Annotated in this window: 51 protein-coding genes (1 of these 51 running past the window's edge); 34 read left to right on the top strand and 17 right to left on the bottom strand. The window is 40.4% G+C overall.

Annotated elements, in window-relative coordinates; translation table 11 throughout:
• Positions 1 to 406 precede the first annotated feature (406 nt).
• From U2718_RS03485 to U2718_RS03495, 3 genes are all read right to left on the bottom strand, one after another.
• Positions 407 to 1,225: an ABC transporter ATP-binding protein gene (locus U2718_RS03485; RefSeq protein WP_341994148.1), complete on the bottom strand. Its 819-nt coding sequence runs from the start codon at positions 1,223 to 1,225 to the stop codon at positions 407 to 409.
• A gap of 75 nt (positions 1,226 to 1,300) precedes the next feature.
• On the bottom strand, positions 1,301 to 2,341 hold the full coding sequence (locus tag U2718_RS03490) for an iron ABC transporter permease (RefSeq protein WP_341994147.1): 1,041 nt from the start codon (positions 2,339 to 2,341) through the stop codon (positions 1,301 to 1,303).
• On the bottom strand, positions 2,338 to 3,369 hold the full coding sequence (locus U2718_RS03495) for an iron ABC transporter permease (protein ID WP_341994146.1): 1,032 nt from the start codon (positions 3,367 to 3,369) through the stop codon (positions 2,338 to 2,340). Before U2718_RS03495 ends, U2718_RS03490 begins: the two co-directional genes overlap by 4 nt.
• A 529-nt stretch (positions 3,370 to 3,898) precedes the next feature.
• Here U2718_RS03495 and U2718_RS03500 point away from each other — a divergent pair.
• On the top strand, positions 3,899 to 4,888 hold the full coding sequence (locus U2718_RS03500; RefSeq protein ID WP_341994145.1) for an AraC family transcriptional regulator: 990 nt from the start codon (positions 3,899 to 3,901) through the stop codon (positions 4,886 to 4,888).
• Here U2718_RS03500 and U2718_RS03505 read toward each other — a convergent pair.
• Positions 4,881 to 5,678: an Rpn family recombination-promoting nuclease/putative transposase gene (locus U2718_RS03505; protein WP_341994144.1), complete on the bottom strand. Its 798-nt coding sequence runs from the start codon at positions 5,676 to 5,678 to the stop codon at positions 4,881 to 4,883. The two genes, U2718_RS03500 and U2718_RS03505, sit on opposite strands and share 8 nt — an antisense overlap.
• 160 nt (positions 5,679 to 5,838) lie before the next feature.
• On the opposite strand from U2718_RS03505, the gene U2718_RS03510 reads away from it, so the two are divergent.
• The 4 genes from U2718_RS03510 (at position 5,839) to U2718_RS03525 (ending at position 10,973) form a co-directional block, all read left to right on the top strand.
• A complete protein-coding gene (locus U2718_RS03510; protein ID WP_341994143.1) occupies positions 5,839 to 8,454 on the top strand; it encodes a TonB-dependent siderophore receptor in 2,616 nt (871 codons plus the stop codon).
• A gap of 212 nt (positions 8,455 to 8,666) precedes the next feature.
• A complete protein-coding gene (locus tag U2718_RS03515; RefSeq protein ID WP_341994142.1) occupies positions 8,667 to 9,578 on the top strand; it encodes an iron-siderophore ABC transporter substrate-binding protein in 912 nt (303 codons plus the stop codon).
• Between the two features lie 41 nt (positions 9,579 to 9,619).
• The gene (locus U2718_RS03520; protein WP_341994141.1) at positions 9,620 to 10,600 is read left to right on the top strand and encodes an iron-siderophore ABC transporter substrate-binding protein; all 981 of its coding nucleotides are present in this window, start codon (positions 9,620 to 9,622) and stop codon (positions 10,598 to 10,600) included.
• Positions 10,593 to 10,973 (top strand): DUF1636 family protein, encoded by a 381-nt coding sequence (locus U2718_RS03525; RefSeq protein ID WP_341994140.1) that lies wholly within the window; start codon positions 10,593 to 10,595, stop codon positions 10,971 to 10,973. The genes U2718_RS03520 and U2718_RS03525 overlap by 8 nt, the downstream gene beginning before the upstream one ends.
• A gap of 25 nt (positions 10,974 to 10,998) precedes the next feature.
• On the opposite strand, the gene U2718_RS03530 is transcribed toward U2718_RS03525, so the two are convergent.
• Entirely contained in the window at positions 10,999 to 12,213 is a 1,215-nt protein-coding gene (locus U2718_RS03530) for a DUF790 family protein (protein WP_341994139.1), read from the bottom strand.
• Between the two features lie 83 nt (positions 12,214 to 12,296).
• Complete coding sequence (locus tag U2718_RS03535) at positions 12,297 to 13,838, bottom strand: DEAD/DEAH box helicase family protein (protein ID WP_341994138.1); 1,542 nt, start codon at positions 13,836 to 13,838, stop codon at positions 12,297 to 12,299.
• Positions 13,839 to 14,954: 1,116 nt separating this feature from the next.
• On the opposite strand from U2718_RS03535, the gene U2718_RS03540 reads away from it, so the two are divergent.
• Together U2718_RS03540 and U2718_RS03545 are read left to right on the top strand one after the other, a co-directional pair.
• Positions 14,955 to 17,582 (top strand): PAS domain S-box protein, encoded by a 2,628-nt coding sequence (locus tag U2718_RS03540; RefSeq protein ID WP_341994137.1) that lies wholly within the window; start codon positions 14,955 to 14,957, stop codon positions 17,580 to 17,582.
• A 205-nt stretch (positions 17,583 to 17,787) separates the two neighbouring features.
• Positions 17,788 to 18,855 (top strand): NADH:flavin oxidoreductase/NADH oxidase, encoded by a 1,068-nt coding sequence (locus U2718_RS03545; protein WP_341994136.1) that lies wholly within the window; start codon positions 17,788 to 17,790, stop codon positions 18,853 to 18,855.
• A gap of 14 nt (positions 18,856 to 18,869) precedes the next feature.
• On the opposite strand, the gene U2718_RS03550 is transcribed toward U2718_RS03545, so the two are convergent.
• A complete protein-coding gene (locus tag U2718_RS03550; protein ID WP_341994135.1) occupies positions 18,870 to 19,619 on the bottom strand; it encodes an SDR family NAD(P)-dependent oxidoreductase in 750 nt (249 codons plus the stop codon).
• Between the two features lie 947 nt (positions 19,620 to 20,566).
• Between U2718_RS03550 and U2718_RS03555 the strand changes: the two genes are divergently transcribed.
• A complete protein-coding gene (locus U2718_RS03555; RefSeq protein WP_341994134.1) occupies positions 20,567 to 21,064 on the top strand; it encodes a hypothetical protein in 498 nt (165 codons plus the stop codon).
• A 132-nt stretch (positions 21,065 to 21,196) separates the two neighbouring features.
• Here the strand turns inward: U2718_RS03555 and U2718_RS03560 are convergent, their stop codons facing one another.
• Positions 21,197 to 21,862 (bottom strand): class I SAM-dependent methyltransferase, encoded by a 666-nt coding sequence (locus U2718_RS03560; RefSeq protein ID WP_341994133.1) that lies wholly within the window; start codon positions 21,860 to 21,862, stop codon positions 21,197 to 21,199.
• A gap of 313 nt (positions 21,863 to 22,175) precedes the next feature.
• On the opposite strand from U2718_RS03560, the gene U2718_RS03565 reads away from it, so the two are divergent.
• The 8 genes from U2718_RS03565 to U2718_RS03600 all read left to right on the top strand — a co-directional run bounded on the left by U2718_RS03565 (position 22,176) and on the right by U2718_RS03600 (position 29,786).
• A complete protein-coding gene (locus U2718_RS03565) occupies positions 22,176 to 22,442 on the top strand; it encodes a hypothetical protein (RefSeq protein ID WP_341994132.1) in 267 nt (88 codons plus the stop codon).
• Positions 22,443 to 22,827: 385 nt separating this feature from the next.
• Entirely contained in the window at positions 22,828 to 24,315 is a 1,488-nt protein-coding gene (locus U2718_RS03570) for an amidohydrolase family protein (RefSeq protein ID WP_341994131.1), read from the top strand.
• Positions 24,316 to 24,537: 222 nt separating this feature from the next.
• Positions 24,538 to 25,626, top strand: coding sequence for a sulfonate ABC transporter substrate-binding protein (locus U2718_RS03575; protein ID WP_341994130.1), 1,089 nt, complete (start codon positions 24,538 to 24,540; stop codon positions 25,624 to 25,626).
• A 215-nt stretch (positions 25,627 to 25,841) separates the two neighbouring features.
• Positions 25,842 to 26,753 (top strand): TauD/TfdA family dioxygenase, encoded by a 912-nt coding sequence (locus tag U2718_RS03580; RefSeq protein WP_341994129.1) that lies wholly within the window; start codon positions 25,842 to 25,844, stop codon positions 26,751 to 26,753.
• 22 nt (positions 26,754 to 26,775) lie between these two features.
• A complete protein-coding gene (locus tag U2718_RS03585; RefSeq protein WP_341994128.1) occupies positions 26,776 to 27,036 on the top strand; it encodes a hypothetical protein in 261 nt (86 codons plus the stop codon).
• Positions 27,033 to 28,409 (top strand): LLM class flavin-dependent oxidoreductase, encoded by a 1,377-nt coding sequence (locus tag U2718_RS03590; RefSeq protein ID WP_341994127.1) that lies wholly within the window; start codon positions 27,033 to 27,035, stop codon positions 28,407 to 28,409. The genes U2718_RS03585 and U2718_RS03590 overlap by 4 nt, the downstream gene beginning before the upstream one ends.
• A gap of 54 nt (positions 28,410 to 28,463) precedes the next feature.
• The gene (locus U2718_RS03595) at positions 28,464 to 29,063 is read left to right on the top strand and encodes a thioredoxin family protein (protein ID WP_341994126.1); all 600 of its coding nucleotides are present in this window, start codon (positions 28,464 to 28,466) and stop codon (positions 29,061 to 29,063) included.
• A gap of 168 nt (positions 29,064 to 29,231) precedes the next feature.
• The gene (locus tag U2718_RS03600) at positions 29,232 to 29,786 is read left to right on the top strand and encodes an acireductone dioxygenase (protein WP_341994125.1); all 555 of its coding nucleotides are present in this window, start codon (positions 29,232 to 29,234) and stop codon (positions 29,784 to 29,786) included.
• A 26-nt stretch (positions 29,787 to 29,812) separates the two neighbouring features.
• Here the strand turns inward: U2718_RS03600 and U2718_RS03605 are convergent, their stop codons facing one another.
• Positions 29,813 to 30,244 carry a four-helix bundle copper-binding protein gene (locus tag U2718_RS03605; RefSeq protein WP_341994124.1) on the bottom strand — a complete coding sequence of 144 codons (432 nt, stop codon included), beginning with the start codon at positions 30,242 to 30,244 and terminating at the stop codon, positions 29,813 to 29,815.
• A 985-nt stretch (positions 30,245 to 31,229) separates the two neighbouring features.
• On the opposite strand from U2718_RS03605, the gene U2718_RS03610 reads away from it, so the two are divergent.
• From U2718_RS03610 to U2718_RS03630, 5 genes are all read left to right on the top strand, one after another.
• Positions 31,230 to 31,766, top strand: a complete 537-nt coding sequence (locus tag U2718_RS03610) for a DUF2808 domain-containing protein (protein ID WP_341994122.1) — start codon at positions 31,230 to 31,232, stop codon at positions 31,764 to 31,766.
• A 644-nt stretch (positions 31,767 to 32,410) separates the two neighbouring features.
• Positions 32,411 to 33,535 carry an aryl-sulfate sulfotransferase gene (locus U2718_RS03615; protein ID WP_341994121.1) on the top strand — a complete coding sequence of 375 codons (1,125 nt, stop codon included), beginning with the start codon at positions 32,411 to 32,413 and terminating at the stop codon, positions 33,533 to 33,535.
• Positions 33,536 to 33,642: 107 nt separating this feature from the next.
• The gene (locus tag U2718_RS03620; RefSeq protein WP_341994120.1) at positions 33,643 to 34,314 is read left to right on the top strand and encodes a glutathione S-transferase family protein; all 672 of its coding nucleotides are present in this window, start codon (positions 33,643 to 33,645) and stop codon (positions 34,312 to 34,314) included.
• A 94-nt stretch (positions 34,315 to 34,408) separates the two neighbouring features.
• Complete coding sequence (locus U2718_RS03625; protein WP_341994119.1) at positions 34,409 to 34,843, top strand: protein tyrosine phosphatase family protein; 435 nt, start codon at positions 34,409 to 34,411, stop codon at positions 34,841 to 34,843.
• Positions 34,844 to 35,168: 325 nt separating this feature from the next.
• Positions 35,169 to 35,600 carry an Rrf2 family transcriptional regulator gene (locus U2718_RS03630; RefSeq protein ID WP_341994118.1) on the top strand — a complete coding sequence of 144 codons (432 nt, stop codon included), beginning with the start codon at positions 35,169 to 35,171 and terminating at the stop codon, positions 35,598 to 35,600.
• Between the two features lie 445 nt (positions 35,601 to 36,045).
• On the opposite strand, the gene U2718_RS03635 is transcribed toward U2718_RS03630, so the two are convergent.
• From U2718_RS03635 to U2718_RS03670, 8 genes are all read right to left on the bottom strand, one after another.
• The gene (locus U2718_RS03635; RefSeq protein ID WP_341994117.1) at positions 36,046 to 36,564 is read right to left on the bottom strand and encodes an MgtC/SapB family protein; all 519 of its coding nucleotides are present in this window, start codon (positions 36,562 to 36,564) and stop codon (positions 36,046 to 36,048) included.
• A 215-nt stretch (positions 36,565 to 36,779) separates the two neighbouring features.
• Complete coding sequence (locus U2718_RS03640; protein ID WP_341994116.1) at positions 36,780 to 37,586, bottom strand: sulfite exporter TauE/SafE family protein; 807 nt, start codon at positions 37,584 to 37,586, stop codon at positions 36,780 to 36,782.
• A gap of 3 nt (positions 37,587 to 37,589) precedes the next feature.
• Positions 37,590 to 37,835 (bottom strand): hypothetical protein, encoded by a 246-nt coding sequence (locus U2718_RS03645; RefSeq protein ID WP_341994115.1) that lies wholly within the window; start codon positions 37,833 to 37,835, stop codon positions 37,590 to 37,592.
• A gap of 150 nt (positions 37,836 to 37,985) precedes the next feature.
• Positions 37,986 to 38,933 carry a D-2-hydroxyacid dehydrogenase gene (locus U2718_RS03650; protein WP_341994114.1) on the bottom strand — a complete coding sequence of 316 codons (948 nt, stop codon included), beginning with the start codon at positions 38,931 to 38,933 and terminating at the stop codon, positions 37,986 to 37,988.
• Positions 38,934 to 39,193: 260 nt separating this feature from the next.
• Complete coding sequence (locus tag U2718_RS03655; RefSeq protein ID WP_341994113.1) at positions 39,194 to 40,297, bottom strand: ABC transporter substrate-binding protein; 1,104 nt, start codon at positions 40,295 to 40,297, stop codon at positions 39,194 to 39,196.
• Positions 40,298 to 40,385: 88 nt separating this feature from the next.
• Positions 40,386 to 40,715, bottom strand: a complete 330-nt coding sequence (locus U2718_RS03660; RefSeq protein ID WP_341994112.1) for a ferredoxin family protein — start codon at positions 40,713 to 40,715, stop codon at positions 40,386 to 40,388.
• Positions 40,716 to 40,781: 66 nt separating this feature from the next.
• Complete coding sequence (locus U2718_RS03665) at positions 40,782 to 42,494, bottom strand: FAD-binding protein (RefSeq protein ID WP_341994111.1); 1,713 nt, start codon at positions 42,492 to 42,494, stop codon at positions 40,782 to 40,784.
• Positions 42,495 to 42,968: 474 nt separating this feature from the next.
• Complete coding sequence (locus tag U2718_RS03670; protein ID WP_341994110.1) at positions 42,969 to 44,009, bottom strand: NADP(H)-dependent aldo-keto reductase; 1,041 nt, start codon at positions 44,007 to 44,009, stop codon at positions 42,969 to 42,971.
• Positions 44,010 to 44,519: 510 nt separating this feature from the next.
• On the opposite strand from U2718_RS03670, the gene U2718_RS03675 reads away from it, so the two are divergent.
• The 13 genes from U2718_RS03675 to U2718_RS03735 form a co-directional block, all read left to right on the top strand.
• A complete protein-coding gene (locus U2718_RS03675) occupies positions 44,520 to 46,187 on the top strand; it encodes an iron uptake porin (RefSeq protein WP_341994109.1) in 1,668 nt (555 codons plus the stop codon).
• An 88-nt stretch (positions 46,188 to 46,275) separates the two neighbouring features.
• Positions 46,276 to 47,379 carry a sulfonate ABC transporter substrate-binding protein gene (locus U2718_RS03680; RefSeq protein ID WP_341994108.1) on the top strand — a complete coding sequence of 368 codons (1,104 nt, stop codon included), beginning with the start codon at positions 46,276 to 46,278 and terminating at the stop codon, positions 47,377 to 47,379.
• 203 nt (positions 47,380 to 47,582) lie between these two features.
• Positions 47,583 to 48,404 (top strand): NADPH-dependent oxidoreductase, encoded by an 822-nt coding sequence (locus U2718_RS03685; protein WP_341994107.1) that lies wholly within the window; start codon positions 47,583 to 47,585, stop codon positions 48,402 to 48,404.
• Between the two features lie 422 nt (positions 48,405 to 48,826).
• Entirely contained in the window at positions 48,827 to 49,621 is a 795-nt protein-coding gene (locus U2718_RS03690; protein ID WP_341994106.1) for an ATP-binding cassette domain-containing protein, read from the top strand.
• 35 nt (positions 49,622 to 49,656) lie between these two features.
• On the top strand, positions 49,657 to 50,844 hold the full coding sequence (locus U2718_RS03695) for an acyl-CoA dehydrogenase family protein (protein ID WP_341994105.1): 1,188 nt from the start codon (positions 49,657 to 49,659) through the stop codon (positions 50,842 to 50,844).
• A gap of 260 nt (positions 50,845 to 51,104) precedes the next feature.
• Positions 51,105 to 52,205: an aliphatic sulfonate ABC transporter substrate-binding protein gene (locus tag U2718_RS03700; protein WP_341994104.1), complete on the top strand. Its 1,101-nt coding sequence runs from the start codon at positions 51,105 to 51,107 to the stop codon at positions 52,203 to 52,205.
• A gap of 65 nt (positions 52,206 to 52,270) precedes the next feature.
• Positions 52,271 to 53,134 (top strand): TauD/TfdA family dioxygenase, encoded by an 864-nt coding sequence (locus U2718_RS03705; RefSeq protein ID WP_341994103.1) that lies wholly within the window; start codon positions 52,271 to 52,273, stop codon positions 53,132 to 53,134.
• A 108-nt stretch (positions 53,135 to 53,242) separates the two neighbouring features.
• Positions 53,243 to 54,112, top strand: a complete 870-nt coding sequence (locus tag U2718_RS03710; protein WP_341994102.1) for a class I SAM-dependent methyltransferase — start codon at positions 53,243 to 53,245, stop codon at positions 54,110 to 54,112.
• A gap of 186 nt (positions 54,113 to 54,298) precedes the next feature.
• Positions 54,299 to 55,099: an aliphatic sulfonate ABC transporter permease SsuC gene (gene ssuC, locus U2718_RS03715; protein WP_341994101.1), complete on the top strand. Its 801-nt coding sequence runs from the start codon at positions 54,299 to 54,301 to the stop codon at positions 55,097 to 55,099.
• 99 nt (positions 55,100 to 55,198) lie between these two features.
• Entirely contained in the window at positions 55,199 to 55,435 is a 237-nt protein-coding gene (locus tag U2718_RS03720) for a hypothetical protein (RefSeq protein WP_341994100.1), read from the top strand.
• A 100-nt stretch (positions 55,436 to 55,535) separates the two neighbouring features.
• Positions 55,536 to 56,336 (top strand): phosphate/phosphite/phosphonate ABC transporter substrate-binding protein, encoded by an 801-nt coding sequence (locus U2718_RS03725; protein WP_341994099.1) that lies wholly within the window; start codon positions 55,536 to 55,538, stop codon positions 56,334 to 56,336.
• 59 nt (positions 56,337 to 56,395) lie between these two features.
• Positions 56,396 to 57,490, top strand: coding sequence for a dimethylsulfone monooxygenase SfnG (gene sfnG / locus U2718_RS03730; RefSeq protein WP_341994098.1), 1,095 nt, complete (start codon positions 56,396 to 56,398; stop codon positions 57,488 to 57,490).
• 49 nt (positions 57,491 to 57,539) lie between these two features.
• Positions 57,540 to 57,671, top strand: the 5' portion of a protein-coding gene (locus U2718_RS03735) for an SfnB family sulfur acquisition oxidoreductase (RefSeq protein ID WP_341994097.1). Its footprint extends 1,077 nt past the window's final position; 132 of the gene's 1,209 nt are visible here — the first part of the coding sequence; the start codon lies at positions 57,540 to 57,542; its stop codon lies off the right edge, out of view.

Here is a 57,671-nt window from a genome sequence, read left to right on the forward strand (position 1 = left end):
ATAATAAGTGTTTCAGCCCAGAGACTATCAACCCGATTAGTCAGCGATCGCTCCCAATGTTAAAAGTGTATCTCGCTGGGTTATTGTCAAACCAGTGGCATCTAAAATATTCATACCTGCATAAGTTCTAAGATTTTTGAGAATTTTTAGACATTTACCTTCTATTACATTCCAAAGCCGGATATTTTAATCTTCACTCCTACTTGCAAGAAGGTGAGGATCAATGAAAGCTACTGCATAAATCCATCGCATCTAACCTTGGAGTACCTTCAAACACTCCTCTGTTTCCATATTCAATGATTAAATTGGAGAATCAAAAAGCTAAAACCTGTATATAATCAGCTTTTTTAGTCTTTTATTTACGTTTTTGCAGCTATGGCGAGTTTTGCTCACTTTTTCAGTCAAATTATAAACTAGAAGATTTTGTTTGTAATTTCCTTCCCCCCTTACGTCCTATCGGCACACACATCGGAGTTCCCACTACCGGATCGGGAATAATACGACTCTCTAACCCAAAAACTTCCTCTACCATTGTTTCAGTCATTACATACTTCGGTTCCCCAGCAGTAAAAATTCGACCTTCTTTGACAGCAACTAGATAATCAGCATAACGACACGCATGATTTAAATCGTGCAACACCATGACAATAGTTCTGCCTTGATGTTGGTGTAGCTCATACAACAAATCCAAAACCTCTATCTGGTGCGCCAAATCTAGAAAAGTGGTCGGTTCATCCAAAAGTAAAATATTTGTATCTTGCGCTAATGCCATCGCAATCCAAGCCCTTTGTCTTTGTCCACCAGACAAAGTGTCCAGTTCTCGCTCTGCCAACTCCAACAAGTTTGTAATCTCTAGTGCCTGTTGCACAATTCTCTCATCTTTTGCTGACCACTGCTGCAACCAATTTTGATAAGGATAACGCCCTTGTGCTACCAAATCTTTGACTGTTAACCCTTCCGGCGCTACAGGCCCTTGAGGTAGAATACCTAACTGTTGAGCTACTTCTTTGGTAGAAAGTTTAAATATAGACTCTCCATCAAGATATACTGTACCACCACGAGGTTTGAGTAATCTTGCCAAACCTCTTAATAAAGTTGATTTACCACAGCCATTAGCACCAACTAAAGCACTAATTTGTCCAGCGGGAATTGCCAAATTTAAATCTCTAATAATCGGCACACCATCGTAAGCTAAAGATAAACCTCTGGTTGATAGTCCTTTCATAAGTGATTCCATTCTTAGATTTTAGATTTTGGATTTTGGATTAGAGATTAGGAAGATGTCTTTATTCCTAGTCCCCTATTTTTTGCGGTTACGAATTAATAAATAAAGAAAATAAGGAGCGCCTACAGCAGCAGTTACTACTCCACAAGGAATTTCGATTGGTGCAAACAGTGTTCTTCCCAAAAAGTCTGCGATCACAACAATCATTCCTCCTAGTAGGGCTGAGGTAGGGATCAAACCTTCATGGGTTGCACCCACTAACTGTCGTCCTAAATGGGGTGCGATTAAACCAACGAAGCTAATCATGCCGGCGGTGGCAACTCCTGCACCTGCTAGGGCTACACCTACTAGCACGAGTAAACCACGTTGCCATTCCACACGAGTACCTATACCTTTGGCTACGTCATCTCCCAAGTTTAGAGCATTCAAATGCCTTGCTAGTATTAACGCCATTGGGATGAAAACAATCAACCAAGGTAATAGCGAAAAGACTTGCTCCCAAGTACGCCCATAGACACTGCCAGCTAACCAAACCAAAGCATTACTAACGTCATAAATTTCCCCGAAGGTAATCAGCAAGCTGGTGAAAGCACTGGCGATCGCAGACAAACCAACACCCATTAAAATAAACAGAAGCGGAGAACTACCTCCGTTCCAAGCTAGGGAGTAAATTAAAACTGCCATCAGCAAAGCACCAGTAAAAGCTGATAAAGGCAAAGTATAAATTGGTGCTGACGGAAATAATACAATTACTGTGACTGCGGCGAGACTCGCACCGGCATTGATACCGATAATACCGGGATCAGCTAGGGGATTACGTGTTAACCCTTGAAAGATAGTGCCGGAGATTGCCATTGCCATTCCCACCATCAAAGCGACAAGGGTGCGGGGCAGACGCAGATTGTAAATCACGAAAGCATGATCGGGATTTCCTGTATCTATACCAAATAAAGTTTTGACAATATCCAAGGGTGAGATTGGATATTCACCCCTACCCACATTCATAACCATTGCCACGAAAATGGTAAGTCCTAGCAACAGTAACATCAGTGGTACACGTCGGTCGATCCGAAAGGAGATTGCCTCGGAACGGATGACTAGCCAATCCATCTTCATTTTTTCACCTTTGACTTAGCCAAATAAACAAAAAAGGGAGCGCCAACAATTGCTGTCATTACACCCACAGGTAATTCTTGGGGCTTCAGTAATACACGCGCTGCGATATCTGCAATCAACAACAAAATTGCGCCCGCGATCGCGGAATAAGGCAAAATCCAACGGTAATCGGCTTTTATGAAAAATCTTACTATGTGGGGAACTACTAAGCCAATAAAACCGATTGGCCCGGCAAGAGCCACAGAACTGCCCGCTAGCAAAACCACGCTAATAGCAGTAATTATTTTAATCCAAGCTGTTTGTTGACCTAAGCCTTTGGCTACATCTTCACCTAAACTCATAGTAGTAATCTGTCTACCAAGGGCAAAAGCAATTATTAATCCAATGACAATAAAAGGTAGTGCTTGAAAGAGTATATTAGTATCGCGCCCAGCCAATGAACCAGCTAACCAAAATCTAATTTCTTCTAAAGTTCGTTGACTGATGATGAGAACGGCAGTAGTTAGAGAAGAGATCAAAGCTGTAAGCGCTGCACCTGCTACTGTTAAATTCAGTGGAGTAGCTCCTCCCCTCCCCAGAGAACCAAGAAAGTAGACTAACACTGCTGTGGCTCCTGCACCTAAGAAAGCCACAATGGTTAAAACACTCAGGGATGAACTGCCAAAAATAAAAATTGTTGCAACTACAGCTAGTGCTGCCCCCGACTCAATACCCAAAATACCTGGATCTGCTAAGGGGTTGCGTGTCAAACCTTGCATTAATGCTCCAGATACTGCCAAGGCTGAACCTACAAGCATAGCCATGAGCGATCGCGGCAATCTCACAGTCTGGATGACTAAGTGTTCATAGGAACCATCAAAAGCTACAAAGGATGCCAAAATCTTGTCTAAAGGTATATCTGCTGCACCCAGTGTGACGCTGTAAACCAAACAAACCAGTAGGATCGTTAGTCCTAGAACTAGACCTACTAAAGGTGATATTTGGGGTGTTTTCCAGCCTCTAGGTAATGTTGTGGTTGCTTTTGTCATGCTCTTGCCGTTGCTTGAAGAAGATTATCTGTTTTGGGAACTTGTTTTGAGCCTTTCATATTTACTCTTTCAACAGTTAACTATTTTCAAGCATCTAGTTGATAATCTTTTTAGTGGTTTATGAGTTATTAAATCATTCATCTATATGTTTGTGTAATTTTTCTAATCAAGATAATACTTTAGACTTATTGCTATCTTTTTTCAACTGATGCTGGGGAAAATTTTATTATTTCTTGATATAATTTTTTATTAGTTTCTGAAAATTATATAAGTTAAAAATAATACATACAAAGCAATTCTAGTCATTTCATTACGGGGAGTGATTTATGTTGATTTATTAGTGTAATTTAATACCTAAAATTTAGAATTATTGATTTTCAATCAATTTGTATACCGAAATTCTAGTAGCTGTTTACACGTACTACTTAAGAATCTGCTTGCAAATATAATTTCTAAAAGAACAAAGTGTAAATAATTCGATTAAGCTTTTCCTTTTCAGACAAGTTGCCAAATATACAACCTTAGTGTCATGACTAATATAGTTTCATTCCAGGAGTTTTTGGAATTAGTTACACCAGTACAAGAATACACAGATATAGAGAATAATTACTCAGAAAGATTGTGTAAATATCCACAATTGTTTGGTCAGGGAAGTATCTTAAATATTGAGCTACGGCAAGGATTTTACCTGACACTTGAAGATTACCGAGTACATAACAATCTAACTATTGATTATCCAGAAATGGAACATCCCTTGGGATTTTATTTTCAAATTTCAGGGGGTATAAATTGTAGCCGTTACGACTTAAATTGTGCTGGTAATAGCATCATATCAGGTAGCGGTTTTTTACCACAATTACTTCATGAGTATTTGTCTTGTGAACCTTATCAAGCTGTCAAGATACATATAGAACCCGAAGTGTTCAACAGATTTATGGGTTTTGATGATAATGCCATTCCGTCACAGATGAAGCATCTATTTCGCAAACCAGACGAAAAGCATTACTTTCACAACGGAATTGTTACCAACCAAATGCAGATAGCTTTGCAGCAAATTTGCCAGTGTCCTTTTCAGGGTTTGGTTAGACGTGTATACCTGGAGAGTAAAATTCTGGAATTAATAGCTTTGCGGTTGCAACAAGATATTGAGGCAGAAGCAACACATTGTTTTAGCCATACATTAAAAAAGGATTTAGTTGATAAGATTTATTATGCAAAGCATATTTTAGAATCCCGTATTGACAATCCTCCTTCAGTGTTGGAGTTAGCGCAGCTAGTTGGACTTAATCATCACCAACTCAAACAAGGCTTTCGTAAAGTTTTGGGACACACAGTTTTTGGCTATTTGCATCACTTTCGGATGGAGCAGGCACGGTTACTTTTATCTGAAGGTAAAATGAGCGTAGCTGAAGTAGCAAATAGCGTAGGTTACGAGCATCTTGGTCATTTTGCGGGAGCCTTTAAACAGAAATTTGGTACTACTCCTAGTGCTTGTTTAAAGGGGAAAATTTTTAAGTAGTCTCTAACTGTTGCACGACCTCAAGTGATAAACCTGTTAATTTAGCTACAGTTTCAGGGGAAATTCCTTCTTTAAGCATATTAACAGCAACAAGCCTAATTCCCTCTTCTCGTCCTTCTTCTCGTCCTTCTTCTCGTCCTTGTTTTCGACCCTCTTCTCTACCTTCAGCTATTATTGATTGATATATGACTGACTCACGCATAATATCTCTCCTAAGTAAACGTTGAATCACTTCTTCTTCTAATACTAGTCCAGATAAAAGAGCTGCTGATGCTGTAATATTACTTTGCGCTCTTCTGTCGCTGATTTGATCTATCTGAGTAGCCACTTGCTGTAATGTGTTGATTTTATCGTTAGTGTTACTTAAAGTTGCAAATGGCAGTAAGCCTGGAGTTTGCAGAAATATTTCCGTGGATTGCTCCCACAAACGGATTACTGCAAATTGATGCTGCAAATTGTCAATGGCAAAAGTTGTTTGATAAACAAGTTCGGATGTAGATTTAGTCAAATAAATTACTACTTGTCGCATTCGTTTTTGAGGAAAACGACGATACACGCGCAAGCGATAATCCGCCATACGAAAAGGAATAGCAACATCCGGCTGAGTTTGAAATTCGACGTGCAGTACGATTTCATCTGATTGCAGTAATATCAGGACATCTGCACGGATGGGTTCAAGAGATAATTCTTTAGGGCTTAATTGGGTAAGAGTAATCGCTTCTCCTAAAAGCCAGGTGGCAAAGTCAGTAGGGAAATTTTCAGCAAGGAATTTGCAGATAGTATCAAACATAAAGAGATTTTATTAGGTATAAAATTTATACCTCATCTTTTTGGGATAAAAACTCGCCCTCTAAGGATAGACTCGATTGTGATAAAAACTCTAAACTCTGCATATCAGCTTCTTGAGAAGTATTCTCTTTAAAATTTTAACTGAGTGCGGAGTGTGGGGAATGTTGCGGCTATTTTGGTTTTTGGGTTACAAGTGTGGAATAATTGCATTGTTCTTGCTTTTAGCTTATCCTGCAAAAGCTTCAGAGTTCAGGCAGGTTAGAGAGAAAAGAGAAATTCCTCGCATCAGTGAGATTGAGCGTATTTTTAAAAGTGCAGATTTCCTAGTACAGTCGCCAGCACCAACTAACCCCCCGTCGCAAGAGGGCAACCAGGTAGGCGTTGTACCAGTGACAGGAGTGAAAGCCAATCCTACAGACAAGGGTGTAGAAGTAATTTTACAGACTTCTGTTGGTGAAAAATTACAAATCACAAATCGTAGCCAGGGGAATAACTTTATTGCTGATATTCCTGGCGCACAACTGCGGCTACCGTCTGGTGATGCGTTCACGTTCCGTTCCCAAAAACCAATTACGGGAATTACTGAGATAACGGTCACAAATCTGGATGCTAATACTATCCGAGTTACTGTGACTGGTGAGGAGGGTTTACCTGTTGTGGAGTTATTTGACAGTGATGAGGGTTTGATTTTTGGTTTGACGCCTACTGGAACTGCGGTGCAAACACAACCAGAGGAACCTGTTAGTGAGACACCACAAGAGGAACCATCAGCACAGCAGGATGAACCAATTGAGTTGGTGGTGACGGGTGAGCAGGATGGTTATCGTGTGCCGAACACAAATACGGCGACACGGACTGATACACCTTTGCGTGACATTCCCCAATCGATTCAAGTGATTCCCCAACAAGTTTTGCGAGATCAGCGTGCTGATGTGAATAGCGCACTTCTTAATTCCCCTAGTGTCCGTGATGCGGCTCCCAGTAACTTTGACGCATTACGCATACAGGTAAGGGGATTTTTTAGTGCGCCTGCACTTGATGGGATTGTTTCTAGAGTAGGGGGTGGTGTCGGTGCTAATATAGGCAATGATCTTACAGGAATTGAAAGAATTGATGTTCTTTTAGGCCCAACTTCTATTTTATTTGGCTCATCATCGCCGGGTGGAACAGTCAACTTTGTCACCAAGCAACCTCTACGCGACCCCTACTATTTCGTTGAAGCAACTGTGGGAAGTTTTGATTTTTATCGAGGTGAAGTGGATTTTTCGGGGCCTCTTGATGATGATAAGAAAGTGCTTTATCGGTTGAACGCATCCTATCGAGATCAAGGTTTTTTCACTGAATTTAGTAGAACCAGAAACTTAGTAATTGCGCCAGTTATTAGTTTTACATTGGGGGAAAACACTAATTTAAGTATTGATGGAACTTACAAAAACCTCTCTCTGGATAATGGTAATCTGGGATTACCCGCCGTTGGCACAATCTTGCCTAATCCCAATGGTCAAATACCTCGTGACCGGATTACAAATGAAGGTAACTTGAATACTATACAGGGAAGAATTGGCTACAAACTAGAGCATAAATTTAGTGAAAATTGGTCAGTCAGCAACACATTCCGCTACGATTCTGTTGATTACACCTTTAATCTTACATTTCCTGAAGGTTTGACACCTGATAGTCGTAGTCAGCGAAGGCGGAACTTTAATTCCAGCGACCTGTATGATCAATATAGTATGCTTACCAATGTCGTTGGTAAATTTTCGACAGGTTCAATCCAGCACCAGTTATTAGTCGGCTTTGATTTAGGCAGATATGACAGTGCATTTATATCTACGACTAGGGCGGCTGAACCTATTGATTTATTCAATCCAGTTTATGGTCTACCAATAGGAGCGATTACATCTAGAACTGATATAAGTGGTACGCTATATGAGCTTGGTATTTTGGTGCAGGATCAGATTACATTTGCAGATAATTTGAAATTACTTGTTGGTGGGCGATTTGATACATTCACTCAAACGGATAGAGACTTTCTTGCAGGTACAGAAACTAGTCAATCAGGAAATGCCTTTAGCCCCCGTGTAGGCATTGTTTATCAGCCGATTCCCCCTGTTTCTCTCTATGCAAACTATACTAAATCGTTTCAGCCAGCGATTGGTCGAGCTTTTGATGGTAGCGTTTTTCAACCCACTAGAGGTACGCAGTACGAAGTTGGGGTGAAAACAGATATAAATGATCGGCTTTCAACAACATTGGCTTTGTATGACATTACTCAATCAAATGTCTTAACTAGCGATCCGGCAAATCTGGGTTTCTCAGTGCAAACTGGTGAGATAAATAGTCAAGGGATCGAACTGAGTTTGACTGGAGAAATTTTACCTGGGTGGAACATTTTTGCCAGCTACGCTTACAATGACACACGCATTAGCAACGACAACAACCCAAATCTCGTAGGGAACCGTGTGCAGAGAACTAGCCCCAACAACGCCAGTTTATGGACAACCTATGAATTTCAACAAGGGAATTTGCAAGGTTTAGGATTGGGTTTAGGACTGTTTTATGTAGGCGATCGCGCAGGTGACAACGCTAATTCATTCACAGTCCCAGGCTATCTAACTACGGATGCAGCTATCTTTTACAAACGAGAACAGTTTCGGGCTGCAATTAATATCAAAAACCTTTTCAACGTAGATTACTTTGAAGGTGTTTTCAGCCGCGATCGCGTCTTTTATGGTGCGCCATTCACAATCCAAGGAACTATTTCGTGGGAGTTTTGATCCGACTTTAGTGTTTTCACATAATACACTATCGGACTAAAGTTAATCTTACCTAAACCCTCTCTAATATTTTAGGAAGGGTTTTAAAAATCAATATTTCTACAATGTTCAAAAGAGTTAAAAGCGCAATTATACTATTTATCTTTATCGGTTTTAGTGTCTTTCTAATTAAAGCCTGTAATAGCAGATTGGCTCATATTCCACACAATAATATGAGCAGATTGTCTTCCACAACTGAATGTCGAATAATTCAGCACGCTATGGGAAAAACCTGCACTCCACTCAATCCTCAAAGAATTGTAACCTCAGATATACTTAGCCTTGCAAACCTTATTGCTCTGGATATCAAACCGATTGCAGCAGGAGTTTGGTCTCCTATAGAGGGGACTATGGAGATTCCTCATTTAGCAAACAAAATCCAAGGAATTGCTTTACATAGTTTTTCTAATCAGCCTAATTTAGAGAAAATCTTGCTACTTAAACCTGACTTAATTATTAGTATTTCTCTTCCTTCACTACGAGGAGTTTACAAACAGTTCTCACAAATTGCTCCTACTGTATTGATTCCTTGGACAGAAATTTCACGAGATTGGAAACAACACTTGAAAGAAACAGCAAAGGTTTTTGGTAAGACAGAAGTAGCCACTCAACTCTTAAATGGCTATTACCAAAGAGTTGAAAAACTAAAGCAGGCATTAGGGACTTTGCATAAATATCCGCAAAACAATTACACTCAGCCGTTTCAGGCATCATTTGTCTTTGTTAGCGATGGATTATATCTTGCCCAAAGAAACTCCTTTTCTGCCACAATCTTGAATGATCTCGGATTGCTTTCTCCTAAATTGTTGAACAATCTAGCCTTGCCAATTTCGGATGAAAGTTTGCCCACAATTGATAGCGATGTCCTTTTTATTGGAACATATCAACAAAGCGATCGCTCCACTCTAGAGCGCCTTCAGCGTAAACCCCTATGGTCTAAAATTAAGGCTGTTCAGCAGAATCAAGTATATTTTGTCGATTTCCAAACCTGGTACGGCTCTGATTTTCTAGCGGCTCATGCTGTATTGGATGACATTGAGAAATACTTACTTAAAACATCTAAACTCGTGAAAGGAAGTCAGTGAGTGTTGCAAAGATTACGACAGTGAGGTAAGGGGGTAAACTGGTGAAAATACCTTTACGTCGCTTTATTTCCCTATTTTTATTGGTAATTTTAACACTTACCCTTGTATGGACTTGTAGCAGTAATCTGACTAAAAAGGTTACAGACTCAAACTCTGAAGCGCCAAGCACAGAGTGCCGATTAGTGCAGCACGCAAGAGGAGAAACTTGTATTCCCCTCAATCCCAAACGAATTGTCACCTTGGATTTTAATAGCTTTGCAACTGTTCTTGCTTTAGACATCAAACCGATCGCAACGTGGGTAACAACTGAAATAGAAGATGACTTTCGTTACTTTCAAAGTAAAGCAGATGGAATTGAAATTTTACGCAGTTCAAGAGGTCAAATTAATTTAGAAAAACTTGTATTACTTCATCCTGACTTAATTATTGTTATTTCCCATCCATTCTTTGAAGGAGTTTATAAATATGCTTCGCAAATTGCGCCGACAGTAATTCTGCCTTGGATGGAAACCAGAGGCAATTGGAAACAAAATATCCAAGATGCGGCCAAAGTCTTTGAAAGAACCGAGATAGCTACTCAACTCTTGAATGATTATAATCATCGTGTTCAAGAGGTAAAGCAGTTACTGGGTAATAAAAAAAGGTCTCTTCGCATATCATTTGCTTATGTTGCTTCTGGACAATTAGTTATCACTCGTAAAAAATCTTTTGCTGGTGGAATTTTAGATGATATTGGATTATTAAATCCAATTTTTGAAGAATCTGGTGATAATGATTTAACGATTTCTGAAGAACTCCTACCCAAAATTGATAGCGATATCCTTTTTGTTGCACCACTACGAAAAGGCGATCGCTCTATCATAAAACGACTTCAACAAAAACCTTTATGGAATAAGCTCAAGGCAGTGCAGCAAGAGCAAGTTTACCTAGTAGATTTTTCTGTCTGGCGTGGACTCAATATTCTTGCGGCTCACGAGTTACTCAACGATCTATTTAAATACCTAGTAATAACCTATGCCTAAACACACGTTATTCGTCTGCAAATCCTGTCACCGTTCTTCCGAAGAACGACCAGAAAATCCTCCATTCGATGGCACACTTTTACTTGACCAACTAAACACTTTATGCAGTGAAAAATTCCCAGCTGATGAAGTGGAGGTTCAAGCCATCGGATGTTTATGGGCGTGCAGTCAGGGGTGTGTAGTAGCTGTATCTAATCCAGATAAACCTACCTATCTGTTTGTCAATCTTCTCCCAGAAGAAAGTACTGTAGCTTTACTAGAATTTATGCAACTGTATATCAAAAGTCGCAAAGGTAGTGTAGCTTGGAATCAACTTCCTGGACTGTTGCAATCTGCTGTTTTTGCTCAAATTCCACAACCAAATGATACGTAATATAATAACTTAAACGAGCATAATTTTATTCCATTACAGATAACACTGACTTTGGCAACAATTTATCTTTAAACCAAACAATTCTCGCCGGAACATCATTAATTTTTACGCCAGCTTTATCCAAATTCAAACGTTCGGAAATAGCCAAAATTAAATTATGACATTGAGCGCGTCTAACTTGAGCAAACTTTTTTTGTAAATATTCTGGTCGCCAATAACCGATAATTTCTAATAAGAAGCTACGCCCATCAGGATGCACTAACCTAAAATCGGGGATCATCACACTACCAGGAATAGGAATTAAATCAACTTCTCGCTCTAAAACCCATTCAGTTTTCAATAAGTCCCACTTATCAGCAAAAGATGCTTCTAACATACTATCGTAAGGTTTTCCTGGTGGGTAATGAGATACTAAACCGCAATCAGAATTGAGAGTAAAACGTCCTGTTTTCCAAGTTTCTGTATAAAAATCACGAACCTGTAGTGTAGCGGCAAGACTCCATTTCGTAACGTGAAGTAAAGCAGGGATTAATTTAGCTATTGCCAAACCATAACGAGTACTTGGAGAGAATAAACTTGTCGGCCCATCAATTGTGATTGTAAACCCGTGGTCGGCATCTCCCTCAATATATGCCATCAATTGAAACAACTTAAGATAGCGGAATAAAAGCTTATATTCACCAGGAACATTACGATGAGCATTTAATACTAGTTGACTGGCTTTATAAAACACACCTTGCACTTGGGATAAATTATAGCGATGTAATAATTCTGTTGCTGTAGGTGCATCAAAAGTAGTCAAAATTTTATTTTCTGCTAAATCAGCATACAACCCATTACTAACTTGTTCTGGTAAAATTTCACGCTCCAATTCTTGACTTAATTCATCAGCGATTTTACTTAAAGTAACTTGTGTTAACTCCTTACTAGGAACAGACTTAGCTGCAAGGGTAAACACCCTTTCTCTTAACATCTGAGGTTCGAGTGGACTCACCACCTCAAACGTACAGAAACTACTTTTGAGAATATAAGCTAAACCCCGCTTCACACGATAATCAGGAGTGTCACCTTCTAATTCCAGTAACAAACGCTCAAGCGCACCTTGAGTTTTCCCTATTGCCTCTTGAAAAGAAGTAATAATCTCAGTTGCCAACTCTAAATGTTGGTTATCAATTTTTAGTCTTTTTGGAATAATCTCTTCACCATTTTGACGATGACTTAGTAAATCTGTTGGTAACATCTAGATTTTTTTATAAACCACATAGACGCGCAAGCAGCTACCCGCAGGGTAGGGTACAAAGAACACCAAGAGTAAGAAATTTTTCATTCCTCTAATTCATCTTGATTTTGAGCTTTTTTATTTTTAGTAAAATAATTAAATTCTAACTGTTCCGCAGCACGATAATTTTTGTGCGGATTACTTCCATAAACAACCTGCAAATTCCCTTTGTTGTCTTTCTTTTCTTCACGCTCTCTACGTCTTAGCGGTTCGTTATTCTTTACCCCTCTCCTTCTTGCCGAAGTATTTTCCTCTGCTGTATCCTCAGCCACTACTTCATACAAAATCGCCTGCTTATTATTATCTTTCCCCTTTCTTAATACCCTTCCTAACCTTTGGATATATTCCCTTGCCGATCCCGTACCAGATAAAATAATTGCTATACTAGCGGCTGGCACATCTACTCCTTCATTCAAGACGTGGGAAGCAATCAAGGTTTTGTATTCTCCTTCCCGAAATTTTGTTAATATCTCATGGCGTTCCTTGACAGGAGTTTGATGCGTAATTGCCGGAATTAAAAATTCACTAGAAATGCGGTAAACGGTAGCATTATCGGCAGTAAAAATTAAAACTCGTTCTGGATAATGTTTAGCAAGTAAATTTGCTAAAATTCTTAATTTCCCATCCGTACCTAAGGCAATTTCTTTCGCTTCTCTGTGCGCTAACATTGCTCTACGCCCAGATTGCGATCGCGCACTCATTTGGACAAATTTTTGCCAGCCTTGAATACTTCCTAAAGAAATCTTTGCTTGCTGCAAAAAATCATTACGAATTTGAATTAATTGATTATATTTTTGACGCTCGTGTTGTGATAATTTCACCTTAATTTGTACTACTTCATGCTCTGCCAGTGCCTTTCCCGCTAGTTCCTCAGCTCTTTTGCGGTATACTTCTGGCCCGATGAGAAAATTTAAATCAGTATGTTTGCCATCACTGCGTTCTGGTGTAGCAGAAAGCCCTAAGCGATATGGTGCGATCGCATATTCTGCAATTACCCGATTAAAATCTGTTGGCAAGTGATGGCATTCATCAAAGATTATTAATGCATATTGATTTCCCAGCGTTTCTGCATTAATTGCGGCACTATCGTAAGTTGCCACCAGTATTGGCGTTTTATCCCGCGAACCACCACCTAGCAATCCCACTTCTGCATCAGGAAATGCCGCTACTAGATGTGCATACCACTGGTGCATTAAATCTAAAGTTGGCACCACAATTAAGGTTGTTCTTGGCGTCACTTCCATCGCCATCTGCGCTAGATAAGTCTTTCCCGCAGCTGTGGGTAGCACTACAACTCCCTGTCTCCCCGCCAGTTTCCAGGCTGCTAAAGCCTCAGTTTGGTGGGGGTAGGGTTCCATTTGCATACTAGAATTTAATTCCAGGGGATAAAATGCTTTAGCCTCGTCATGGAAATTGGTATTTTCTGCTTGCAGTGTTTCTACTAAAGCACGGTATTTCACTGCTGGAATTCTAAATTTCTCAACTCTATCATCCCATAGGGCATAATCCATCCAGCCCTTGCCGCGTGGTGGTGGATGCAAAATTAACGTGCCACGATCAAAAGATAATGTGGGGGTGCGAGCCATTTTTCGCCTTTTACAACCCTGTTTAGGAATTAGGTATTAGGTTTGCCCTATGCCCATTCATTAACATAGCTTAAAAAGTGATGATTAATTACGGCAAATTAACATTTACATAGTTAAAATTTTTGGAGTCAAGCAGAGGGCAAATGAATAAGAGTCATGCTCAAATAGAGAACACCAATATATGCTAAGAGACTTTTTTTATTAGAACGTGCTACTTTGAGAAAGTAAAAGTTCTAATAATTGACAGTTGATTTTCGATTTTATCCGTTGCAGTAACGCTGCTTTATTTATAGAAAATTGGCAACTAATAATAATAAAATTTAGGTTGATTTTGAGCACAAACTTATTCTTTAATCAAATTGAAATTTTATTATTATGCAGAATACATAGATTCCCGACTTCTCACTAGAAGTCAGGAATCTATTGTCCGATGTTCTAAGTAGGTGGCTCACCGCCTCCGGCGTCTACGTGACGGGAACCGCCTTACCTCTTGCCTCCTGCCTTCTACTTACAATCTTTTCCCTGGTACATTGTAAAATAGGTTACAAGTTTGATAAAACTATTTAATCGCAGAACAGCGAGGTAAAATAAAATCTTATTTACTTCAATAGTATTAGCAAAAAGTAAACTATAAATATTTTGGAATCCAATCAATCAGAAATAATTATGATAATCTTTTATGTTGGATATAAAGAAAGAAATTTTTATGCTTGAGGATACTTTCTACCACTTTGGATAGATTTATATATTCTACCTACAGATAGATAGAAACGCTCAATAATTCTTGCATACTCTATCTAAAGAAGTAGATACAGCTACTTGCTGTACAGACAACTGACTTTATAAAATAAATATGTATAAAATACTAATTGTTACATACTTTCTAAGTAAAAATCAGTATATGTTGCAAAATAGGTGTGTAGTGATCGCATTCTTTGACTAGATGAGTTTGGCAATTGTTTTTTCAGCCATCTGCATCAAAGGAGAATCCGTTTTGAAAGGAGAAGCCTCCCGTTTCACGTCCTATGCCCTGACGGTTTTGATTGTTGGTAGTATCTTATTACTAACGCTATTACTGCAATCACTGTTAACACCATATGTTTTTCTACTATTTTTGTGGCTGTGGCAATTAGTGTTTGTTATGGGGGTACTATGCCAGGGCTGCTAGCAATAGCTTTGTCTATGTTATCTCTGAGTTTTCTCGAACCAGTTTATTCGCTTTGGGGTTTTGGTATAGAGGACATCTTATATTTGAGTGTATTTGTCTTGGAAGCCACACTAATTGGGCTGCTAAACTCTAAATTACGTACTGCCAAACAATACTTAGAAAAAAGTTTGCAGCGGTTTCAAACCAGCGAGGCAAGATTTAAAAGTAGCGAAGAACGCTACCGCGCTTTTTTGGAGCAAAGTACAGAAGGTATTTGGTGCTTTGAACTAGAGCAACCGATTTCGTCAGACTGTTCGGAAGACGAGCAAATTCAGCATTTTTACCAATATGGTTATCTAAAAGATTGTAACGATGTTACAGCAAAAATGTATGGCTTTTCTGATGCTGAAGAAATTATTGGAGCTAAGTTAAAAGATTTTCTCATTGCTTGTGAACCTCAGAATATTGAATATTTGCGCAATTTTATTCGTTCTGGTTACCGCCTGATTAATGCCGAATCTTATGAAGTGGATAAGCATGGTAATTGCAAGTATTTTTTAAATAATCTTGTAGGAATTTTAGAAAATGGCATTTTAGTACGAGCCTGGGGAACGCAACGGGATATCACAGAACGCAAGCAGATAGAGAACGCCTTGCGTGAAAGTGAAAGTAGATTTCGTGCCTTAGCTGATGCCACGATTGAAGGTGTTGTGATTCATGAAAATGGAAAAGTCTCAGATGCCAATCCGGCTTTTGCTAAAATCTTTGGCTATGAAGTTAACGAAGTAATTGGCAAGTCGGCAGCAGACTTTGTCACACCAGAGTCACAAAAAATTATCTTAGAAAGAATTCAATCTAACAATCAAGAACCTTATGAAGTAACAGGAATCAAGAAGGATAATACGCAGATTATCTTAGAAGTCATTGGCAGAAGTAGTATATACCAGAGCCGAAAAGTACGAGTGGCTTCAGTGCGAGACATTACAGAACGCAAGCGAACACAAACAGCACTGCGCCAACGGGAAGAAGAACTGTACTTGATTACAAACGCTGTACCAGTTTTTATTTCCTATGTCGATGCCGAGCAACGCTACCGCTTTAATAATAAAAAGTATGAAGACTGGTATAAGCTTTCTACGGCAGAGTTTTATGGCAAACATATCAAAGAAGTGGTGAGCGAGTCGGTTTATGAGTCGATTCGGCCATATATAGAAACTGTATTATCAGGAAAAGAAGTCAACTACGAAACCCAAATACCTGTTGCTGATGGCAGTATGCGTTACGTTCATGTTTCGTATGTTCCCCATTTCCATCAAACAGGAGAAGTAAAAGGATTTGTTGCTCTCATTAATGAAATTACCGATCGCAAACTAGCAGAACAAGAACGGGAAAAACTGCTAGCAAGTGAAAAAGCTGCACGTACCGAAGCGGAAACTGCTAATCGCATGAAGGATGAGTTTTTAGCAACACTCTCCCACGAACTCCGCACACCCCTCAATGCTATGCTTGGTTGGACACAGTTACTCAAAAGTCGTAAGTTTGATGAAGCTACCACAGCAAGAGCGCTGGAAACAATTGACCGTAATACCAAATCTCTAACAATGTTGATTGAGGATGTTTTAAATGTATCGCGAATTATTAGGGGTACACTTCACCTTAATCTCCAACCGATAGAATTGGTATCGATAGTTAAAGCTGCATTGGATGTAGTCAGCCCAGCCGCGATCGCAAAAAAAATTCAAATTGAATCTGAATTAGATTCGGCAGTCGGGGTAGTGATTGGCGATGCCAATCGCTTACAACAGGTAGTATGGAATTTGCTTGCTAATGCTGTAAAATTTACACCCCAAGCGGGAAGGGTGAGTGTGCAAGTAAAACGCACAGATGACAGCGTGCAAATTTGGGTTCAAGATACAGGAGAGGGTATTTCTCCTGAGTTTTTGCCCTACGTGTTTGATCGCTTTCGTCAAGGCGATAGTTCCAACACGCGATCGCATGGTGGACTGGGATTAGGATTAGCAATTGTCAGGCATTTGGTAGAATTACATGGTGGCGTAGTCTCTGCTCATAGTCCAGGAATTGGACAAGGAGCGACATTTATTATTTATCTGCCGATGTCAGCTGTTGATATTAAGGCAAATTCATCGCAATTACTTCCACAAACACATGGGGAGCAAACCAATCAAGAGCGTGTTCCATTCTTGAAAGGCTTACGGGTACTGGTAGTAGATGATGAGGCAGATACTCGCGAGTTACTGTTAACTATTTTGGGGGAGTATCGAGCAGAAGTGGTGGCGGTTCCATCCTCTGCTGAGGCGTTGGATACACTGCCATATTTTCAGCCAGATGTCATAGTCAGTGATATCGGGATGCCTCAAGAAGATGGTTACACACTAATTCGGAAAGTGCGATTGCTTCCGCAAAAGCAATGGCGAAGTACTCCTGCGGTGGCACTGACAGCCCATGCAACAGCAGAAGACAGAGCAAAAGCATTGTTGGCAGGCTTTCAGTTTCACATTCCTAAACCAGTAAACCCGACTGAATTAGCTGTGGTAATCGCCAACCTTGCCGGACGCACAGAAAGAATTGAAAATTAGAGATGCCCACTGTTCAATGTGCTGCATGATAAAAGATGTCCAATTCCATATGACGATCCTTTGGATTACTTGCAGCCCATTTGTCTACTTTGCTGACTTCATCTAAGACAGTTTTCAACACATCTGGATGAGAGTCCTGTTAAAGGCTTAATTTTCTAAAATATTTGTGTAAATCTTTCTTTACACTTTACCCTTCATATTTGAAATGACCCACTTATTTACACCCCTCACTATTGGTGCTGTCACTTTTCGCAATCGGATTGCAGTGTCACCCATGTGTCAATATTCCAGCACTGATGGTTACGCCAATGACTGGCATTTAATTCATTTGACAAGTCGGGCGATCGGCGGTGCAGGTTTAGTTTTCACAGAAGCAGCAGCAGTAGAATCGCGAGGACGAATCAGCCCCCAAGATTTAGGAATTTGGTCGGATGTACACATCGAACCATTGGCAAAAATTGTCAACGCAATTCACAATTCTGGTGCAGTAGCAGGGATTCAACTCGCCCACGCTGGTAGAAAAGCTAGCACATCACCACCTTGGGAAGGCTCAAAAGTACTAGATCCATCTCATGGTGGCTGGTATCCGGTGGTTTCTAGTAGTGCTATTCCTTTTAGCGAAAATCACCCCATCCCAGAAGCTTTAGATAGTAAAGGCATCCAACAGATTATTCATGCCTTTGTACAAGCAACTCAACGTTCCTTAACAGCAGGATTTAAAGTCATTGAGATCCATGCTGCTCACGGCTACCTTTTACACCAATTTCTGTCGCCATTAAGCAATCAACGTGATGATGAGTATGGTGGTAGTTTTGAAAATCGTACCCGTCTGCTTAGGGAAGTGGTTCGGGAAGTGCGAAAAGTCTTACCATCAGATTATCCTTTGTGGGTGAGGATTTCCGCAACCGATTGGGTAGAAAATGGTTGGGATATTGAGCAGAGTATTGCCTTGGCAGATAAACTCAAGTCACTAGGTGTAGATGTAATTGATACTTCTAGTGGCGGTACTGTACCCAACGCCAAAATCCCCTATGGTGCTGGCTATCAAACTGAGTTTGCCTCCAGAATTCGTAGAGAGGCAAATATTTTAACTGGGGCTGTAGGTTTGATTACGATTCCAGAACAGGCAGACCATATTATCCGCACGGGTCAGGCTGATATTGTTTTGATTGGAAGAGAGTTTCTACGCAATCCTTACTGGGGATTATCTGCCGCGAAGATGTTAGGGCAGGAGGTATTTGCACCTGTACAATACGAGCGGGCTTGGATTTAGTATCTATAAAATTTTTACCATTCTTGCTGTGTTGGTCGGATGAGAATTTCATTGATGTTCACGCGCTGCGGTTGCGTCACAGCGTAAATGATCGCCGCAGCAACATCTTCACTTTCGAGAGGTGCGATCGAACGACGACGTTCTTCACTGCGTTGTTTGGCAATCGGATCGGTTATGTGGTCGTTAATTTCAGTATTTACTAAACCAGGCTCAATAATAGTGACACGAATATTATGCTTGCAAACTTCTTTGCGTAAGGCTTCTGAGAAACCATTCACACCCCACTTAGTCGCATTATAAACACCAATACCTTCTCTTGCTGTGCGACCTGCCACAGATGAAATATTGACAATATGCCCTGTCCCTTGGGCTTTAAGGATTGGTAACACGGCATGAGTTGCATACAATAATCCTAGAACATTGATGTCAATCATGCGTCGCCAGTCTGAGGTATTCGCACCATCGATCGCACCAACAAAAGCAACACCTGCATTGTTAACGAGGATATCTATCCGCTCGAATTCTGCGTTTGTCTTCTGAACTAAATTCTTTACTTGAGTTTCGTCTGTAACATCAGTCATGATGGGCAATGCACTGCCACCACTGCTTGCAATTCGTTGTGCTAGTGCATCTAAGCGATCGCCTCTTCTAGCTGCAAGCACTACTTTTGCTCCCTCTGCTGCTAGTGCAAGCGCTGTTGCCTCCCCAATTCCCGCAGAAGCTCCAGTGACAATTGCAACTTTGCCTTCTAATTTACTTGTCATGATGATTAACGAATAAGTAAGCGGACATAATTAAATGTAAAATGCCAATTTCTAGACCACAGACAAAAACAATCTTTTAGCTTCTGCTCTCTGCCTACCAACGGATACGCCGTACCTACGCTCTTGCGCGTAGCGACTTCTGTTCCCCGTAGGGGTTCGGTGCAGGGTAAGTAGCTGTACCTACGCTCTTGCGCGTTCGCCGTCAGGCGTTGCGTTAGCTAGCGACTTCTGAAAGTAGCTACTCCGCATCTACCGCATCTACCGCCTTCTACTTAATTAACGTTTTCTTGCTAAAGTGAGTCCATCTGCTGTTCGTAAAGATGATTAGGTAAGTGCAGAGTTTTACTCAGTGTTATTCAATCAAAAAATTTAGACGCTTTTTTAAAGCTTGAATTCTATAATACACTATAAACTAATCGGTTTAACGTATTTTAAAACTACTCAAGAATTGGGGCATTTTATTCCTAGAGCAAGATGGCGTTTGATGTCTACCTAATTGATAAATGCTAAAGTGCGATCGCTCACTCTTCTACAACAGGCGATCTGGCAGATAAACTCAAGCCTTCCGTATTATCTCGTAGTCTTTTTCAGAAATCAAATTAAGATGCCTATAGTACCCAGTAATATCACTGGAAGAAATACTTAATTTTGCAGCCTAACCTACCTGATGGTGGTAGCATTCCCATTAATCGTAGAATAATCGCCATTTGGGGATTTAGAGCGCGAATTCTTTGTTTAATCATCCGAATTAAGAGTATTAGACCGATAAAGTCAGTCTAATAAATACTCGTTCTGGCTAGCTGCTACAAAATGTGAGTGGCTGGGAAATCCTGTATTTCCCAGCTAGAACACACTTTGGTTGCAACTGACAGTCGAAAAAATCGCGTTCCGTCGTGGATCCAGCTGGGGAAATCTAAATTTTTAGTTGGTAGGACGAAATAAGAAAAATGCAAAATAAATCTACTCAAATGAAGAATATTTTCAAGGTATTGGCGGTAATTCTGGTCATACTTGGTATCTGCACTGCTCAGTCTGCTATGGGCTATAGCAATGAGACTTTCACAAACGCCAGTCTTCAGGGAAATTATGCATATGTCAACAACACTGGTGATGTTGCCAGCTTAGGGCCGATAACCTTCGACGGAAACGGTGGACTTACCGTGGATATCATAGCGAACTTACCGTGTAACAATCCCATCGTCAATTGTCCTAGAACCATTAACGATCTTCCCCCTGTGTTGAATGGCACTTACTCAGTAGAACCAAATGGTACAGGTCTTGCTACAATCCCTTTCTCTACCGACACGGTCAGGTATGATTTTATAATCTCTGAGACTAAAAAGAAAGGAAGAATACTTCTAGCGACCCAGGTTTTTGCAGCTGGTCAAAATGGAGGATTGGCCGGGCAGTTAATTGCTCCCACATGGAACCGAATATCAGACTAAGGATAGAGCAACTGTAGCCGAGCTGAGTGTGCAAGGCTTCAGTCTTGCTCACTCTAACTGCCGAACCATTGTATCAACACTGGCTGCTAATAAAGCACAGCGTAGGGTAGTAACGTAATTTTCTGAGATTAATTAACGTTTTCTTGCTAAAGTAAGTCCATCTGCCACAGAAATCAGACTTAAGTCTATACGCTCATCTTGATGCAATTTGCTATTAAATTCACGGATAGCATTAGTAGCCAAATCTTGAATATCTGCTTCTGTCACACGCCCAGACCAAAGTACATTGTCAATAACAATTAATCCACCTGGACGAATTAGCTTTAGCACTAATTCGTAGTAGCGATAGTAGTTTTCTTTATCAGCATCAATAAAGGCAAAATCAAAAGTTTCTGCGCTGCTCTCTGCTAGCAATTTTTCCAAAGTTTCTGTCGCTGGAGCAAGCCGCAGATCAATTTTGTCTGCCACGCCTGCTTTTTGCCAGTAACGACGAGCGATCGCGGTGAACTCTTCACTAATATCACAAGCTAAAATTTTACCGTCTGGTGGTAGAGCCAAGGCAACGCTAAGAGAACTATAACCTGTAAAAACTCCTAACTCTAGAGTTTTCCTAGCTCCAATCAGTTTTACCAAAAAGGCGAGAAACTGCCCTTGTTCCGGTGCAACCTGCATATTCGCTCTTGGATGACGAGCAGTCTCTTCCCGCAATTGTAGAAGTAGTTCTGGTTCCCGTAATGAGACAGACAAGAGATATTCGTAAAGATGATTCGGTAGGTGCAGAGTTTTGCTAGTAGTCATTCAGTCAACAAATCTAGACGTTTTTTAGGACTTTCATATTATAATACGGTAATACAATCGATTTAGTGTATTTTAATTTAACCTTGTTCATACAGGTCTTGGATATTATTTATAGAGAACAAAAAAGAAAACAACAGAGTTAGAAGTGTATATAGTGCGCTCAAAATCAAGTACGATACCTATCTAACAGTCATAATTCAATATAAATTGCTTCATGAAGGCAGAGAAATCCTAACAAAAAACAGAAAAATTTTTCTCAATGATTTAGAATTACTATATTCAAATTTATTCAAATTAAATTGATAACTTAATTATGGAAATTGTAAATAATATATCTGGTATTAATTTTTTGTGGATATTTGGAATAGTCTTTTTATTTATTGCTGTTATCGGACAAGCCAAATTATTTTTTGCTGAAATTAATCCAGGCTGTTTTGGAAGGTCTTTGGCTTTAATTATTGCTCTATTTTGCTTAACATATGCTGCTGTAACAACACTTTTGCCAGTTGAAGCATCTGATTTATTAAGAAATTATTTAACTCAACAAATTCAACAATTTATGGGTTTTATTCATTGGTAAAGTAGGTCAGTATAATTTTTAGCTAGTCAAAGATTGTATTATTTATAACATGACTGTCTGTCTTAAAAACAGGGCAGAAAGGTAAACTGCTGGAGGCCTCACCAGAAGGGCGTCTCGTAAAGTGGAGACGGTCATGGCATGTCACTCAATACTTAGTTTACCTAATAATTAGTAATTAATAAATTTAGTTTAACGTATATTTTGTTTGCTAAAGGCTTGTATTGTAGCTAAGGTTATGCAATCATACTAAATTAATCACCGATAAATCGGTCGATGATTAGTATTTTATTATAGATACAGCGCAAATGTAGCGCGATAAAACGATTCAGACATTGTCAAAACTGAACACACACGGCAAAAGATTCGTATCCGTGGAGAAACGATCGTGACTATTGCACTAGAACGTCCTAAGAAGAAAACTCGTTCCGCAGAGATTCGAGAGCAACTAGGTTATCCCGTCATTGATACCGATGTGCATACTCAAGAATTTGAACCTGTATTTCTTGATTATTTAGCTGAAGTTGGTGGTTCCAAGATTGTAGATAGCTTTCGGGAGCATCTACCCGGAGCTGGGCGTTATCGTTGGTTCCAGCAAACTTGGGAAGAACGCCGTCGCTACCGTACTGCCCGTCCTCCTTTTTGGGGGCGTCCTACCAAAGATACGCTAAATTTAGCAACTATTAGCTTACCTAAATTGCTGCACGAACGCTTGCAAGAAGCGGGAACAGATTTTGCGATCCTTTATCCTAATCTGGCAACTTTAGCACCACAAATTAAGAATGAAGAAATGCGACGGGCAGTTTGTCGAGCTGCCAATCTCTATCATGCAGACATCTTCCGTCCTTATCGCGATCGCATCACTCCCATTGCTACCATTCCTCTCAACACACCAGAGGAAGGAATTGAGGAATTGGAATATGCAGTGAACATCCTGGGACTCAAAGCAATTCAAATTCCTGGCTACGTTACCCGTGTCATCCCTGGCTTTGAAAAATATTCTGAAGAAATACAACGAGAAGCAACTTGGATTGATACCTTTGCCTTAGATAGCGCCTACGATTACGATCCCTTCTGGGCGAAGTGCGTAGAATTGAAAGTTGTCCCTACCACCCACGCTTCCGGTATGGGTTGGACTGCTCGACGTTCGATTTCCAATTACCAATACAATCATATTGGTCACTTTGCTTCAGCAGGTGAAGCATTCTGCAAAGCACTGTTCTTTGGTGGTGTTACTCGTCGCTTTCCTGCCTTGAAATTTGCTTTTCTAGAAGGTGGTTCTGTTTGGGGTGCTAGCCTCTACACAGATATCATTTGGCATTGGGAAACCCGTAACCCAGAAATCCTACAAAACAATCATCCTGGGAATGTTAACAAAGAGGAATTGCGCGAACTGTTCGCTCGTTATGGCGGGCCAGAAATTAACGACCGCTTTGAGCAAATTGGTAGCGGTTTGGGTTTCCACGGCAAATACTTTGCACCAGAAGATCCAGGCGAACTGAATGAATTTGCTGCGGCTGGAATCACCAAAGCTGAAGATGTGCGCGATCGCTTTTTAAATCACTTCTACTTTGGCACCGAATCAGATGATACCCGTGTTGCCTATGCCTTCCATAAAAAAGCTAACCCCTTTAACGATAGAGTGAAAGCATTCCTGGGTTCTGATTCCGGCCATTGGGATGTACCTGATATTACAGCTGTGGTGTCTAATGCTTACAGTATGGTAGAACGGGGAATTCTCAGCGAAGAAGACTTGCGTTATTTCTTATCTATCCATCCTTTGGAGTTGTATACCAGCCTCAATCGTGACTTCTTCAAAGGAACGGCAATAGAAAAAGAGGCAGAAGAATATCTGGTAAGTGTTGGTCGGCAGTGAAAGGGATCGGGGATCGGGTACTACGAAGAGGATACGGGGACATGGGGACGCGGGGACAAGGAGAATAATTCTCTTTGACTCCCCCACTCTCCCCCTCTCCCTCTCTCCCCCTCTCCCCCTCCTCTTCTTAGCCCCTAGCCCTGCCCCCAGTCTAACCATATTGCAATTCACAATTGGAGTCTTCATTTGATGGTTACACAACTTCTTATTTAAAAAAAACTTATGGTTGCAACAGTCAAACCTCAGTCTCTAAAAATATTTCGCCGCTTTACACTGCTGTTAATGCCAGGAATATTCACCTTGGTAACTTCGTTAACGTTAGTCGGTTGTACACAACAAAGCCAAAAAGCAGAAAATCAGTCTTCTGCTAGTAACGTATCGGATACTAAGCCATCTGGCATTAAGACCAAAGTACTCCGCATGGGGTATCAACAAGCCGGCGATCTAGTCAGAATAACGAAAGTATTGGAAAAGCGCTTAGAACCTTTGGGTATCAAAGTGGAGTGGGCGCAATTTGCCCAAGGGCCACAACTGATGGAAGCCATGAATGTCGGTAAAATAGATTTGGGTTCTGTTGGGGAAACTCCTCCTATCTTTGCCCAAGCTGCTGGTGCTGAGATTGTTTATGTTGTTGGTCGAAGACGTACTGAAAAGACTGGTAAAGGAAGCGCGATCGCAGTTCCTCCAAATTCTCCGATTAAGAGCGTTAAAGATATCAAAGGACAAAAAGTAGTCTTCCAAAAAGCTTCTGCATCTCACTATTTCATTATCAGAGCATTGGAAGAGGCTGGTTTGAAATACAGTGATATTCAAGTTCTGAGTATACCTAATGTAGAAGCTGCTAGTGCATTTCTAGAAGGGAAAATTCCTGTTTGGGTAAGTGGCGATCCTCATTTAGCTAGGGCTGAAAAATTGGGTAAGGCTCGAATTATCAGGACTGCTCAAGGGCTTGATTCACCTGGTGGATACTATATTGCTGGCAAGCAGTTTGCAATTGAGAATCCAGAGTTGCTGCGGATAGTGATTGAGGAGATTGATAAGATTGATCGTTGGGCTGAAGCGCATCCCCAAGAGACTGCAAAGCTGATTGCGCCAGAGCAAAAACTACCTCCAGACGTGATGAAATTGGTACTCAGTCGTCGCAGCTATGGATTGAGAGCTATTTCTCCAGAACTGATCAAGGAGCAACAACGGATTGCAGATTACTTCTATAAAAATGGCTTACTTCCCAAATCTCTCAATGTTCAGGAAGCGATGCTGACACCTGAGCAGTATGCAGCAATTACTCCGCCCACAATTAGCCAGAAATAGTATGAAAGGGATCGAGGATGGGATGAGGAAGAGGAGTGGGAGAGGGGGAGAGTGGGAGAGGGGGAGAGAGGGAGAGAGGGAGAGGGGGAGAGTGGGAGAGGGGGAGAGAGGGAGAGTGGGGGAGTCAAAGAGAATTATTCTCCTTGTCTCCGCGTCTGGGTGTCCTCTTTTGTATTAGCGGATAAGTACAAAAATTCCTTAGAGAAATAAACACAATGACTTCTAAATACTTCGATATTCAACCAGTTGCAGGACGTATTGGAGCTGAAATTGTGGGTGTTGATTTGAGTAGTGACCTCAGCGACGATATCATCAGTGATATCCGTAAAACTCTAGTCCAATACAAGGTAATCTTTTTCCGTCGCCAGCAACTTGATGCTAAAGGGCAAGTAGCTTTTGCTCAACGCTTTGGTGAAGTCACCACTGCTCACCCTACTGTGCCATCGCTACCTGGACACCCAGAAGTCCTGGATCTGGATTATGGTCGAACTGCTACTCGTGCAAATAATTGGCATACCGATGTCACCTTTGTAGATCGCCCGCCGCTTGGTTCTATTCTGCGAGCAATTGAAATTCCTGCCGTTGGAGGTGATACAATTTGGGCAAATTCTGTTAGTGCATACCAAAATTTACCAGAACATTTCCGTGATATTGCTGATAAGCTCTGGGCTGTACACAGCAATGCCTACGATTACGCGGAAGCCGCAGTCAGTCTTTCTGAAGAACTCAAAGCTTATCGGGCTGTTTTTACTTCCACAGTATATGAAACCCTGCATCCCGTTGTTCGCGTCCATCCAGAGTCTGGAGAGCGTGGGTTGTTTATTGGTGGTTTTGTCCGTCAAATCAAAGGACTATCAACTACAGAATCGGACGACATTATTCGGCTGTTACAAGCTTACATAACACGTCCAGAAAACACAGTCCGTTGGCGTTGGCAAGTTGGTGACGTGGCATTCTGGGATAACCGTGCTACTCAACATTATGCGATCGCTGACTATGATAATCAACCTCGTCGCGTCCAACGAGTGACAATTGCTGGTGACTTGCCAGTTAGCATTGACGGCAGACACAGTGAGGCAATCAAAGGTGATTCTTCTGCATATATCCCTAGCTTGGCTGTTGCTTAAGAGAAGGCAGAGGGCAGTCCCTATGAAACAAGTTTCACCGCCAGGCATGAAAATGGGGCATTGGGCATGGGGAATTGGTATAAAAAATTTTTCCCCTACAACGCCACATGCTTTATGCCGGGAAACCCTACCAAGAGCGCTGGCTCACCATGCAGTGGCTCCCCCACACCCTTACACCCTTACACCCTCTTTCAAGTCAGGAGGCAGAAGGAAAGACATATCTATAAAGGGTGGTATTTGTCGTCATTGGGCTGCTTCTAAATGGAAGAAGGAGAATAAATGAGTACGAAAAGACAACTAAGACTGGGTGCATTCTTAATGAGTTCTGGTCATCACGTAGCGGCGTGGCGACACCCGGATGCACGAGCAGACGGCGGTCTCAACTTTGAGCATTTTCGGCAGATCGCCCGGACAGCAGAACGGGGAAAATTTGACATGATCTTCTTTGCTGATGGTGTAGCTGTTCGGCAACGAGGCCAAGGAACTGAGGCTTTGAGTCGTTCGGTGACTGTCCACTTTGAACCATTAACTTTGCTGTCGGCTCTATCTGTAGTAACAGAGCACATTGGATTAGCAGCGACAGTATCGACCACATACAATGAACCCTATCATCTCGCCCGTAAGTTTGCTTCCTTAGACTATCTCAGTGGTGGTCGTGCTGGGTGGAATCTCGTCACTTCTGCAACCGAAGCCGAAGCATACAACTTCAATCGAGAAAAGCACATGGAGCATACACTCCGCTATGAACGTGCCAAAGAGTTTGTGGAAGTTGTAACTAAGCTTTGGGATAGTTGGGAAGATGATGCTTTTCTAAGAGACAAAGAGTCAGGTATTTTCTTCGAGCCTGACAAAATGCACATTCCCAATCACAAGGGTAAGCATTTCTCGGTACGTGGGCCGCTGAATGTAGCTCGTCCACCCCAAGGATATCCGGTAATTATTCAAGCTGGATCTTCTGAAGATGGTCAAGAACTAGCCGCTCAAACAGCAGAGGTAATTTTTACTGCTCAACAAACTCTAGAAGAAGCCCAAGTATTCTATTCTGGTGTGAAGGCGAGAGTAGCTAAATACGGACGTAACCCCGATCATGTCAAGATTATGCCGGGAGTATTCCCAGTTATCGGTAGAACTGAGGAAGAAGCTAAGGAGAAATACGAGCAACTTCAGGAGTTGATTCATCCGCAAGTCGGATTGGGTTTACTGGCGGGGATGATCGGTGGATTTGATTTATCTAAGTATCCTGTAGACGGGCCTTTACCGGAACTACCAGAAACTAACGGTGGTAAAAGTCGTCAGCAACTGTTAACTGAATTGGCTCGCAGAGATAATTTAACGATTCGACAGCTATATTTAGCGATCGCTGGGGCGCGGGGACATCGCACCATATTAGGAACACCTGCAACAATTGCCGATCAGTTAGAGAATTGGTTCGTCAACGGTGGGGCAGATGGTTTCAATATTATGCCGCCTTATTTACCCGGTGGTTTGGATGAGTTTGTGGATCTGGTAATTCCCGAACTGCAACGCCGAGGATTGTTTAGGACTGAGTACGAAGGGCAAACCCTGCGCGAGAATCTTGGATTACCCCGTCCTGTTAACAAATTTAGTGCAGTTGCAACTTCCCCTGAGCCTTTAGCTGTTGCTTCCCCAGCATAATTTCATTTATTTCATCAAAAATACCTAAGTTAGAAATTAAGGCAGTTTTATTTTATGCCATTAACGCCTTCAACAATGTTACCATTGGGTACTTTAGCACCCGATTTTCTTTTACCAGATGTGGTTTCAGGTGAAACGATTTCACTCTCTACATTTGCGAGCAAAAAAGCCTTACTAGTGATATTTTTGAGTCGCCATTGTCCTTTCGTACAGCACATCAAATTTGAATTGGCAAAATTGGGAGAAGATTATCGCGATCGCAATCTTGGGATAATTGCAATTAGCGCTAACGATCCTAACACCCATCCTGATGATGCACCTGAATCTCTTAAAGACTTCGTGCAAGAGTTGGATTTATCCTATCCTCTGCTTTTTGACGAGACTCAGAAAACTGCAAAGAACTTTTTTGCGGCTTGCACTCCAGACTTTTTCCTCTTTGATGCGAATCGAAAGCTTGTTTATCGCGGACAGCTAGACGATAGCCGTCCTAATAATGGTATACCTGTAACTGGAAGTGATTTGCGAGCAGCAATTGAAGATGTGTTGCGCGATCGTATTATTGTCAGAGAGCAAAAGCCGAGTATTGGTTGCAACATCAAATGGAAACCAGGAAATGAACCTGTGTATTACAAATCTCCTGCTGTTACTGCTTGATTTGGTGAGTGCTACCTCAGCACACCCTTTTTAAAATTTTTGGTTTGTTGGAGTGAGAAGATCGCAGTTAGTGTCACAATATAAAAAGTAAACTACTGCTTTCTGAGCGGAATTTAGTTGTATTTAAGGTATAGCTAAAATCCCATTCAACCCGTTGAGACTCCAACAATGTCTATCCTCAAGCTTGAAAACGGTCAAATCCTCAGTCATCTTAGCGATATTCAGCGCGAACTCGCTACTCTAAATATTCAAATTGAGCATCAAGATTTAGGAAAATCACTTCGCTTTCCAGAATTGCTCGCCCAGGATATTCTGAGTCAGCAAGAAAAACAACAAATTTTGCATTTATACGAAAATGACTTTGAGGTTCTCAAACAAAAAGTCGATTATCATTTTTATGACCTGTTAGTTTTGCATCCAGGTTCACCAAATCTTTATACCCTAGCAGCAGCCTACAGCCGCTACCACACTCATAAAGATGCGGAAGCGCTCTACATACTGGCTGGAGAAGCAATGTTTGGGTTTGTGCAACCAGAAGGTAATCAAGTCCAACTACTAGTTCAAGCGCATGACTATATCTACATCCCCGCCGAAGTTGAGCATTGGTTTAGTCCTGCCGCATCCTTGCACGTGAAAGCTTTACGTTACTTCACTTCAGCTGATGGGTGGATACCTGAATACACAGGCACGAGATTTCAGGATTTTCTTAGAAACGAGCGCTAATGTAACGATAAAAAGGAACTCTCAGCTTAGAGTGCATCCCAATTATTTGTGTCGCAGCTATACAGCAATGACTCCTCATTGACTAAACTGGATCTGCGGAAGTAAGAAGCAGACTGTAATCCCATCTGATAGCAGTACTCAGAACACTTGCGGCAAGCAACAGCACACTCCATCATCTTGGCATCGTCGCTCATTTGTTCGCAAACCATAGCAGCGCGATCACACATTTCTGCACAAAGCGCACAGATGCGTCCCATAAACTCAGAGCCATCATCGATTGTGTTGATGCACATCATGCACATTTCTGCACAATCACGTATCATCAATACCATTGTCATATCGATGTATTTGCCACCTTGAATCTTGCAGTAATTTAATATTTCTATACAAATTTTGTAGCAGTCTGTGCAAGCTTTTCTGCAAACTTCCAGCTCGGTGATTGTAGATTCAGTAATCATAAGAGCATCCTTTATATCTATATATTTTGTAGTGTAGCCTGTTAATTCGTACAGTATTGCTTTAGTTTAAGAAAGTCAATTAGCTTTACACAGGCTGGATTTTCAAGAACACTAAAGCGATAGATTTACTGCAAATTTAATCCTATTTCCACCTTGGCAAGAGCTATTAGAAGCTATTCTTTTCTGTAATTATTACAAATTGATGGATATAAAACCCCACTGTTGTATGGGAGATTAATAAGTCTGGCAGATGATTCTATGAGTAAAAATAACTATCGATTTAGAGCGAACTTATAACTTAAATTTCTTTCATGATTACTAATGTCATGTTTCTATGACTTATTAGAGCCAAAGACAGCTTCCCGGCGTTGTAGTAACTGTGCACATTTGGGATACTCTCCACTAAAGCGGGATAACAAGCGATCGCATCCCAAAGCAAATACATCTGAAGCTGGCTCTAAACACAGGTACAAGACTACTCAGAGACGATGTTCTGATTACAATAGTCTATCCAAAGTAGTAAGAACATTTGATTTCTGCCCTTTGCTGTCATTATTTTCTGAAGTTATATATTATTAACTCCTATAAGTTTATCGGCTTTATAGACAAAGATTAGATTTATCTTATCTTTGATTAGGAATATTTGTTTGAATCTGAAGCCATTCAAAACAAGGTAAAGTCCTCTAAGTACATCGAAATAGTGGCATTTTCAGAGGATAATATATAGATTTTTCACGCATATAAAATTGCTAAAATTAATAAGTTACGTTAGAACATAGATGCCCACAGCAACTGATTGAAGTGACATAGTCACTGTAAATATAAATAATTCAAGTTTCAGACCATTTGAAATTTGAGTTGTTTTATATTGTCATGGCTATGGAAAAAATTGGTTTTTGGGCATAAATTCAGCTGCCAATTCAACATTTTATGTTGGGAAATTTCCAACATAAATTTTGCGTATAAATATCCATCTCCGACTAACATGAAAAGCATTTTATCTCTGTGTAAAACCTTATTGGTTGGCACAGGACTTTGTTTACTTTATGTTCCTGCCACCAATTCTTTAGTCTCAGCACAAGCACCACGTTTGCTGTCTGCGGAGACAACCTACAATCAAACCAGTGTTAGGGAAGCGACTTATTATTTCACCCTAACAGTACCGGAGTCGGCTTCTGCACCCTTGCAACAAGTTAGTGTTACCCAAATACGTGGTTTGGAAGCGATTGGCTTCGATGAAAGAAACAGTACCGCCTTTGAAGGAACAGGCGATCGCCGAGGACAAAAATTAGGAATCACACTTGCTAAAAGCGATCGCCAACAACGAACTGCCACCATTACCTTCGATCAACCAGTCGCACCCGGTAAAACAATCACCATCGGATTGAAACCTTTACGCAATCCTAACTATGAAGGTGTATACCTTTTCCAAGTGCAGACTCTACCTACAGGAAAACAGACGGACAATTATGTAATTGGAACTGCCCGCCTACAATTCTACGGCATTGCTACCAATGAATAATTGACATTCTTCGACTTACTAAAGTGTATTTTTTTACTAGCCCCTAATGTGGGGCTATTTTATTTTTTATTTCTATATATTCGTACTTTGAGGAATTTAGTCCTAAAAAAGTTAGAAAGTGCTGACTACAAAATCTGTATAGTTGATATAACAAAGTACTCAGTATCCAAATTTTTCTCAAAAACTTGCTATCTATATCTACATATGTAATAATCAAGTTCTGCTCCTAAAATACTGTTTATCTATCAGTTTGCCGTATTTTATAATCAACAAGTCAAGAATAAAATTTTTTATTCTGACTTGTTTTCATTATGCTGTGCTTATAATCTGATAAATATAGGCAGATAAATTACATTTTTATACTCAAAAATATCGACAGTAAATTAGTCAGCAAAGTGACTAATTATTTGAAAGATAAAAATTCAGTAATTGAAATAACATATTCCTAAATCTGTATCTGAATAAGCTGACTAGCTCAGTCTATTTTTTTGAAAAATAGTTGTTTTAATTTATCTGTTCCCTGTAAGTTTCTCAAACCACGTCTTATATAATTTATAAGTTTTGGTTGAGGTTTAAATCACTATCCCAAACGCTCTATTCCCCCAACCCTGTTCCTTTTTGATTCCTAAGAGGTAAGATTAACTATGACTGTAGCGACAAGATTGGTTGAGCAAAATACAATTCGTCGTCGGGGTACTGGCTTAAAAGTTTATAACCCCGAAAAAGCTTTAAATGGGTATACATTGTTTACTCCCTTAACAGGTAATGGAGAAGTATATTTAGTTAACTTAGAAGGTAAGATAGTACATCAATGGCAATTACCCTACCCTCCTGGTTTGTATGGCTATTTATTACCTAATGGAAATTTATTTTATAATGGTAAAACGCCAGAAAATCCACCACGTTTTCCGAAATGGTCTTTATTTAAAGGTGGAGTGGTTTTAGAAGTAGACAAGCAAGGAAAAATACTTTGGGAATACAAACATTCAGATCATCATCATGATGCTCGTCGCCTTAGTAATGGCAACACAATTATACTAGCAATTGAAAAAGTACCCCGGTCTTTAGTTCCTAAAATTAAAGGTGGAGTACCAGGTACAGAGTTAGATGGCGATATTTATGCAGATGTAGTTTATGAAGTAACTTCCCAAGGTGAAATTATTTGGACTTGGCACGCCTACGAACATCTCAACACTGAAACAGATATTATTACTGCGCAAGATGAACGCCATGAATGGTCACATGGTAACACGGTTGGAGAGTTAGCTGATGGTAATATAGTGCTAAGTTTTCGCAATATTTCTACAGTAGTAATTGTGGATAGAAAAACTGGGGAAATTCTTTGGAAGTTAGGACATGATGTTCTGGCACAACAACATTTTCCTAATGAGTTACCAAATGGGAATTTATTGATTTTTGATAATGGTGCTCATCGTCATAATACAGCTTTGAATTTTTCCCGTGTGATTGAAGTAAATCGGCAGACAAAAGAAATTGTTTGGGAATATGTTGATAATCCACCACATAATTTTTTTAGTGCGTATATATCGGGAGCGCAACGCCTACCTAATGGCAATACTTTAATTACAGAGGGTGCTTATGGAAGAATATTTGAAGTTACAACAGAAGGTGAAATTGTTTGGGAATACGTAAATCCCTATTTTGGAAATCAAAATGCTCCTGGGGAATCTGCATTTGTAGCACGTGGAGAGCAAAATTCTGTGTTTAGGGCTTTTCGTTATGCACCTGAACAAATCGCTTGGCTTTAATTAGATTTTGAATTGCTAGTAAGTAGCAAATATATCATCTCATGTAAAGATGTCACAACACCAAAACATGATTTACATGAGACTTATAAATAACAGGAAATATAAAGATGACTGAAATTACAATCTACAGTGCAGTTATTTGCCCTTATGCTCATAGAACACGTCTAGCACTTTTAGAAAAAGGAATTACGTTTGATTTAATTGAGATTGACTTACAGAATAAGCCTGCCAATTTTATAGAAATCTCACCCTACGGGAAAGTACCTGCAATTAAACATGGGCAGGAAAAAGTCTGGGAATCTGCAATTATTAATGAATATTTGGAGGAGGTTTTTCCTCATCCACAGTTGTTACCTCAAAACCCCATAGCTAGAGCGCAAGCACGAATTTGGGTTGACTTTGCAAATACCCGGTTTGTACCTACTTTCTCTAACCTTTTGCGTTCTTTGGATACAGAACAACAGAAGCAAGCCGCGCAGGAACTATACAACCATTTACAATTTATTGAATCTGAAGGGTTAAGTAAATTATCTCAAAATGGGCCTTACTGGTTTGGAGAATCTGTCAGTTTGGTTGATTTAACTTTTTATCCTTGGTTTGAGCGTTGGGCTGTAATTGAGGAATATCGAGGGTTTAAATTTCCGTCAGAGTTTACTCGCATAAAAAACTGGTGGAATGCAGTCAGTCAACGGGAGTCAGTTAAGGCGATCGCTAACCCTAAAGAATTTTATTTAGAACGCTACGCTAGATTTGCATCTGCTCCTGCTACTGTAAACTAAAAAAGCTCGATCTCGTCGGACTGATTTTCCATACAAAAGTTAAAAATAACCTACCTACAAATGGAATCAATCAAGAACAAAATAGAGTATTCTTATGACAAACATCAAGAAAGTTAGTGAAAACTTTAGTTCAGCTGGACAAGTTTCTCCTGAAGATTTACAGCAGGCAGCACAAGCAGGATTTAAGTCAGTATTAAATTTGCGTTCACCAGCAGAGAATGGTTTTGACAATGATGAACAGGAACAAGCAAAAGCAGCTGGACTCGATTATGCTAATATACCTTTAAGTGCTACAGAAGTTAACCAAGAATCAGTTAATCGAGCAATTCAGGAAATTGACAACTTGCCCAAGCCAATTTTAGTTCACTGTGCTGCTGGTGCAAGAGCAAGCGTGATCGCCTTAATTGCCACAGCAACTAATGAAGGCTGGAGTCTTGAACAAATCCAGCAAAAAGCTGAAGAACTTAACCTCAAGTTAGAACAACCTCACCTACAGCAATTCCTCCAACAAAAGCAAACCAAGATTTAGAGTCAAACACAGTATGGGAAGCTTTTGTTACAAACAAGTCCTCAGTAAAGGCGATCGCATCTAAGTTCTAAGCACCTAAGCCAAAAGTTGTCATGCAGTTAGCTACCTGCACCGTTCAGATATACGGTGTAGGTTTTTCATTTGCAAAATCACTTTTATTTATTAAAATAAGAAGAAAAAATATTTGTTTTTATCCTTCAAAGTCTCTAGAGTTAAATCAAATTGTGATCGCGATTTGTAATGGGATATTGAATTTAGTTTTATTCAGACTAAATCGGTCTCATTACTTAATACTCATAAATGATAAGTAAGAGCATGAATTTCCGTGCAATTTTCCAGCAAGTATGAATATACACTTTTAGCTCTTTTGGAATTAGCAACTGCTTATTCTAGAGGAGAGTATTTACACATCCGCCAAATAGCAGAACTTCAGAATATTCCTAGTCGTTATTTAGAACAAATATTGGCAACATTGAGAAAAGGAGGTTTAATTCAAAGCACACGCGGCTCCAAAGGTGGCTACATCCTCACACGAGAGCCTAGTGAAATTACGCTTTTAGATGCTTTTAACTGTATTGAAGGAGGTTCAGGAATTGCTGCTTTTACTACCAATCAAAGCATAGGTAAAAAAGTTGTTCAAAGTTTTTGCTTAGAAGCATATCAGGCAGTTAATTCTGTTTTACAACAATATACTCTACAAGATCTGCGTGAACGGCAAGAAAATCAAAGCCAAACGCAATTGATGTATTATATCTAGGTTGACACTGAACTTAATAGTGTTCAAAAAAATAGCCATTAATCATTTGTTAATACAAAAGATTAATGACATAGTTTGCAATCAACATCCATGCTAAAACTTTGAAAAACTGAGCGATCCAAAATTATTGATTTTGGAGCATAACTTTTAAAGTTTCCTTACACAAAACATTGGTGTATCCAGGGCAAAGCAATTGGACAGTACTTCTATGTTCTATCGAGATCGGCAGATTACCAACTGTCATTACTGAGAACATAAATATAAATAAAAGATGCAAATAGTCTTATACTTTAAAAGTATCTATTTCATTATTTGGTAGTGGAATATCATTAAAGTACAGTAAATTGATAAACGAACTGTTTTTTATACTTAATAAGAATTTTTTCATAGATGACAACAAAAATCAAGTCTTATTTTATTGAATCAATATTTCAAGCAGCAAAACTTAATCTTCTGTATCTTCAGAAATTAATGCTGCTGACTGTTGGTTTTTAACCGAAGCAACTGACTTTCTCAAACGCTTTACACCACTTAATGTCACTAAAGTCAGTAAACCTCCCATAACACCCATTTGCCATAAACCACAACCAATCGCTGCTCCTAATGCTGCTGCTATCCATATTGAAGCTGCAGTAGTTAATCCGCGAACTTTGGGTGTATCTGACGATGGTGGGGAAGACTGTTGTAAAATCAACCCAGCTCCTAAAAAACCAACTCCTGTAGTTACTCCTTGGATAGTGCGACTAAGTGCATTAGTTGCAGCATAGGGACTATCTCCCTCTGCTTGGAGCGGAATCATCACAAATAGTGCTGCACCCATACTGACTAGCATAAAAGTTCTCATTCCCGCCGATCTACCCTTACGCTCTCTGTTCAGTCCGATCAGGCAACCTACTATCATTGCCAATCCTAGTCTAAATCCTATATGCAACCAATCATTGGAAGTAAGGAACATGATATTCATTACCTATAGCCCTGCTATTTTAGATGTAAAGTTAAATATCCATAACTCCGATAGATCAACTTTAGTTTAAGTTTAGGTTAACAAGCAAAAATTTTGATAAGTATAAGTAAAAGAATGATAGTATCGATAAATACTAAATAAATATCAGAAGAGCTACATTTGGGTAAGTGATCGCCTCAGCGCCCCTGGTTTCAAATATCCAAAAGGCTTGATGATCAACGCATAAAAAAGTAGCAAGTCATCAGAAAACCCACTACAATCACAAAACGCCTGATTAAATGCTGCTTTAACTTTCGGGCATAATATGCGCCACCATAACCACCAATAATAGTCCCTAGCATCATCAAAATTGCTGGTTGCCAGACGATCACACCAGCGATCGCAAAAGTAATCACAGCGAAACTACTCATACAAGTCATCAGCAAAATTTTCAAAGCATTCATCTTGTGAATGTCTTTCATGCCAAGTATTTCCAGTTCTGCCAATATTAAAATGGCGACACCTGCACCGTAAAATCCGCCATAAACAGCAATACAAAATTGGATGAATGAAGCGATAATAAGCGATCGCCAAGAACCTTGGTTTAATTCTCCAAAATGAGAATGTAACCAAGTCGCAATTTTACCGCCACCAGCAAATAATAAAGTTGAGAAAAGTAAAAGGTAAGGTACGAGACGATCAAAGGCAGTTATCGGAGTGTAGATTAACAATACAGCGCCAACAGTTGCACCTATAAGGCTGATACTGCCTAGTACAATAGATATCCGTCGTTGTGCGCTCAATTCATCTCGATAAGCAGCAAGACTAACCCCACATCCCAACCATCCTGCTACCGTCGCTGTCGCATTGGCATGAATAGAAGGTAACCCTGCAAAAATCAGTGCCGGAAACAAGACAAAGCCACCGCCACCAGCTATAGAAGTCAATGCCCCACCGATAATAGCAGTAGTGAGAAGAAAAGCAGCTTGTGTAAATGTCACGCTTAGTGTTTCAATTTCTAAAAAAGCCTTTGTAACTTTCAAAAGTTAGTTAAAAAACAATCTCCGAAAGAATCTAAAAAATGAGAATTTAGGATATTTTTGTATGAGTTTTGAACTTGTGATTTTTTCATTGGCAGTATTGTCAGATTCTAGGTTAGGTAACTCCCAGACATCTTGTCTTCCCTGCTCTTTTTCTACTAACAACTGAAGATGAATTGGTAATTTTGTCTGTAGTCCTGGTGACCAAGGTTCTCCATCAAACAATCCTTCTTCAATTTGTCCATTGAACATCTCTTCACCATTTTTAGAAAGTAGATTTTTTCAAGACAAACTTTTGATTGTTAGATGAGTTATATCATAAAAATATCAATCAATTGAGTTGGATCAGACACAATTAAATCTATGGAACAACTTCCAATAAACTTACTTATCATTTATTTATTAGTAGCCTGTATTTTTATCTACAACATTGCGTAGAGGTTCCCCGTGACGATAACGTGCTAGGTTATCAAGAAATAATGCCACAATCCGGTTCCGAAGTTGTGGTGTCAGTGCCGAACAATGGGGTGTTACAAATACATTAGGCAAAGACCAAAACGGGCTTTCGGGTGGGAGTGGCTCAGTAACAAAAGTGTCTAAACCCGCACCCGCAATCCATCCTTCACTCAGAGCAGTTAGTAATGCCGATTCATCTATAATTGCACCGCGAGCAATATTAATTAAGTAGGCATTAGGATTCATTAGTCGCAGAACTTCTGCATTAATCAAGCCTTTAGTTTCTGGTGTGAGGGGTGTGGCAACTACTACATAGTCAGCTTCTCCGAGTAGCGATCGCCATTCATTCACACCAACTATTTTGTCAAAATTCGGTAATGGTTCAGGATGACGACGACTACCCCAAATTCGCATCCCAAAAGCCTTGGCACGAAGGGCAATTTCTTGACCAATATTTCCTGCACCGACAATTAATAGAGTTTTATTGTATAACTCTTCTAACTCTAACCAATTGAACCAGTGGTGGTTAGCCTGTAAATTTTGCAACTTATGGACATTTTTTGCGTAATAAAGCATGAAGTTCAGTACAAATTCCGCTATGGGAATGGCATGAACTCCTGAACCGTTCGTCAGAATGATGTCATGTTCTAAAAAAGTGGGCGTGAGGATATGATTCACGCCTGAACTGGGTGTATGCTGCCAGCGAATTCCAGGTGCTGCTGCTAATACCTTGTGCAGAGTAGTAGGTTTTAATTTGAATCCGTTGAGGTACACTTCTGCATGACTGGGATCGTCATCAAAATTACCATCACTATCTACACGCACAAATTTAATATCAAAAGGTAACAACGGCTCAATATCGACAGCAAGTTCTACAGGTAAAATAATTTTCAAAATAAACCTCCTTAAGAATAAGCGCAGAAGGCAGAGGGCAGAGAGAACTCAGAGCGCCCTCCGGGTTCACAGTTCCCTGGGCGTGGGAAACCCGCCTTCAGGACTGATTCACCGTCGCACGGCGTTAGCGCAAGCTCCTCCACAAGGAGGCTCTGAAGTTCGGTGGGCAGGAGGCACAAGGAAATGGTTTTTCTTACCCATCTGGCTTGAAACAGCGTGCAGAGAAAAAATATTTTTCATTGAGACTATCTGTTTTCAGTTTACTTTTGGTGCGGCGACACAATCCAATCATTCAATTTAAAATCTGATTTAGCTAATTTCTGGGTTACTAAAAACTGCTTTGTTCCTTCCAGCAATTTTATTCCTTTAGGAGGAAGCGGTTCTTGTGGAAATTGTTCGACAGGAAAAGATGTCTTCACCACATCAATCGGATATCTCGTCGCCTCGGCGTGGAATTTATAGTATAGTTCTGGATTCGCTTTGATATCTTTGACTGCTGCTTGTTTAATTTGATTCCACTTTTGAGGTAAATCAGGATGTTTGGCAAGAAAAGTTTCTGTGGCAACAGTTACACTGGTTCCTGGTAAGTCAGGATGCTGTTTCGCTTCATCAATAACTGGATAACCCTTAGATATTAACAACGGCCCTGTACCTGTAGCAGCAGCGATCGCTGCCACGTCACCTCGTTCAAGTGCTGCTTGTGCTTCAGCTGGTAGCAAATGTATGACTGTTACATCTTTTTCAATACCAGATTTTTGTAACAATCCGATTAGATAGCGATGCATATAAGACCCTTTAGAAGTCGCTACCTTTTGCCCTTTGAGTTGTGCTAATGAACGCGGCCCGTTTTTCTTCGCCAGTAACCACGCATTCATCCCCACTTGTTCTTGACTAATTAAGCGGGTGGGAGTACCGTTAGCTTTGGCAACCAATGCAGGTGTATCACCGTAGATGCCCACATCAATTGCCCCTGCAACTAAAGCTTCGTTTAAGTTGGGGCCATTTGGAAATGAAAGTGTTTTAACTTCTGTAATCCCCAATTTTTGCAATTCTGGTAAAAATTTTCCCTGGTGCATTGCCCAACCTGTAGGGCCTGTAGGAACTTTAGCATTATTGGTACTAATGAAACCCAAACGTAAGGTAGAAGTGTTTGGTGTAAGTTGTGTGTTGTAGTTTGGCACTGCTTGCGAGACGGTTTGAGTGGAACTGCAAGCAGTACTCAAGAATAGTAAGCCAGATACTAGTAGTCCACCACAGTTTTTTTGGTGAATGGAAAAAGAAGAAAGGGTAAAGGGAAAAAAGTTATTTACTTGAGTCTTGAAACTTTTCCCCATACTACCATTGTGTGTGTGATGTAGAATCATGAACAATAACCAAAGATATAGGAAGAAGCCTGGGCAACGGAAGCCGCAGCCCAGAACCGGAATGGGAAAAAGGAGAAAGAAATTTGTTCTACTTCATCTGCTTCAGTAGTTGGTAAGTAGAATCTTGTTGGGCTGTGGTGGTGCGATCGCGCCCCCAACCAATATTTCGGCGGTAGCTTCCCAAAAGACCAGCTTCTTTGAGTGACTTTTCGTCTATCTCTGCCAGAGGTTCAACTTCCGGGGCGACATAAAGCGCATCTACCGGACAATACAATTCACACATGAAACAGGTTTGACAGTCGCTTTGACGAGCAATTTTGGGTGGTGCGTCTGGTACTTTGTCGAAAACATTAGTCGGACAAGCACTGACGCAGATATTACATTGAATGCACCGCGACTCACTGACTAACTCAATCATGGGTATCGGGGATCGGGTCAAGAGGACACGGGGACGCGGGGACATGGGGACACGGAGAATAGTGATTCATGTTCTTGCCTCTTGTCTCCCCACGCCAGGTGACGCCAGGTGCTTCAATGCGCTTAACCCGCGCAACGCACTAGCTCCTCTCCTTGTCTCCCTATCCTCTTCTCTTGTCCCTAATTCTTCAGCTTTTACCCAAACTTTATCCAAGCCACCACTAATTAAATGGTGTTGCTGATTGGCATCCTGTTGGGGATAGTCTAGGTGTCTGTGCATTCCCCGTGTTTCTTTGCGTTCTAGGGCGCTATTGTACATCCATCGTGCTGTAGCCACCATTGCAGCAGCTTCCCTGACACGGAGAATATTACCATCATCCGTAGCCTGGCTGGTACGAATCTCTTGCCAAAGGTTATCTAATCTTTGCAAGGATTCTGTTAACCCTTGCTGATTGCGGAAATAATTGCGATGGTAAGGGAAAACTTCTTCTTGAGTAGCTTCGATGATCTCTTGGCTATTGAGTTGATGTTGACTACCAGATGTAAATCCGACTGTACCGATCGCCTCTACTTGCCGTTGATTAGCTTGCTTGCCTAAACCATGAGCGTATTTAGCAGTATAATGCCCCGCCCAGTATCCCGAAGAGAGCGCCCAAGCCGCATTGTGACTACCACCCCCGGTGAATCCTCCACAGATTAATTCTCGCGTTGCTGCATCTCCAGCAGCATATAGTCCCAGTACAGAACTTGCGCAAGTATAATCGGTAATCCGAATCCCACCTGTACCCCGCACTGTTCCTTCTAAACGTAAGGTAACAGGGAAGCGTTGAGTAAAGGGATCGATGCCTGCACGATCAAAAGGTAAGAAGAAGTTGGGCTGGGCTAGACGCATCTGTACGCGCATTTGTTCAGTGGCTTGGTCTAAGATGGCATAGACTGGCTGCGTTAATAAGGTTTTGGCAATAACAGAACGCCCTCTTTGGGAACCTGCACCTGGTATAGGTGTGCCATCTTGGTAAGTGAAGGTAGCCCAATTATAAAACAGGGTTTTGGTAACAGAAGAAAAGGCAGGTGCGATGCCATAAGCATTGGAAAATTCCATCCCCGACATTTGCGCACCCGCTTCAGCTGCCATAAGGTATCCATCTCCTGTTAGGACATTGCAACCTAAAGCTTTGCTCAAAAAAGCACAGCCACCGGTGGCAATGATAACTGCGTGCGATCGCACAACCCACTTTTGACTAGTCTGACGGTTAACTCCCGTCGCCCCTGCAACTGCACCCTCTGCATCTACCAATAGTTGCAAAGCCGGACTATGGTCTAAAATCTTCACCCCTGCCCGTTTAATTTGCTTTCGCATCAGGCGCATATATTCTGGGCCTTGCAGACTGCGTCGATAGGGTTTACCTTCCTCATCCGTCGGAAAGGGATAACCCCACTCTGCTAGTAGGTTGACGTTCGCATAAGTCTGATCCAGCACTCGTTGCATCCAATCACGGCTGGACAAAAATCCCCCTAATGCTTCGCGAGAAGCCATTGCTGCTTCCCTTGCTTCCGGTTCTGGTGGCACGTACCACACTCCGTTACCCGATGCTGCTGCACAGCCACTAGTACCGCAATAACCTTTATCTACCAAAACAACCTTCGCACCAAAAGATGCAGCACTCCAAGCCGCCCAAGTGCCAGCTGGGCCTCCACCAATTACTAACACATCACAATCTAAGTTCTGGTCACTATTGGTGGTAGATGAATCTGTTGAACACAACTGGTTCCTACTCATCGCATTCCTCGCTGCAAATATCAACGCTTGTCTAAACAGAAAAATATCTTTGCAAATGGTGTGGCGAGCGCCTGAGTGCGGATAGCGATCGCACTTAATTACTAACTACAAAATGCAATATATCAATGATGCAAACAGATAGCTTATTAATTACGCTTCCTCAGCATAGTAGCATTCCAAGTATTAAATACGATTTATTGCTCGATTTACCGTACTTTGTTAATGAAGTAAGCTTTGCATACTTTTTTGAGAAAATCAAGAACAGCTTTAATAAAAATTTATATGTTAATAAATTCAAAATCTTATAAATCTATCGATTTACAGTATTTAATAATTAAATTTTATAAATTTTGACAGCCATAGATTTATATAATTAAAGTTAAATACATAGAAAAACCGCCATAAATGGCGGTTTTATTAATTATATCTAGGGTAATAATATAAAATACTAAACAAAGTTTTATTTTTGAATTATTAAGGTGCAGAATTTGGATAACGAGTGTGAACTAGATCCAATTCTGCTAAAATCTCCTTGTCGAGAACTACATTCAGGCTACCTAAATTTTCTTGCAGTTGTTCTAATGTTGTTGCACCAATAATCGTGCTACTTACAAACCATCGACTTTGTACAAATGCTATGGCTAACTGTGCAGGTTTGAGATTATATTTTTTAGCTATTTTCACGTACTCTGCAACAGCCTCGTTTACATTTGGCTTCAAATAACGCTGTCCAAAACCTGGAAACAAAGTTATGCGTGTATTTTCTGGTGTATTATCACCTGTATACTTCCCAGACAAGAAACCAAATCCCAAAGGGCTATAGGCTAGCAAACCAACATTGGTGTGTCGAGAAACTTCTGCCAAAGCTGAATCAAACACGCGATTTAATAAATTATAGGCATTTTGAATTGAAACAACTCTAGGTAATCCTAGCTGTTGAGAGACACGAATAAACTCACTTACTCCCCAAGGAGTTTCATTACTTAACCCTAAATAACGAATTTTACCTGCTTTAATTACATCAGCAAAAGCCTCTAACTGCTCGGCAATACTCACAGTTTCTCGCTCAAAACTAGGATTATATTCAGTTTGTCCAAAGGTGGGAACATAACGGTCTGGCCAATGAATTTGATACAAATCGATGTAATCTGTTTGTAGTCGCTTGAGGCTATCATCCACAGCCTGTTTAATATTGTCCCGATCAACTTTAATATCTCCCCCTCGCAGCCATTTAAAAGGACGACCCGGCCCTGCTATTTTGGTTGCAATAATGAGGCGATCGCGTTGTTGTTTTTTCAGCCATTCTCCGATATAAGCCTCTGTTCTTCCTTGAGTTTCGCCACGAGGAGGAACTGGATACATTTCCGCAGTATCAATGAAATTTATCCCTTGAGCAATAGCATAGTCTAGTTGTTGATGGGACTCTTCAATAGTATTTTGATGCCCATAAGTCATGGTTCCCAGACAAATTTCTGAAACCTTAAGGTTGCTTTCACCAAGTTGATTGTACTTCATATTCTTGAATAGTTTTCTTTAGTTATATTCTCCTACAAATTATAAAAATACTACATTTTTACTAAAAGTACACTAAAACTATAGTTTTATCGTAGTTAATTGTAAAAAGCGTATATTACCAAATATTGTTTTCATAGGCAATATAATTATTGAAATATTAATTTTTAATTTAAATGTAGCTAATCATACTTATGCTGTACAGTTTTGGTGAAAAAATGCTATCTAGTAAAATTAATCTACTTTAAATCTACTGATTTACTGTATATTAATGTTGCAAGGTAATTTTTGCTTGCCAGAGTGGTACTATCTTTCCTCCAATTGCAAATAAGGGAGGAAGGATATTTTGTAAGTAATTATTGATGAAAATCTCAAAAAACAACAATGATTACTTTACAATTCCTGCTCATATGAACTTTCCTTTAGAAAATCAAATAGTTCCGATGTCATCCGCTAGCTTGTGCGGAATTACAAAGGATTGTGTACTAGACCGAAGTTTGTGTGCCGATCAAGATGAAAAAAACATTTTGGAATTTGTTATTCACTTTCCCAGTCTTTTTAATGCTGCTGTTTTTAGTAGCTAGTACAAGAACTTTTGCCCAAGAACAAGGAAGAGAAAAATCTCCATCAATCACCCAAAATACCCCAGAAACAACACCTGCTGAACCATCCCAACCATCAGCACAGTCAACAACTGAATCACCTGTTACATCAGTATCTGAGCTTTCTGATGTACAACCTACCGATTGGGCTTTTGTTGCACTCCAATCTTTAGTAGAAAGATATGGATGCATAGTAGGTTACCCTGATAGTACTTATCGTGGGAATCGCGCTTTAACTCGCTATGAATTTGCGGCAGGATTAAATGCTTGTTTAGATCAAGTCAATAAATTGATTGCATCCTCGACAGCTGAGTTAGCGACTAAAGAAGACTTAGCTACATTGCAACGCTTGCAAGAGGAATTTAGACCAGAATTGGCTCAATTACGGGGAAAAGTAGAATCTTTAGAAGCCCGAACAGCACAAGTAGAAGCGAATCAGTTTTCTACGACAACCAAACTAGTTGGTGATGCAATCTTCGTAGTGGCTGATAGCTTTGGCGATACAGTAAATAACACTGCCGCTGATGATACAGAAGATGACACTACCACCTTTTTTGCTTACCGTGCCAGGCTTGCTTTACAAACTAGCTTTAATGGTAAAGACCAATTAACAACAGGTTTACAAGCAAGCAATGTTCCTAACTTGGCACCATCTACGGGAACTCACATGACCCGTTTTACATTTGATCGACAAGGTGCCTTCGCAGATAGTGAACTGTATCTAGATCGGTTGTATTATCGTTTCCCGGTAGGTGACAAACTGACTTTTTGGGTAGGCCCCAGAGCGCTTCAACCTGCCGTTCATACTCCTACCTTGAATCCCTTAGTTGGTGGAATCAACGGTGCTGTCTCCCGATTTGCCACCTTTAACCCTACTGTTTACCGACCTGGCTTTGACGGTGCTGGTGCTGCTTTGGCATATAAGTTTAGCAAACAATTCCAATTAAACCTGAGTTACATAGGAGATAACTTTCAGACTAATGTACCGGAAATAGGTTTTTCCGATGCGAACAACATTGCATTTGCTCAATTAACTATATCCCCTAGTAACGAGCTAGATTTTGGTCTGAGCTATGTCCGCAAATACTTTGCTAGTAATACTGGTTTTAACCTTACTGGTGGTACAGGTAGTGCATTTGCGAGAAACCCTTTTCAACAAAATGCCACTGCATCTGATAACTTTGGACTTCAATTTAACTGGAAAGTTACTAATGGTTTTAACGTAGCTGGCTGGTTTGGTTATACACTCGCCCATCAAATCCGCGGCGGTGATAACGATGCGACTATCATTAACGGTGCGCTTACCTTTGCCTTTCCAGATTTGTTTAGAGAAGGAAATGTAGGTGGATTTATCGTTGGTGTACCGCCTAAAGCTATCAGTAACGACTTTAGACCTAATCCTGGAGCGGATCGCCGAGAAGATAACGATACTTCTTTACACTTAGAGGCTTTTTATAGCTATCGGGTAAATAACAACATTACTATTACCCCAGATTTGTATGTGATTCTCAACCCAGAACACAATAGTGATAACGATCCAATTTGGGTAGGAGCTTTGCGTACTACTTTTACTTTCTAATCAAGATACCGGAGTATGATATTTTTTTAATTATCTACTCCGATACATCTATCAAATTAGTGTACTTATTTTGTTTTGCGGATTAAACATGATGAGGCAACTTTTAAAAATTGTAATTTCAAGACTTACAAAAGTAAGATTATTGAGTTTATTAAGTCAAAAGAAGTTCTTGTCTATTCCGCCTCTTTCTATCTCTGGTGCTTTTGTGGCTGGATTATGCTTGAGCTTATTATTTGCTGCTTGCACAGGAAATAACTCTGTTGAAAATAGCAATGTAACGGCGGCGAATAATACCAATCAAAATAAAGCATCAGTCGTTAGATTTGGCTATCAAAAATCCCTAATTCTTCTTAAAGCTAAAGGTGTTTTAGAAAAGCGGCTTCAACCAGAAGGTGTATCTGTTGAATGGATAGAATTTCCTGCCGGGCCGCAACTTTTAGAAGCAATGAATGTGGGAAGTATTGACTTTGGACATGCGGGAGAATCACCACCTATTTTTGCTCAAGCAGCAGGTACTCCACTTACCTATGTTGCAGGAATCGCACCAAGCCCTCAAGGTTCAGCTATTCTTGTTGCCAAGAACTCTCCTATTAAAACAGTTGCTGATTTGAAAGGAAAAAAAGTTGCTTTCCAAAAAGGTTCTAGCGCTCACTATATGCTAGTACAAATTCTAGAAAAATATGGCTTAAAATATACAGATATTCAACCTATATATTTACCTCCTGCTGATGCCCGTGCTGCCTTTGTCAAAGGTAGTATTGATGCTTGGACTATTTGGGATCCCTTTTATGCAGCCGCTGAAAAATCAGCTAATGCTCGTGTTTTAATTGATGGCACAGGAATAAATAAGCAGGGAGGCTATTATTTAGCTACTAGAAAGTTTGCGACTGAGCAACCAGAAATTATTAAAGCAGTACTTGAAGAAATTCAAAAACTAGAAGAATGGTCTGATCAAAATCGAGATGAGGTAGCAGGAATTCTTGCGCCAGTTTTGGGAATTGATTTAGACACTATGAAAAAAGCAAGTTCAAGAAGAAAATTTGGTGTTGTACCTATTGATGAGAATTTGATTGCTATACAACAGCAAGTTGCTGATAAATTTTATGAACTGAAGTTGATACCAAAACAAATTGATGTGAAAGAGGCAATGCTTACACCACAGCAATATGCGGCTTTTTCTCCAAAGATATAGATTGGTTAGGAACATTAAGATCCCCCCACCCCCTTAAAAAGGGAGCTTTAGAAATTCCCCCCTTTATAAGGGGGGTTAGGGGGGATCTAGGTTTTAAGTTGGTTATTAACTACTAACCCTCCGGGTTCGCCAGTCACCTGCGCTCGTGTTACCCTCCCGCAGTGCTGGCTCACCACTAACTACTATCCACTAACAAAAAATGTATGACTAATCCTACTGAGTTACTCAATCGCCGTTATGGTGTGAGTGCATTCCATACAGATATTCCTTGGAATGACTGTATTGATACTCTTTTATCTCATCGTTCAATTCGTGCTTATCTAAGTGACTCTTTACCGTCAGGAACTCTAGAAACTTTAATAGCAGCAGCACAATCCGCTTCTACTTCTTCTAATCTTCAGACGTGGAGTGTTGTGGCGGTGGAAAGTTCCAACCGTAAGGAAAAGTTATCGCAACTAGCTAATAATCAAGCACACATTCGTCAGTGTCCTCTTTTCTTGGTATGGTTAGCTGATTTGGCAAGATTGACGCACATTGCTGAAAGTCGGGGGCTGCCACATCAGGGTTTGGATTACTTAGAAATGTTTTTGATGGCAGCGATAGATGCAGCATTGGCGGCGCAAAATGCAGTAGTAGCAGCAGAATCTCTTGGTTTAGGAACAGTTTATATTGGTGCGTTGCGTAATCGTCCAGAGGAAGTGGTGCAGGTTCTGAATTTACCGCCTTATGTTTTTGCAGTTTTCGGGTTGTGTGTGGGTTATCCCGATCGCACAATAGAAACTGCAATTAAACCCCGCTTACCCCAAACAGCAGTATTACACCGGGAAACCTATAAATTAAGCGAACAAGATGAAGCGATCGCACTTTACAATCAAGTCATGAAAGCATTCTATAATTCCCAAAAAATGAATGTACCCGGTGATTGGACGGAACATTCAGCTAAACGAGTCGCGTTTGCCGAATCTTTATCAGGACGCGATCGCCTAAGGGAAGTTTTAAATAATTTAGGGTTTGAACTGCGTTAAGCACACCTTATTACTTTTACATTTTGTTGTAAAAAAATGCTTGCCTTTTTTTTCTAACTATGTAAAGCTATTATAAACTAAATACGGTATTCCTACCAATTTACCGTATTATATGTGAGTACGCTAATTAGCATCAAAATCCAAGGCATCAATGCCACGGAAATAACTGCTAGACAAAGATTGTAGGTCGAAAACACATAACGACATCAGGGAAAATGTCAATCCAAAAGTGCTGTTGCCCCATTAGTTCATCTAGTTGTCTCTGTTGTTAGGCATCTAACAGAGAAAACAATATTATCTTTGCAGCGCAGTATTGTAGAAATTTGCAAACAGCATACAAGCAGAAATTGACTGTAAAAGAAGAAGATTGGGCATTTCTATTTACCGAGAGTTATTAGTTTAAAGATGGGAGGTTTTTTGGTATGGTATCCGAACCACGCGGAATGCACTTGCAATTACAAGGACTGAGGAAGTCTTTTGGAACTAAGACAGTTCTGCAAGACATCGATTTAGAAATTCAGCCAGGGGAATTCGTTGCGATCGTTGGTCGCAGTGGATGCGGTAAAAGTACGATGCTACGTCTGGTTGCTGGATTAGATGCACCAAGTTCTGGTGGCGTGTTTTTGGATGGCAAACATAGCCATCAGCGGATTAATCCGACAATTCGGATGATGTTTCAAGATGCACGACTTTTGCCTTGGCAGCGAGTGTTATCCAATGTAGAGTTAGGATTACTTGGTTCTAATTCCAAGATATATGCCAAGCAAACAGCTTTACAAGTGCTGCGTGCAGTGGGCTTAGAAGACCGTGCTTATGAATGGCCGGGTATTCTTTCTGGCGGACAACGTCAACGCGTAGCGCTAGCAAGAGCGTTGGCAAGTAAACCTTCATTGATGCTGTTAGATGAGCCTCTAGGAGCGTTAGATGCTCTGACACGGATTGAAATGCAGCAATTGCTAGAGGATTTATGGCAAGAGCAGAAATTTACTGCTTTGTTAATTACCCATGATGTGGAAGAAGCCGTAGTGCTAGCAGATAGAGTGGTATTGATAGAAAACGGTCAAATTGGCATGGATGTAAAAATTGATCTGCCACGTCCGCGTCCGAGAGGAGATGCAGAATTTGCCCAGACAGTCGAGAGAATTTTACAGCGAGTGATGGCTAAACCTCAAAGCGATCGCTCCCATGAATATGCCCTAAATTCGGAAGCTGCATAAGTTCTCCCCAGTCACAACCAGGAGATTAACGGGCAATGGTACAACTATTAGTAAAAGAAGAGTCTAAAAATTGGATTGCGATCGCTGCTTCTCTATCTGCGGAACTTACTGCTACAGCAGTAGAAAGAGATAGCAAAGCCGGGCTTCCAGATGTAGAAATCCAAAAGTTGCGAGAAACTGGCTTGTTGCCTTTGGTTGTACCGCAAGAATATGGTGGTACTGGTGCAACTTGGGCAGAAGCTTTAAAAATTGTCCAAGAACTCTCGAAAGCAGATGGTTCGATTGGACAGTTGTATGGCAATCACCTCAATTTAACAGCCTTGGGTCATGTTTCCGGTACTAGCGAACAAAAAGAAAGTTATTATCGCCAAACTGCCGAACATAACTTATTCTGGGCAAATGCCATCAACACGCGCGATACTAGACTGAAAATTAACCCAGATGGCGAGCATTTCCGCGTTAATGGAGTCAAAAGTTTTGGTACGGGTGTTGCGATTGCAGATTTGCGCGTCTTCTCTGCTCTTCAAGATGGTGTAGAACTGCCGTGGCTGTTTGTTATTCCCAAAGATAGGGCTGGTGTCGTTTCTAACCAAGACTGGGATAACATCGGACAGCGACGTACAGATAGCGATACATTTACCTTCCACGATGTTTTGGTGAAAAAAGATGAAATCTTGGGATATCCTCATCCTCCTGATGGTGCTTTTGCTACATTTTTGGGAATCATCGCTCAATTAACCAAAACTTATGTTTATTTGGGTATTGCGGAAGGGGCGTTAACTGCTGCCAAAGAATACACCGCAACTCAAACAAAACCGTGGATTACATCGGGTGTAGATAGTGCCAAAAAAGACCCATATATTCTGTATCATTATGGAGAAATGTGGACAGAACTGCAAGCAGCCATTGCTTTGAGCGATCGCACTGCTGCCCAAGTTCAACAAGCGTGGGAAAAGGACGTAAACCTGACTTTGGAGGAAAGGGGAGAAATAGCGATCGCAGTCTTCGCTGCTAAAGCCCTTGCTACCCGTGTTGGCTTAGATATCACCAACAAAATTTTTGAAGTCATGGGAACCCGTTCCACAGCTAGTAAATATGGGTTTGACCGTTATTGGCGGGATTTGCGTACCTTTACCCTACACGATCCAGTGGATTACAAATTGCACGATATTGGTAATTGGGTACTCAACCAGGAATTACCTCTAGTTACCCAATATTCTTGAAGTATAAGTTTTCGCCACAGTAAGCCTCTCATCAAGTTATCTAAGGTGGGTAATCCCCACCTTACTTCCTAGATTCTTAAATTTGGAATATTGAATTTTACATCAAAAATAATAATTTAAAAATTTATTCAATTTAAGGACAATATTTGACTACCTGAACAACCATCTTCATGGATATCTGACAACACTTTTATCGGAGTCTCTCTATTCTCCGATCATAAATTTTCAACCATATACTCACAGAAAAAATAAGTCAACTTATGCAAGCTTTGAAAGCAAAACTAGAATCTTGGAAACATCGTCCTATCACTCGTCGCTCTGCATTATTTGCTCTTGGTTATAGTTTAGTAATATCTACTACACTGTTGAGTTGCACTTCATCACCAAATAACACTCAGCAACAAGCTTCACCCATCTCTAATACAGCTAGTACATCTAGTGGTAATACTACTAAAAAAGTGGTTAGAATTGTTCGTTCTAAACAGCTAACAGCCTTAGCTGTCTTGGAACAAAAAGGTATTCTTGAAAAAAGATTAGAACCTCTTGGTTATAAGGTAGAGTGGCCAGAATTTGCCGCCGGGCCACAACAACTAGAAGCATTGAATGCAGGTGGACTTGACATTGCTTCTACTGCTGAATCACCTCCTGTTTTTTCCCAAGCAGCCGGAACACCACTTGTTTATCTGGCTGCTAATGCCTCTGATGGAAAATCAGTTTCACTTTTAGTTCCTACCAACTCAAATGTTAAAAGTGTAAAAGATTTAAAAGGTAAAAAAATAGCTTCCCAAAAAGCATCTATTGGTCACTATCTCATAGTTAAAGCATTAGAAAAAGAAGGTCTCAAGCTGAATGATATTGAGCCAGTTTATCTACCTCCTCCAGATGCAAATGTGGCATTCAGTCAAGGTAGAGTAGATGCTTGGTTTATCTGGGAGCCTTTTGTAACTAGAAATGTACAAAACAAAGTTGGTCGTGTATTGATAGATGGTGGAAACTTACGCGATACTAACAACTTTTACTCGACGACACGTAAGTTTTATCAAGAAAATCCTGAAGTAATTAAAGTATTTTTAGAGGAATTACAAAAAGCGCAAGTCTGGGCAAAGAATAACCCCAAAGAAATTTCACAATTGCTTGCCAAAACAACTCAACTCGACCCACCCACGCTGGAAATCATGCATACAAAGTATGATTTTAAACTGGTACCAATCACAGAACAAGTCATCAATAAACAACAAGAGGTTGCAGATATGTGGTACAGCCTCAAACTCATACCCAAAAAGGTAAATGTTAGAGATGGGTTTTTGACTCCTGAGCAGTACGCCGAAATAACTCCAAAGGAAGTACTCGCTCAAAATTAGCAATTTCTAAGAGTTTTTTTACAGCTTTTTACAAAAATTGTATGCAATTTTGAATTGTATTAACTATGCCAACACTAACTCTGACTGAATTTAAGATTACTCCCCTTGATGCACCTTTAGGAGCTGTTGTTACTGGACTTGATGCTAGCCAAGCCATTGCGCCTGAAGTCATTTTGCAACTCAAGCAAGTACTGCGTGACTACCATATCTTGATTTTCAAAAATCAAGAGCTTGATGAGCAGCAATTCTTAAAATTTGCCTTTTATTTTGGTTCTTTATTTGTCCCACCAAATGATATTCCCGTGCTAGCTTCCGAGCCAGGAGTTACACCTGTCATTATTTCGATTTCTAATATTGATGGTGGTTATACAGGTACTGGTGAACTGACTTTTCATTCCGATCACAAATGGACTCCTTACCCGTCTAGTGGTTCTTTACTTTATGCCTTGGAAGTTCCTACACAAGGAGGAAATACCTATTGGTTAAATCTGAATTTAGTATATGAAAGCTTGGACGAGGCTACTAAACACAGAATTGCAGATTTACAGTTGATTACCTATAATCCGTTTTTAAATCAACCAAATGCACCTCGTTCTAAGTATCGTCTTGATAAAAGTATTCCCTTAATCAGTCCAGTTTTTCCTCATCCACTAGTCCGGACTCATCCAGAGAGTGGTAAAAAGATTTTGTATCTAGACTATGCCACAGAAGTAGAAGTTGTGGGCTTAGATCCACAAGAAGGAGCAGAATTAATAGAACAGTTACGAGAGCATTTAAATCAGCCACAGTTCTATTACAAACACAAATGGTCACCAGGTGATATTGTCTATTGGGATAATCAAGCCACTTTACATTATCGTGAAGCTTTTGATCCAAATGAACGACGGGTAATGAAGCGAGTAAGTCTTGCTGGTAGTCGTCCATTTTAATAACAGTTTTTTAGTTACTTGATTCAGTCTAAATAGTAAAGTTTTAATGCTCTTTTACCTAATTGATTAATATCTCAAACATTAGTTTACGGGGTAAAGAAGAGTAATATGGCTTTGCTATTTCATAAGAATGATGACAGTTTAGTTCAGGAATTTCTGCACATGACAACAATCCCTGCCTACGACCCAACTTTATTTACAGGTGCTGCTTGGTATTATGCCCAATACAGACCGAAATATCCACCAATTGTGTTTGATTTGCTCACAGAGATATTTCATCTTGATGGCAAGGGAAAGCTCCTTGACTTGGGTTGTGGTGCAGGATTAATTACTATTCCTTTACGCGATCGCTTTGAAGAAGTTATCGGCTTAGATCCTGATCCTGAAATGCTACAAATTGCTCAACAACAAGCAACAGCAGTGGGTGCAACAAATATCAGTTGGGTACAAGACAGAGCCGAAAATATTTCTCCTCATGTTGATAAATTTCGTCTGGTAACTATTGGTCGAGCTTTTCACTGGATGCAGCGAGATTTTGTCTTGCAACGCGTATATGACTTACTTACTGATAATGGTGGTTTGGCAATTATCCAGACTCACGAAGATCCTTGGAATAGCGATCATCCTTGGAAAAAGACAGCTGTTGCTGTTGTCAAACGTTGGTTAGGTGAACAACGCCGCACTGGTGAAGGTGGTAAGGGAGTTTGGAAACCTTTGCAAATTTCCCATGAAGAAATCTTAGCTCTATCAGCTTTCTCCAGCCAAGCTAAATATGAAGTTAAATATCAACAATCTTGGACGGTTGATACTTACCTTGGCTATCTCTATTCCACAGCCTTTTGTCTCCCTAGTTATGTGGGAGAAAACCGCGAGAAATTTGAAGCAGATTTAAAAGAATCGTTACTTGCTGTTGAACCATCTGGGAGTTTTATAGAAGAATTACCGATTACAATAATTGCTGCTTGGAAAAACCAATAACTAATTTAATTATCATACATTTTCCAATTACTACAGAATTTCCAGTGTTAAATTATTTAACTAGATTTAGCAATCAATTGAATTAATTGTAATCAATTCAGTACTTCAGACAAATTATTTCTAAAGTCCCATAATCCTATGAAAATAATTTACTCTTCTCGTAAGGATTTTAATTCGAGGCAGACGATGAAACAAAATAAACTCCAATTTAAGTTTTTAAAGAATCGTCATACTCAGTCACTTATTCCTTGGGTTGTACCCATATCGATACTTCTTTTATGGCAGTTGTTTTCTTCTGTTGGCTTAATCCCAACAAGAATTTTACCTGCTCCTTTAAGTGTCTTGAATGCTGCTGTTGAATTAGCTAAAACAGGCGAACTTTTTAGAAATATTGGGATTAGTGCTACACGAGCAATTACAGGTTTTTTAGTTGGTGGAAGTATTGGATTTGCTTTGGGGCTAATAAATGGCATTTCCCCTATTGCCGAAAAACTATTAGATACATCTATTCAGATGCTCCGCAACATTCCTAACTTAGCTTTAATTCCCCTGGTAATTTTGTGGTTTGGAATTGGCGATGAAGCGAGATTATTTCTTGTCGCTTTAGGTGTAATGTTCCCCATTTATTTAAATACTTTTCACGGTATTCGTAGCGTTGATCCAGGATTGATTGAGATGGGAAGAATTTACGGTTTAAACGCTTGGGGTTTGTTTTGGCGAATTATTCTCCCTGGAGCAATGTCTTCTATTTTAGTGGGTGTGCGTTTCTCTTTAGGGATTATGTGGCTGACACTCATTGTCGCCGAAACTATCGCTGCTGATTCTGGTATCGGCTATATGGCAATGAACGCGAGAGAGTTTATGCAAACTGATGTCGTAGTATTAAGTATTTTGCTATATGCCATTTTTGGGAAGTTAGCGGATGTGATCGCCAGAGGCTTGGAAAACTACTGGTTGCAATGGAATCCCAATTATGTGAAGAGCTAGCTCTCAAAATCGGGTTGTTTTGACAAAGCTGGATGATTTGTTATACAATGTACGATAATCCTATCGACTTATCGTATTTAGTTTGAGGAAGCAATCAAAATGACATTAGCCCAAACTATCCACAAGGTTGAAAGAGTTAATGATTATGAATTGTGGAAGTTACCAAAACAAGGTGCTGCATTGTTCACGCGACTATGGTGGCACACTAAAGGATATAAAACAATTTTTGGAATTATGCTGTTGACCTTTGCTAGCTTGGGCTTTTTATACATCCATTGGTTAGGGCGAAAGGTAAGACAAGTTTCTAAGCATCACACTGTTGTAGAACAAGAATGATCATACTGACACTTAGCAATAAGGAGTGCGACAAATAAATTGACATAACTCATCTGCACAAAGCGATTTTCAATCCAAAATCTAAAATCCAAAATCCAAAATGGTATTACCAAGACTGCGTGCTGTATCTTACTTAGCTCCCAATTGGTTCGGATTCTACCAAGCCATTACAGCTTATCTAGGTCGTGTTTTAGGATTGGAAACACAGCTATACCAAGGAGAATGCGATCCTCTGGAAGATCCGTTATTAATGCAAGACCGAATAGATCTAGTATTTATTTGTGGGTTACCGCTAATTCGCTATTGTCAGGTGGTTTCAGATCAATTGCAGACATTGGTTGCCCCTGTAATGGAATCATCTCGATATTACAACCGCCCCGTTTACTTTGCAGACGTCATTGTCAATGCTGATAGTGATATCAGAGTATTGGCAGATTTGGCGGGAAAAACCTTATGCTATAACGATGTTGGATCTAACAGTGGTTATAATTTGCTCCGTCAAAGATTAATTCAAGAAAAATATCCCTTAAATTTTTTTGGCAAGACGATACAATCAGGTTCCCATCAACGTTCAATTCGTTGGGTAGTAGAGGGATTAGCAGACTGTGCAGCAATTGACAGTGTGGTTTTGGAACAAGAATTGCGCGACTTTCCTGAATTCTCTCAACATTTGCATGTGGTAGGAGTACTTGGCCCATCTCCTATGCCACCATTGGCAGTAGCACAGCATTTGGGTATACCTTTAATTGGGCAGATGCAGTCAGCGCTACTGCAACCAGATGCAGAACTGCAAAGGGCAATGGCACGAGTAGGAGTCAAACGTTTTGCCACAGTTGAATTAGAAGACTATAGAGTATTAGAGCAGACAAAGAGCGATCGCTTTTTTGTCAGCTTACCTTAATTAAAGAATTAACTAATATTTACGCTTTCATCATCCCAGTTCAACATAGAGGTGGAATCATGGATATCAAGTTTGCATACTGGGTTCCCAACGTTAGCGGGGGATTGGTAGTGAGTAAGATTCCCCAACGCACAGATTGGACTTTCGATTATAACGCTCAACTAGCTCAAACAGCTGAACAGGTGGGATTTGACTACGCTTTGGCTCAAGCTAGGTTTATTGCTAGCTATGGTGCAGAATACCAACTAGAAGCACTTTCTACTGTAGCAGCTTTAGCGCCAGTTACCGAGCGGTTAAAATTGATTGCTGCTGTTCATCCAGGATTGTGGCATCCAGGTGTAGTTGCCAAGATGGGTGCAACAATAGATTTTATTTCTCAAGGGCGCTTCTGCTTGAACGTCGTCAGTGGCTGGTTCAAAGGTGAATTTACAATTTATGGTGAACCTTGGTTAGATCATGATGAACGCTATCGTCGTTCAGAGGAATTTATCCGCGTGCTGAAAGGGATGTGGACAGAAGGTGAATTCCACTTCAAGGGTGACTTTTACCGCATTAACGGTGGATGGGTGAAACCTAAACCAGTCAATCAAAATCCCCATCCAGAAATTTTCCAAGGTGGAAACTCTAAAGCAGCGCGACGCATGGCAGCCCGTGTATCTGACTGGTATTTCATGAATGGTAATACTATTGATGGTGTACGGGAACAGATTCAGGAAGTATCTGCTCTGGCGCGTCAACAAGGTCGTAAAATCAAGTTTGGGCTGAATGCTTTTATTTTGGTACGAGATACGGAAGCCGAAGCTCATGCTGTGCTGCGAGAGATTATTGCTAAGGCAGATCAAGAAGCAGTTGAAGGCTTTGGAGAGGCAGTCAAACACGCAGGAGCATCTACTCGTGAACGACAAGGAATGTGGGCAAATTCTAGTTTTGAAGACTTAGTACAGTACAACGATGGCTTTAGAACAGGCTTGATTGGTACAGCTGAACAGGTAGCCGATCGCATTCGCCAATATTACGAGGTAGGAGTAGATTTAATTCTCGGTGGCTTCCTCCACTATAGCGATGACTTACCTGCATTCGGTCGTACAGTCATTCCTTTGGTACGTGAGATAGAAGCTAATCGTCGCACATCTGACGAGTTAGTAACTGTGTGAGTGAGCTTTACTCGCATACGAAAAATACACCTACCCAGAAGACAAAATTATGACAACTGCAATTAGTACTGAGCAGCAAACCCATGTAATTACTAGTGATGCAGAAGCGATCGCGATCGCTCACCAATTAGCAGCTGAATTTGCCAAAGGAGATTCTGAGCGCGATCGAGAGCGGCGTTTA

This window comes from Chlorogloeopsis sp. ULAP02 (assembly GCF_038404745.2).
In the GTDB taxonomy this organism is placed as follows: domain Bacteria; phylum Cyanobacteriota; class Cyanobacteriia; order Cyanobacteriales; family Nostocaceae; genus Chlorogloeopsis.

What these genes read in the sequence shown, in the direction of transcription:
- U2718_RS03690 (WP_341994106.1), top strand. Translation starts at nt 48,827, where the DNA reads ATGGTATCCGAACCACGCGGAATGCACTTGCAATTACAAGGACTGAGG.
- U2718_RS03700 (WP_341994104.1), top strand. Translation starts at nt 51,105, where the DNA reads ATGCAAGCTTTGAAAGCAAAACTAGAATCTTGGAAACATCGTCCTATC.
- U2718_RS03485 (WP_341994148.1), bottom strand. Translation starts at nt 1,225, where the DNA reads ATGAAAGGACTATCAACCAGAGGTTTATCTTTAGCTTACGATGGTGTG.
- U2718_RS03615 (WP_341994121.1), top strand. Translation starts at nt 32,411, where the DNA reads ATGACTGTAGCGACAAGATTGGTTGAGCAAAATACAATTCGTCGTCGG.
- U2718_RS03665 (WP_341994111.1), bottom strand. Translation starts at nt 42,494, where the DNA reads ATGAGTAGGAACCAGTTGTGTTCAACAGATTCATCTACCACCAATAGT.
- U2718_RS03595 (WP_341994126.1), top strand. Translation starts at nt 28,464, where the DNA reads ATGCCATTAACGCCTTCAACAATGTTACCATTGGGTACTTTAGCACCC.
- U2718_RS03680 (WP_341994108.1), top strand. Translation starts at nt 46,276, where the DNA reads ATGATGAGGCAACTTTTAAAAATTGTAATTTCAAGACTTACAAAAGTA.
- U2718_RS03525 (WP_341994140.1), top strand. Translation starts at nt 10,593, where the DNA reads ATGCCTAAACACACGTTATTCGTCTGCAAATCCTGTCACCGTTCTTCC.
- U2718_RS03625 (WP_341994119.1), top strand. Translation starts at nt 34,409, where the DNA reads ATGACAAACATCAAGAAAGTTAGTGAAAACTTTAGTTCAGCTGGACAA.
- U2718_RS03655 (WP_341994113.1), bottom strand. Translation starts at nt 40,297, where the DNA reads ATGATTCTACATCACACACACAATGGTAGTATGGGGAAAAGTTTCAAG.
- U2718_RS03555 (WP_341994134.1), top strand. Translation starts at nt 20,567, where the DNA reads ATGCAAAATAAATCTACTCAAATGAAGAATATTTTCAAGGTATTGGCG.
- U2718_RS03725 (WP_341994099.1), top strand. Translation starts at nt 55,536, where the DNA reads ATGGTATTACCAAGACTGCGTGCTGTATCTTACTTAGCTCCCAATTGG.
- sfnG (WP_341994098.1), top strand. Translation starts at nt 56,396, where the DNA reads ATGGATATCAAGTTTGCATACTGGGTTCCCAACGTTAGCGGGGGATTG.
- U2718_RS03535 (WP_341994138.1), bottom strand. Translation starts at nt 13,838, where the DNA reads ATGGCTCGCACCCCCACATTATCTTTTGATCGTGGCACGTTAATTTTG.
- U2718_RS03515 (WP_341994142.1), top strand. Translation starts at nt 8,667, where the DNA reads ATGAGCAGATTGTCTTCCACAACTGAATGTCGAATAATTCAGCACGCT.
- U2718_RS03605 (WP_341994124.1), bottom strand. Translation starts at nt 30,244, where the DNA reads ATGATTACTGAATCTACAATCACCGAGCTGGAAGTTTGCAGAAAAGCT.
- U2718_RS03550 (WP_341994135.1), bottom strand. Translation starts at nt 19,619, where the DNA reads ATGACAAGTAAATTAGAAGGCAAAGTTGCAATTGTCACTGGAGCTTCT.
- U2718_RS03710 (WP_341994102.1), top strand. Translation starts at nt 53,243, where the DNA reads ATGGCTTTGCTATTTCATAAGAATGATGACAGTTTAGTTCAGGAATTT.
- U2718_RS03675 (WP_341994109.1), top strand. Translation starts at nt 44,520, where the DNA reads ATGAAAAAAACATTTTGGAATTTGTTATTCACTTTCCCAGTCTTTTTA.
- U2718_RS03530 (WP_341994139.1), bottom strand. Translation starts at nt 12,213, where the DNA reads ATGTTACCAACAGATTTACTAAGTCATCGTCAAAATGGTGAAGAGATT.
- U2718_RS03695 (WP_341994105.1), top strand. Translation starts at nt 49,657, where the DNA reads ATGGTACAACTATTAGTAAAAGAAGAGTCTAAAAATTGGATTGCGATC.
- U2718_RS03560 (WP_341994133.1), bottom strand. Translation starts at nt 21,862, where the DNA reads ATGACTACTAGCAAAACTCTGCACCTACCGAATCATCTTTACGAATAT.
- U2718_RS03720 (WP_341994100.1), top strand. Translation starts at nt 55,199, where the DNA reads ATGACATTAGCCCAAACTATCCACAAGGTTGAAAGAGTTAATGATTAT.
- U2718_RS03585 (WP_341994128.1), top strand. Translation starts at nt 26,776, where the DNA reads ATGAAACAAGTTTCACCGCCAGGCATGAAAATGGGGCATTGGGCATGG.
- U2718_RS03670 (WP_341994110.1), bottom strand. Translation starts at nt 44,009, where the DNA reads ATGAAGTACAATCAACTTGGTGAAAGCAACCTTAAGGTTTCAGAAATT.
- U2718_RS03685 (WP_341994107.1), top strand. Translation starts at nt 47,583, where the DNA reads ATGACTAATCCTACTGAGTTACTCAATCGCCGTTATGGTGTGAGTGCA.
- U2718_RS03660 (WP_341994112.1), bottom strand. Translation starts at nt 40,715, where the DNA reads ATGATTGAGTTAGTCAGTGAGTCGCGGTGCATTCAATGTAATATCTGC.
- U2718_RS03590 (WP_341994127.1), top strand. Translation starts at nt 27,033, where the DNA reads ATGAGTACGAAAAGACAACTAAGACTGGGTGCATTCTTAATGAGTTCT.
- U2718_RS03500 (WP_341994145.1), top strand. Translation starts at nt 3,899, where the DNA reads ATGACTAATATAGTTTCATTCCAGGAGTTTTTGGAATTAGTTACACCA.
- U2718_RS03635 (WP_341994117.1), bottom strand. Translation starts at nt 36,564, where the DNA reads ATGAATATCATGTTCCTTACTTCCAATGATTGGTTGCATATAGGATTT.
- U2718_RS03705 (WP_341994103.1), top strand. Translation starts at nt 52,271, where the DNA reads ATGCCAACACTAACTCTGACTGAATTTAAGATTACTCCCCTTGATGCA.
- U2718_RS03565 (WP_341994132.1), top strand. Translation starts at nt 22,176, where the DNA reads ATGGAAATTGTAAATAATATATCTGGTATTAATTTTTTGTGGATATTT.
- U2718_RS03510 (WP_341994143.1), top strand. Translation starts at nt 5,839, where the DNA reads ATGTTGCGGCTATTTTGGTTTTTGGGTTACAAGTGTGGAATAATTGCA.
- ssuC (WP_341994101.1), top strand. Translation starts at nt 54,299, where the DNA reads ATGAAACAAAATAAACTCCAATTTAAGTTTTTAAAGAATCGTCATACT.
- U2718_RS03545 (WP_341994136.1), top strand. Translation starts at nt 17,788, where the DNA reads ATGACCCACTTATTTACACCCCTCACTATTGGTGCTGTCACTTTTCGC.
- U2718_RS03610 (WP_341994122.1), top strand. Translation starts at nt 31,230, where the DNA reads ATGAAAAGCATTTTATCTCTGTGTAAAACCTTATTGGTTGGCACAGGA.
- U2718_RS03490 (WP_341994147.1), bottom strand. Translation starts at nt 2,341, where the DNA reads ATGAAGATGGATTGGCTAGTCATCCGTTCCGAGGCAATCTCCTTTCGG.
- U2718_RS03575 (WP_341994130.1), top strand. Translation starts at nt 24,538, where the DNA reads ATGGTTGCAACAGTCAAACCTCAGTCTCTAAAAATATTTCGCCGCTTT.
- U2718_RS03495 (WP_341994146.1), bottom strand. Translation starts at nt 3,369, where the DNA reads ATGACAAAAGCAACCACAACATTACCTAGAGGCTGGAAAACACCCCAA.
- U2718_RS03505 (WP_341994144.1), bottom strand. Translation starts at nt 5,678, where the DNA reads ATGTTTGATACTATCTGCAAATTCCTTGCTGAAAATTTCCCTACTGAC.
- U2718_RS03645 (WP_341994115.1), bottom strand. Translation starts at nt 37,835, where the DNA reads ATGTTCAATGGACAAATTGAAGAAGGATTGTTTGATGGAGAACCTTGG.
- U2718_RS03620 (WP_341994120.1), top strand. Translation starts at nt 33,643, where the DNA reads ATGACTGAAATTACAATCTACAGTGCAGTTATTTGCCCTTATGCTCAT.
- U2718_RS03580 (WP_341994129.1), top strand. Translation starts at nt 25,842, where the DNA reads ATGACTTCTAAATACTTCGATATTCAACCAGTTGCAGGACGTATTGGA.
- U2718_RS03600 (WP_341994125.1), top strand. Translation starts at nt 29,232, where the DNA reads ATGTCTATCCTCAAGCTTGAAAACGGTCAAATCCTCAGTCATCTTAGC.